Source organism: Kitasatospora sp. NPDC001159 (assembly GCF_053598235.1).
This window is the reverse complement of record NZ_JBSFJV010000005.1, coordinates 111,039-167,021: the sequence shown is the minus strand read 5'-3', so window position 1 is coordinate 167,021 and position 55,983 is coordinate 111,039. Positions and strand designations below refer to the sequence as shown.

The 55,983-nt window shown below is 72.2% G+C and carries 52 protein-coding genes and 2 pseudogenes (2 of these 54 running past the window's edge); 24 read left to right on the top strand and 30 right to left on the bottom strand.

Annotated elements, in window-relative coordinates:
• On the top strand, window positions 1–502 hold the 3' portion of the coding sequence (locus ACWC9T_RS04970) for a helix-turn-helix transcriptional regulator (RefSeq protein WP_449819635.1). 353 nt of this gene lie to the left of the window's left edge; 502 of the gene's 855 nt are visible here — the last part of the coding sequence; its start codon lies off the left edge, out of view; the stop codon is at window positions 500–502.
• Window positions 503–553: 51 nt separating this feature from the next.
• On the opposite strand, the gene ACWC9T_RS04965 is transcribed toward ACWC9T_RS04970, so the two are convergent.
• The 3 genes from ACWC9T_RS04965 to ACWC9T_RS04955 form a co-directional block, all read right to left on the bottom strand.
• Window positions 554–2,365 carry a DEAD/DEAH box helicase gene (locus tag ACWC9T_RS04965; RefSeq protein ID WP_449819634.1) on the bottom strand — a complete coding sequence of 604 codons (1,812 nt, stop codon included), beginning with the start codon at window positions 2,363–2,365 and terminating at the stop codon, window positions 554–556.
• A gap of 81 nt (window positions 2,366–2,446) precedes the next feature.
• A complete protein-coding gene (locus ACWC9T_RS04960; protein WP_207816199.1) occupies window positions 2,447–2,653 on the bottom strand; it encodes a cold-shock protein in 207 nt (68 codons plus the stop codon).
• Between the two features lie 316 nt (window positions 2,654–2,969).
• On the bottom strand, window positions 2,970–5,165 hold the full coding sequence (locus ACWC9T_RS04955; RefSeq protein WP_449819633.1) for an MMPL family transporter: 2,196 nt from the start codon (window positions 5,163–5,165) through the stop codon (window positions 2,970–2,972).
• Window positions 5,166–5,723: 558 nt separating this feature from the next.
• Here ACWC9T_RS04955 and ACWC9T_RS04950 point away from each other — a divergent pair.
• The 4 genes from ACWC9T_RS04950 (at window position 5,724) to ACWC9T_RS04935 (ending at window position 10,990) form a co-directional block, all read left to right on the top strand.
• Window positions 5,724–7,958, top strand: a complete 2,235-nt coding sequence (locus tag ACWC9T_RS04950; protein ID WP_449819650.1) for an MMPL family transporter — start codon at window positions 5,724–5,726, stop codon at window positions 7,956–7,958.
• Between the two features lie 120 nt (window positions 7,959–8,078).
• Window positions 8,079–8,969: a phosphotransferase enzyme family protein gene (locus tag ACWC9T_RS04945; RefSeq protein ID WP_449819649.1), complete on the top strand. Its 891-nt coding sequence runs from the start codon at window positions 8,079–8,081 to the stop codon at window positions 8,967–8,969.
• 171 nt (window positions 8,970–9,140) lie between these two features.
• Window positions 9,141–10,145, top strand: a complete 1,005-nt coding sequence (locus tag ACWC9T_RS04940; protein WP_449819632.1) for a polysaccharide deacetylase family protein — start codon at window positions 9,141–9,143, stop codon at window positions 10,143–10,145.
• 35 nt (window positions 10,146–10,180) lie between these two features.
• Window positions 10,181–10,990, top strand: coding sequence for a hypothetical protein (locus ACWC9T_RS04935; RefSeq protein ID WP_449819631.1), 810 nt, complete (start codon window positions 10,181–10,183; stop codon window positions 10,988–10,990).
• Window positions 10,991–10,993: 3 nt separating this feature from the next.
• On the opposite strand, the gene ACWC9T_RS04930 is transcribed toward ACWC9T_RS04935, so the two are convergent.
• From ACWC9T_RS04930 to ACWC9T_RS04905, 6 genes are all read right to left on the bottom strand, one after another.
• Window positions 10,994–11,455, bottom strand: coding sequence for a GNAT family N-acetyltransferase (locus ACWC9T_RS04930; RefSeq protein WP_449819630.1), 462 nt, complete (start codon window positions 11,453–11,455; stop codon window positions 10,994–10,996).
• Window positions 11,452–12,180, bottom strand: a complete 729-nt coding sequence (locus tag ACWC9T_RS04925; protein ID WP_449819629.1) for an exonuclease domain-containing protein — start codon at window positions 12,178–12,180, stop codon at window positions 11,452–11,454. Before ACWC9T_RS04925 ends, ACWC9T_RS04930 begins: the two co-directional genes overlap by 4 nt.
• 218 nt (window positions 12,181–12,398) lie before the next feature.
• Window positions 12,399–14,345 carry an FtsX-like permease family protein gene (locus ACWC9T_RS04920; RefSeq protein ID WP_449819628.1) on the bottom strand — a complete coding sequence of 649 codons (1,947 nt, stop codon included), beginning with the start codon at window positions 14,343–14,345 and terminating at the stop codon, window positions 12,399–12,401.
• On the bottom strand, window positions 14,342–15,091 hold the full coding sequence (locus ACWC9T_RS04915) for an ABC transporter ATP-binding protein (protein ID WP_449819627.1): 750 nt from the start codon (window positions 15,089–15,091) through the stop codon (window positions 14,342–14,344). Before ACWC9T_RS04915 ends, ACWC9T_RS04920 begins: the two co-directional genes overlap by 4 nt.
• Window positions 15,092–15,170: 79 nt before the next feature.
• Window positions 15,171–15,671 carry a GNAT family N-acetyltransferase gene (locus ACWC9T_RS04910; protein ID WP_449819626.1) on the bottom strand — a complete coding sequence of 167 codons (501 nt, stop codon included), beginning with the start codon at window positions 15,669–15,671 and terminating at the stop codon, window positions 15,171–15,173.
• Window positions 15,672–15,716: 45 nt separating this feature from the next.
• Window positions 15,717–16,991 carry an SAV2148 family HEPN domain-containing protein gene (locus tag ACWC9T_RS04905; RefSeq protein ID WP_449819625.1) on the bottom strand — a complete coding sequence of 425 codons (1,275 nt, stop codon included), beginning with the start codon at window positions 16,989–16,991 and terminating at the stop codon, window positions 15,717–15,719.
• A gap of 375 nt (window positions 16,992–17,366) precedes the next feature.
• Between ACWC9T_RS04905 and glgX the strand changes: the two genes are divergently transcribed.
• The 3 genes from glgX (at window position 17,367) to treZ (ending at window position 23,765) form a co-directional block, all read left to right on the top strand.
• A complete protein-coding gene (gene glgX, locus ACWC9T_RS04900; RefSeq protein ID WP_449819624.1) occupies window positions 17,367–19,490 on the top strand; it encodes a glycogen debranching protein GlgX in 2,124 nt (707 codons plus the stop codon).
• Window positions 19,491–19,611: 121 nt separating this feature from the next.
• On the top strand, window positions 19,612–22,032 hold the full coding sequence (gene treY, locus ACWC9T_RS04895; protein ID WP_449819623.1) for a malto-oligosyltrehalose synthase: 2,421 nt from the start codon (window positions 19,612–19,614) through the stop codon (window positions 22,030–22,032).
• A gap of 2 nt (window positions 22,033–22,034) precedes the next feature.
• Window positions 22,035–23,765: a malto-oligosyltrehalose trehalohydrolase gene (gene treZ, locus ACWC9T_RS04890; protein ID WP_449819622.1), complete on the top strand. Its 1,731-nt coding sequence runs from the start codon at window positions 22,035–22,037 to the stop codon at window positions 23,763–23,765.
• Window position 23,766: 1 nt separating this feature from the next.
• Here treZ and ACWC9T_RS04885 read toward each other — a convergent pair whose 3' ends face one another.
• A complete protein-coding gene (locus ACWC9T_RS04885) occupies window positions 23,767–24,660 on the bottom strand; it encodes a transketolase family protein (RefSeq protein WP_449819621.1) in 894 nt (297 codons plus the stop codon).
• 96 nt (window positions 24,661–24,756) lie between these two features.
• Window positions 24,757–25,470 (bottom strand): thiamine pyrophosphate-dependent enzyme, encoded by a 714-nt coding sequence (locus ACWC9T_RS04880; protein WP_449819620.1) that lies wholly within the window; start codon window positions 25,468–25,470, stop codon window positions 24,757–24,759.
• Here ACWC9T_RS04880 and soxR point away from each other — a divergent pair.
• A pseudogene (gene soxR / locus ACWC9T_RS04875) lies at window positions 25,469–25,936 on the top strand (redox-sensitive transcriptional activator SoxR); the annotation flags it as partial. The gene ACWC9T_RS04880 and the pseudogene soxR overlap by 2 nt on opposite strands.
• Window positions 25,900–26,442, top strand: coding sequence for a phosphotransferase (locus tag ACWC9T_RS04870; RefSeq protein WP_449819648.1), 543 nt, complete (start codon window positions 25,900–25,902; stop codon window positions 26,440–26,442). The pseudogene soxR and the gene ACWC9T_RS04870, both read left to right, overlap by 37 nt.
• Window positions 26,443–26,494: 52 nt before the next feature.
• Here ACWC9T_RS04870 and ACWC9T_RS04865 read toward each other — a convergent pair whose 3' ends face one another.
• Both ACWC9T_RS04865 and ACWC9T_RS04860 read right to left on the bottom strand, forming a co-directional pair.
• Entirely contained in the window at window positions 26,495–27,016 is a 522-nt protein-coding gene (locus ACWC9T_RS04865; RefSeq protein ID WP_449819619.1) for a GNAT family N-acetyltransferase, read from the bottom strand.
• A 312-nt stretch (window positions 27,017–27,328) separates the two neighbouring features.
• The gene (locus tag ACWC9T_RS04860; RefSeq protein ID WP_449819618.1) at window positions 27,329–27,853 is read right to left on the bottom strand and encodes an ArsR/SmtB family transcription factor; all 525 of its coding nucleotides are present in this window, start codon (window positions 27,851–27,853) and stop codon (window positions 27,329–27,331) included.
• Between the two features lie 57 nt (window positions 27,854–27,910).
• On the opposite strand from ACWC9T_RS04860, the gene ACWC9T_RS04855 reads away from it, so the two are divergent.
• Window positions 27,911–28,831 (top strand): S41 family peptidase, encoded by a 921-nt coding sequence (locus ACWC9T_RS04855; protein ID WP_449819617.1) that lies wholly within the window; start codon window positions 27,911–27,913, stop codon window positions 28,829–28,831.
• Here the strand turns inward: ACWC9T_RS04855 and ACWC9T_RS04850 are convergent.
• Together ACWC9T_RS04850 and ACWC9T_RS04845 are read right to left on the bottom strand one after the other, a co-directional pair.
• Window positions 28,716–29,174: a reverse transcriptase domain-containing protein gene (locus tag ACWC9T_RS04850; RefSeq protein ID WP_449819647.1), complete on the bottom strand. Its 459-nt coding sequence runs from the start codon at window positions 29,172–29,174 to the stop codon at window positions 28,716–28,718. The genes ACWC9T_RS04855 and ACWC9T_RS04850 overlap by 116 nt on opposite strands.
• Before the next feature lie 463 nt (window positions 29,175–29,637).
• Window positions 29,638–30,168: a GNAT family N-acetyltransferase gene (locus ACWC9T_RS04845; protein WP_449819616.1), complete on the bottom strand. Its 531-nt coding sequence runs from the start codon at window positions 30,166–30,168 to the stop codon at window positions 29,638–29,640.
• A gap of 250 nt (window positions 30,169–30,418) precedes the next feature.
• Here ACWC9T_RS04845 and ACWC9T_RS04840 point away from each other — a divergent pair, with 250 nt between their 5' ends.
• Window positions 30,419–30,724: an SRPBCC family protein gene (locus tag ACWC9T_RS04840; RefSeq protein ID WP_449819615.1), complete on the top strand. Its 306-nt coding sequence runs from the start codon at window positions 30,419–30,421 to the stop codon at window positions 30,722–30,724.
• Window positions 30,725–30,865: 141 nt separating this feature from the next.
• Here the strand turns inward: ACWC9T_RS04840 and ACWC9T_RS04835 are convergent, their stop codons facing one another.
• The 4 genes from ACWC9T_RS04835 to ACWC9T_RS04820 all read right to left on the bottom strand — a co-directional run bounded on the left by ACWC9T_RS04835 (window position 30,866) and on the right by ACWC9T_RS04820 (window position 32,216).
• Entirely contained in the window at window positions 30,866–31,315 is a 450-nt protein-coding gene (locus ACWC9T_RS04835) for a hypothetical protein (RefSeq protein WP_449819614.1), read from the bottom strand.
• A 63-nt stretch (window positions 31,316–31,378) separates the two neighbouring features.
• Window positions 31,379–31,555, bottom strand: a complete 177-nt coding sequence (locus ACWC9T_RS04830) for a hypothetical protein (protein ID WP_449819613.1) — start codon at window positions 31,553–31,555, stop codon at window positions 31,379–31,381.
• The gene (locus tag ACWC9T_RS04825) at window positions 31,552–31,827 is read right to left on the bottom strand and encodes a hypothetical protein (protein ID WP_449819612.1); all 276 of its coding nucleotides are present in this window, start codon (window positions 31,825–31,827) and stop codon (window positions 31,552–31,554) included. Before ACWC9T_RS04825 ends, ACWC9T_RS04830 begins: the two co-directional genes overlap by 4 nt.
• Window positions 31,824–32,216, bottom strand: a complete 393-nt coding sequence (locus ACWC9T_RS04820) for an ATP-binding protein (protein WP_449819611.1) — start codon at window positions 32,214–32,216, stop codon at window positions 31,824–31,826. The genes ACWC9T_RS04825 and ACWC9T_RS04820 overlap by 4 nt, the downstream gene beginning before the upstream one ends.
• Window positions 32,217–32,464: 248 nt before the next feature.
• On the opposite strand from ACWC9T_RS04820, the gene ACWC9T_RS04815 reads away from it, so the two are divergent.
• Complete coding sequence (locus ACWC9T_RS04815) at window positions 32,465–33,334, top strand: helix-turn-helix domain-containing protein (RefSeq protein ID WP_449819610.1); 870 nt, start codon at window positions 32,465–32,467, stop codon at window positions 33,332–33,334.
• Window positions 33,324–33,527, top strand: coding sequence for a DUF397 domain-containing protein (locus ACWC9T_RS04810; RefSeq protein WP_449819609.1), 204 nt, complete (start codon window positions 33,324–33,326; stop codon window positions 33,525–33,527). Before ACWC9T_RS04815 ends, ACWC9T_RS04810 begins: the two co-directional genes overlap by 11 nt.
• 80 nt (window positions 33,528–33,607) lie before the next feature.
• Here ACWC9T_RS04810 and ACWC9T_RS04805 read toward each other — a convergent pair whose 3' ends face one another.
• Window positions 33,608–34,042: a VOC family protein gene (locus ACWC9T_RS04805; protein WP_449819608.1), complete on the bottom strand. Its 435-nt coding sequence runs from the start codon at window positions 34,040–34,042 to the stop codon at window positions 33,608–33,610.
• 274 nt (window positions 34,043–34,316) lie between these two features.
• Window positions 34,317–35,278: pseudogene (locus ACWC9T_RS04800) on the bottom strand (RNA-guided endonuclease InsQ/TnpB family protein).
• On the opposite strand from ACWC9T_RS04800, the gene ACWC9T_RS04795 reads away from it, so the two are divergent.
• From ACWC9T_RS04795 to ACWC9T_RS04780, 4 genes are read left to right on the top strand one after another with little or no spacing between them, the layout of a single operon-like run.
• The gene (locus ACWC9T_RS04795) at window positions 35,235–35,459 is read left to right on the top strand and encodes a transposase (RefSeq protein ID WP_449819607.1); all 225 of its coding nucleotides are present in this window, start codon (window positions 35,235–35,237) and stop codon (window positions 35,457–35,459) included. The pseudogene ACWC9T_RS04800 and the gene ACWC9T_RS04795 overlap by 44 nt on opposite strands.
• Window positions 35,456–37,666 (top strand): MMPL family transporter, encoded by a 2,211-nt coding sequence (locus tag ACWC9T_RS04790; RefSeq protein WP_449819606.1) that lies wholly within the window; start codon window positions 35,456–35,458, stop codon window positions 37,664–37,666. Before ACWC9T_RS04795 ends, ACWC9T_RS04790 begins: the two co-directional genes overlap by 4 nt.
• A 5-nt stretch (window positions 37,667–37,671) precedes the next feature.
• Window positions 37,672–38,859: a sensor histidine kinase gene (locus tag ACWC9T_RS04785; protein ID WP_449819605.1), complete on the top strand. Its 1,188-nt coding sequence runs from the start codon at window positions 37,672–37,674 to the stop codon at window positions 38,857–38,859.
• A gap of 4 nt (window positions 38,860–38,863) precedes the next feature.
• Entirely contained in the window at window positions 38,864–39,514 is a 651-nt protein-coding gene (locus tag ACWC9T_RS04780) for a response regulator (protein ID WP_449819604.1), read from the top strand.
• An 85-nt stretch (window positions 39,515–39,599) separates the two neighbouring features.
• Here ACWC9T_RS04780 and ACWC9T_RS04775 read toward each other — a convergent pair whose 3' ends face one another.
• Window positions 39,600–40,847 (bottom strand): MFS transporter, encoded by a 1,248-nt coding sequence (locus ACWC9T_RS04775; RefSeq protein ID WP_449819603.1) that lies wholly within the window; start codon window positions 40,845–40,847, stop codon window positions 39,600–39,602.
• Window positions 40,848–40,908: 61 nt separating this feature from the next.
• On the opposite strand from ACWC9T_RS04775, the gene ACWC9T_RS04770 reads away from it, so the two are divergent.
• On the top strand, window positions 40,909–41,898 hold the full coding sequence (locus ACWC9T_RS04770; protein ID WP_449819602.1) for a DUF5937 family protein: 990 nt from the start codon (window positions 40,909–40,911) through the stop codon (window positions 41,896–41,898).
• Between the two features lie 50 nt (window positions 41,899–41,948).
• Here ACWC9T_RS04770 and ACWC9T_RS04765 read toward each other — a convergent pair whose 3' ends face one another.
• Window positions 41,949–44,672: a WD40/YVTN/BNR-like repeat-containing protein gene (locus tag ACWC9T_RS04765; RefSeq protein WP_449819601.1), complete on the bottom strand. Its 2,724-nt coding sequence runs from the start codon at window positions 44,670–44,672 to the stop codon at window positions 41,949–41,951.
• Between the two features lie 297 nt (window positions 44,673–44,969).
• Here ACWC9T_RS04765 and ACWC9T_RS04760 point away from each other — a divergent pair, with 297 nt between their 5' ends.
• Window positions 44,970–46,232 (top strand): alpha/beta hydrolase, encoded by a 1,263-nt coding sequence (locus tag ACWC9T_RS04760; protein ID WP_449819600.1) that lies wholly within the window; start codon window positions 44,970–44,972, stop codon window positions 46,230–46,232.
• 644 nt (window positions 46,233–46,876) lie between these two features.
• Complete coding sequence (locus ACWC9T_RS04755) at window positions 46,877–47,692, top strand: hypothetical protein (RefSeq protein WP_449819599.1); 816 nt, start codon at window positions 46,877–46,879, stop codon at window positions 47,690–47,692.
• 93 nt (window positions 47,693–47,785) lie between these two features.
• On the opposite strand, the gene ACWC9T_RS04750 is transcribed toward ACWC9T_RS04755, so the two are convergent.
• Together ACWC9T_RS04750 and ACWC9T_RS04745 are read right to left on the bottom strand one after the other, a co-directional pair.
• Entirely contained in the window at window positions 47,786–48,343 is a 558-nt protein-coding gene (locus ACWC9T_RS04750; protein WP_449819598.1) for a hypothetical protein, read from the bottom strand.
• Window positions 48,344–48,479: 136 nt separating this feature from the next.
• Window positions 48,480–49,370, bottom strand: coding sequence for a LysR family transcriptional regulator (locus ACWC9T_RS04745; protein ID WP_449819597.1), 891 nt, complete (start codon window positions 49,368–49,370; stop codon window positions 48,480–48,482).
• A 70-nt stretch (window positions 49,371–49,440) separates the two neighbouring features.
• Here ACWC9T_RS04745 and ACWC9T_RS04740 point away from each other — a divergent pair, with 70 nt between their 5' ends.
• Entirely contained in the window at window positions 49,441–50,175 is a 735-nt protein-coding gene (locus tag ACWC9T_RS04740; RefSeq protein ID WP_449819596.1) for a CTP synthase C-terminal region-related (seleno)protein, read from the top strand.
• A gap of 22 nt (window positions 50,176–50,197) precedes the next feature.
• Here ACWC9T_RS04740 and ACWC9T_RS04735 read toward each other — a convergent pair whose 3' ends face one another.
• Window positions 50,198–50,737, bottom strand: coding sequence for a GNAT family N-acetyltransferase (locus ACWC9T_RS04735; protein ID WP_449819595.1), 540 nt, complete (start codon window positions 50,735–50,737; stop codon window positions 50,198–50,200).
• Between the two features lie 160 nt (window positions 50,738–50,897).
• Here ACWC9T_RS04735 and ACWC9T_RS04730 point away from each other — a divergent pair, with 160 nt between their 5' ends.
• Entirely contained in the window at window positions 50,898–51,119 is a 222-nt protein-coding gene (locus tag ACWC9T_RS04730) for a hypothetical protein (RefSeq protein WP_449819594.1), read from the top strand.
• Window positions 51,120–51,138: 19 nt separating this feature from the next.
• On the opposite strand, the gene coaE is transcribed toward ACWC9T_RS04730, so the two are convergent.
• Complete coding sequence (coaE, locus tag ACWC9T_RS04725; protein ID WP_449819593.1) at window positions 51,139–51,738, bottom strand: dephospho-CoA kinase; 600 nt, start codon at window positions 51,736–51,738, stop codon at window positions 51,139–51,141.
• Between the two features lie 32 nt (window positions 51,739–51,770).
• On the bottom strand, window positions 51,771–52,412 hold the full coding sequence (locus ACWC9T_RS04720; protein WP_449819592.1) for an MBL fold metallo-hydrolase: 642 nt from the start codon (window positions 52,410–52,412) through the stop codon (window positions 51,771–51,773).
• Window positions 52,413–52,474: 62 nt separating this feature from the next.
• Here ACWC9T_RS04720 and ACWC9T_RS04715 point away from each other — a divergent pair, with 62 nt between their 5' ends.
• On the top strand, window positions 52,475–52,906 hold the full coding sequence (locus ACWC9T_RS04715) for a MarR family winged helix-turn-helix transcriptional regulator (RefSeq protein WP_449819591.1): 432 nt from the start codon (window positions 52,475–52,477) through the stop codon (window positions 52,904–52,906).
• Here the strand turns inward: ACWC9T_RS04715 and ACWC9T_RS04710 are convergent.
• Complete coding sequence (locus ACWC9T_RS04710; protein WP_449819590.1) at window positions 52,889–55,093, bottom strand: MMPL family transporter; 2,205 nt, start codon at window positions 55,091–55,093, stop codon at window positions 52,889–52,891. The genes ACWC9T_RS04715 and ACWC9T_RS04710 overlap by 18 nt on opposite strands.
• 266 nt (window positions 55,094–55,359) lie before the next feature.
• On the bottom strand, window positions 55,360–55,983 hold the 3' end of the coding sequence (rpsA, locus tag ACWC9T_RS04705; RefSeq protein WP_153460312.1) for a 30S ribosomal protein S1. Its footprint extends 867 nt past the window's final position; 624 of the gene's 1,491 nt are visible here — the last part of the coding sequence; the start codon falls outside the window, past its right edge; the stop codon is at window positions 55,360–55,362.

The window sequence follows — 55,983 nt, the reverse complement described above, 5'->3', positions numbered from 1 at the left end:
CCAGTGGCCGTCGCCAGCCTGGGTGATGGACGCCAACTGGGACGTGCGGGCCTGGAATCCGGGCGCGGACGCGCTGTTCGGGCTGTCCGGACGGCCGCCGGAGGAGCGCAACCTGGCCTGGGTGGTGTTCGGCAACGCGCTGCACCGGCAGCGGGTGGAGCACTGGGAGGAGCACGCCCGGCGTTTCCTGGCGCAGCTGCGCTCCGCCTACGCCGAGCGCGGCGGGGAGGCGACGGCGGTGGGCCGCCGGCTGGGCCGGATGATCCAGCAGGTGCGCAGCGAGCACCCGGAGGCGGACCGCTGGCTGGACGAGCACCAGGTCGCGGAGCGTACGGGTGCCGAGAAGGTGGTGCGCCACGAGGAGTTGGGCGAGCTGCGGATCGACCAGCACGTGCTGCTGGCCGCCGAGGGGCTGCAGCTGATCGTGATGGCGCCGCGCGATCCGGAGACGGCGGAGCGGCTGCGACGGCTGGCGCCCGCCGCTGCGGCCGTGACCGCCTGACGCCGCGAAGAGGCCGGGGCCCCTCACTGCGAGGGGCCCCGGCGACAACCGTCAGTCGGCCTTGCGCCGCTGGCGCCCCGTCCCGTAGTTGGAGCCGGACTTGGAGCCGCTGCCGGGCTTGGCCCGACCCGAGGAGCGTCCGATAAAGCCGGCGGCCTGGGGCCGCTCGCCCTGGCCGGCCGCGCCGAGGCGCTGCTTGGGGCGCGGGCGGCGCGGGTTGCCGTTCATGTCGACGTCGGTGGGCAGCCCGGAGCGCTTGGCGGGGCGGCGGCGCGGGGTCGCGGCCTTGCCGTCGGCCGGCTTCTCCGCCGACTTGTCCGCGACGGCCGCGGCGGCCGGGACGACCAGGGGGACCGGGACGCCGCTGGGCGTGCGGGCGCCGGTGATCCGGGCCAGGTCGGCGTCGCCGGGGCGGACCTTGGTGACGGTGGGGCGGATCCCGGCGACCGTCATCAGCCGGTTGACCTCGCGGCGCTGCTCGGGCAGCACGAGGGTGACGACCGTGCCGGACTCGCCGGCCCGGGCGGTGCGGCCGCCGCGGTGCAGGTAGTCCTTGTGGTCGATCGGCGGGTCGACGTTGACGACCAGGTCGAGGCCGTCGATGTGGATGCCGCGGGCGGCCACGTTGGTGGCGATCAGCGCGCTGACCTCGCCGTCGCGGAACTGGTCGAGGACCCGGTTGCGCTGCGGCTGGGACTTGCCGCCGTGCAGGGCGGCGGCCTGGACGCCGCTGGCGCGCAGTTGCTTGGCGAGCCGGTCGGCGCCGTGCTTGGTGTGCACGAACATGATCACGCGCCCGTCGCGGGAGGCGATGTGGGCGGTGGTGGAGGCCTTGTCGGCCGGGTCGAGCTGCAGGACGTGGTGGTCCATGGTGGTGACCGCGCCGGCCGAGGGGTCGACCGAGTGGGTGACCGGGTCGTTCAGGAAGCGCTTGACCAGCCGGTCGACGTTGCGGTCCAGGGTGGCGGAGAAGAGCATCCGCTGCCCGTTCTCGGCGACCTGCTCCAGCAGCTTGCTGACCTGCGGCAGGAAGCCCATGTCGGCCATCTGGTCGGCCTCGTCGAGGACGGTGATCGCGACGTCGGAGAGGTTGACGTCACCGCGCCCGATCAGGTCGTCCAGTCGGCCGGGGGTGGCGACCAGGACCTCGGTGCCGCGGCGCACCGCGTTGGCCTGCCGTCCGATCCCCATGCCGCCGACGACGGTGGTGATCCGCAGGTTGACGGCGTTGGCGTAGGGGGTGAGCGCCTCGGTGACCTGCTGGGCAAGCTCACGGGTGGGCACCAGGACGAGCGCCAGCGGGTGCCGGGCGTCGGCGCGGCGGCCGGCGGTGCGGGCGAGCAGCGGCAGGCCGAAGGCCAGGGTCTTGCCGGAGCCGGTGCGGCCGCGGCCGAGCACGTCGCGGCCGGCGATCGAGTCGGGCAGGGTGGCGGCCTGGATCGGGAACGGCTCGGTGACGCCCTCGCGGGTGAGCGCGGTGAGGATCGCCTTGGGCAGGTCGAGCTCGGCGAAGGTGGCCGCCGGGGGCCGGGCCGGGGTGCCCTCGACGACGGTGAAGTCGGCGGGCTCGGCGACGGTGGTGCGGCCAATCTTGGGGTCGCCGGCCTTGAGAGTGCCGGCCTTGGGGGCGCCTGCGCGGCTGCGCGGCTTGCGGGGGCGCTCTGCGCTCTCCCCGCTGCGGCGCGGGCGGTCGGTGCGGCGGCCCTGGTCGGCCGGGCGGTGCTGGTCGCCGGTGCGGGAGCCGCGGTCGCGCGGCGGGCGGGCAGGGGTGGTCACGGGGTCTCCGTCCGTCGGTCGGCAGCCCGGGGTGCGGGCTGGTCGGCCGTCGGATTGGAGTGCGCCGCCCCGGCCGTTCGGCGGCATGAACGAGGGCCCGCACCGTCCAGCGGTGCGGGCCCCCGCTTCACGAGATCACAGGATCGCGCGTCAGCGTGGTGGCTGACGTCAGCCGATGACCTGGATGTTCTCGCCCTGCGGGCCCTTCTGGCCCTGGGTGACGTCGAACTCGACGCGCTGACCCTCGACGAGCTCACGGAAGCCCTGGGCCTGGATGTTCGAGTAGTGGGCGAACACGTCCGGGCCGCCGCCGTCCTGCTCGATGAAGCCGAAGCCCTTTTCGCTGTTGAACCACTTCACGGTGCCGGTAGCCATAACCGTCTCCTCCTATTGGGGCATCAGGGATTCACACCTCGTGAATCCCGGAGTAGCCGCGATCCCCATCCGGAGACTGAAACACCGGACAAAACAAATGCGCCTGTTGGTTGGGACCATCAGGCGCACACAAGCGTTCATGGGAACCAAAACTGCAACTGCCTCGACTGTAGCACGGCGACACCCCGATTGACCGGGCGCTTTTCTGCCCGAAAGATCACGTTTGCCGCCCCTGGAAAACGGGGAGCGGCGCCCCGCCGGAGCGGGGCGCCGCCTGTCGTTCAGCCCGTGTTCGGGCCGTGGCCGGGCGCCGGGTTCAGCGCCGGCCGGCCGGCTCCGGCACACCGTGAGCGCCCGCCAGCGGGGCCGGGCCCTGGCCGTGGCCGTGGCCGTGGCCGTGGCCGTCACCGTGGCCGGGCCACCAGGCGCGGTGGCCGAGCAGGGCGGTGATGGACGGGGTGAAGAACATCGCCATCACGAAGGCCGCCAGCACGATGCCGAAGGCCAGCGAGAAGCCGAGCTCCATGAAGAGCACGTTGCCCGCGAGCATGAAGGTCCCGAAGGACGCCGCCAGGATGAAGCCGGCAGCCGCGACGGTCGGGCCGCCGTGCTTGACGGCCTCGCGGGCCGCCTCGCGCGGGCTGCGGCCCTCGCGGGCCTCCTCACGGAGGCGGGCGATGATCAGGATGTTGTAGTCGGTGCCGATCGCCACCACGAAGAGGTAGATGAAGATCGGCAGCATGAACATCAGCCCCTCCTCACCCTTGATGTTCTGGAACAGCAGGGTGGTGGCGCCGAGGGTGGCACCGAAGCCGAGGCCGACCGAGGCCATCAGGTACCACGGCGCGACGATGCTGCGCAGCTGCAGCCCCAGGATGATCATGATGAGCACGGCCGCGATCGGGAAGACCAGCTCGTAGTCGTGGGTCATCGCGGCGTTGATGTCCTTGAAGACGGACGTCATGCCGCCGACCAAGGCCTGGGTGTCGGCCGGCGCCGCGCCGTGGGCGGCGTCGCGCAGCCTCACCACGGTGTCGATCGCCTCGTTGGTGGCCGGCGCGTCCTTCAGCTCCACACTGAAGTCGGCGGTGGCGCCGTCCTTGCTGATGCCGCGCTCCTTGGTGGGCATCACCACCTTCGCCACACCGTCGACCCCGCCGATCCGGCTGGCGAAGTCCTTCAGCTGGCCCTCGCTCAGCGCGGTGCCCTTGGTGTTGCTCAGGAAGACGTGGCTCGGGTCGGCGGCGCCGGCCGAGAACGCCGTCATCAGCTTGTCCTGGACGACCATCGACTCCTTGTCCTTGGGCATGGAGCTGCCCGCGAGGTCGTAGGTGCCGGTGTAGTTGATGCCTGCCAGGGCCAGGACGACCAGCAGACCGCCGGAGACCAGGGCGACCAGACCGGGCTTTTTGCCGGTCATCCGGCCGAGCGCGGCGAAGCGGGCGTTCTGGGGCTCGCGCATCCACTTCTTGCCGGGCCAGAACACCGCCTTGGACGGGATCACGGTGAGCACGGCCGGAGCCAGGGTGAGCATGACGAGCGCGGTGGCGAGGACGGCGATGGCGAGCGCCGGGCCGAGGGCGGTGAACATGCCGAGGCTGGAGAGGATCAGCACCGCGAAGGCGACGGCGACGGCACCGGCGGCGGAGGCGATCGCCTCGCCGACCCGGCCGACCGCGTTGGCCACGGCCTGCTTGCGGTCGTCACCGGCCCGCAGCCGCTCCCGATAGCGGAACGCCAGGAAGAGGAAGTAGTCGGTGCCGACGCCGAGCACCACGATGATGAGGATCGCCGAGGTCATCGGCGTGGTCTCCAGGCCGAACGTGCTGATCGCGTCGTTGATCAGGCCCTTGGCGGTCGGCATCGCGATCACCAGCGACAGCAGCACCGGCAGGAGACCGGCCAGGATGCTGCGGAAGATGATGCCGACGATCACGATGACCAGCACCAGGCCGCCGAACAGGACGATGGAGTCGGTCGAGCCCGAGGACTCCTTCTGGTCCAGCTGGCTCGCCGCGTCACCGCCGACCCGGAACTTCAGCCCGGTGCCGTCGGCCAGCTTGGTGCCCTCGTCACGCAGCTTCTTGGCCGCCTCGGTGAACTCGGGATCCTGCTGCTTGGTCTGGTCGATGGCGACCTGGGACAGCGCGTACTTGCCGTCCTTGGACTTCGACTGGTCGAGGACCGGCAGGACCTGCTGGACGAGCGGGATGTGCGCGTCCGTCAGGCCCTTGACGACCTTGTCCATCGAGGCCTGGTCGTCCTTGGTCAGCTGGCCGCCGTCGTTGCGCTCGAAGAGCAGCAGGGCGGACGGCGCGAAGCTGGACGGGAAGGCCCGCGACTGGAGCTCCGAGGCCTGGATGGACTCGTAGTGCTTGGGAAGGAACTTCGACTGGTCGGTCTGGTCAGCGACCGTCGCGGCGCTTCCCGCGATGGCGATCATCGCGACGACCCACGCCGCGATCACCCACCACGCGCGGCGTACGACGAATTGTCCTAGTCGGTGGAACATGCTCGTGATGCCTCCTGGGCATGGTTCACCGCAGCCCTTGGGGGACGGGACGCTGGGCGACGGCAGGGACCGACACGGGAAGCGCGCGAAGCAGCTCCCTTGCCGGTCGGCAGGTAAGTGGGACTGGGCGTCATCCTACGAGCAAGTGCTTGCCGCGCGGCAAGGAGCCCCCCGTAGTCCAACCCCCGTTCGGGGCCGCCCCGAACCGGCCCCGACCCAGTTTCTCCCGGGCGAACCCCGGTTGACCTCGTGCTCCGGGTGGAGACATCTCCCCCTCAGGGTGGAGCCCGCCCCCTACCTCCGAGGAGGAGACGTCAGGGTCGCGGAGTAGGGAAAACCCCACCCCGCCCCCCAGGCGAGCACCAGGGCGCGCTCACCCGCCAGCCGGATTACCGCTCAACCCCCGCTTCCCTACTGTCGGTTGTGACGCCGGAGCGGTACCCGGCGGGCACTTTCCCGGCGGTCGAGGCGATCGGGCCACCGCCGCTCACCTCGGCGACCAACCGCCGCTCTCCCAGGGGGACCTCCGTGAAGACCAGACTCGGCACGGCTGCCGCGATGGGTGCCTGGAGCGCCCGGCACAGAAAGACCGCCGTCTTCGGCTGGCTGCTCTTCGTCGTCCTGGTCGCCGTGCTCGGCGGCGTCCACGGAAGCAAGGAGGTGACCGAGTCCGAGTCGATGCCCGGCCAGGTCTCCCGCGCCGCGAAGATCCTCGACGAGGCCGGGCTGAAGAGCCCCGCGAGCGAGACCGTCCTGGTCCAGAGCGCCACCCGCAGCGCCGACGACCCGGACTTCAAGGCCGTCGTCTCCCAGGTGGTCGCCGCCGTCGACGGCACCGGCAAGGCCGCCGAGGTCCGCTCCCCGTACGACACCAAGGCGGTCTCCCAGGACGGCCACTCCGTACTGGTCCTGCTCACCCTCAAGGGCGACCAGGAGGAGGCCGTCAACAACGTCCGGTCCGTCATGGACGCGGTCGCCGGGGTGCAGCGGCAGCACCCGGACCTCACCGTGGTCGAGCTGGGCGACGCCAGCTCCGGCAAGTGGATCCAGGACCAGTTCAAGAACGACTTCGCCCGCGCCGAGTGGACCGCCGTGCCGCTGGCACTCGGCATCCTGCTGATCGCCTTCGGCGCGCTGGTCGCCGCCGTACTGCCGGTGGTGCTCGCACTGACCGCCTTCGTCGCGGCCGGCGGGCTGGTCGCGCTCAGCAGCGGCCTGCTGCACACCAGCAACGACGCCAGCTCGGTGATGCTGCTGGTCGGCCTCGCCGTCGGCGTCGACTACTGCCTCTTCTACCTGCGCCGCGAGCGCGAGGAGCGGGCCGCCGGACGCGACGCGGCCACCGCGCTGACGGTGGCCGCCGCCACCAGCGGCCGGGCCGTGCTGGTCTCCGGCGTCACCGTGGTGGTCGCCATGGCCGGCATGTTCCTCACCGGGATCGCCGACTTCCGGGCGATGGCCTACGCCACCATCGTGGTCGTGATCACCGCCGTGCTGGGCTCGCTCACCGTGCTGCCCGCGCTGCTCTCCATGCTCGGCGACCGGGTCGAGAAGGGCCGGCTGCCCTTCCTCGCCAAGCTGCGCCGCCCCGACGCCGTCCGCACCGGCGGGCGGTTCTGGAACGCCGTGCTCACCCCGGTGCTGGGCCGCCCGCTGGCCTCCACCGTGCTCGCCGGGGCCGTGCTGCTGGGCCTGGCCGCACCGCTGCTCACCATGCACACCGCCAACCTGACCTTCCAGCAGCAGCTGCCCGAGGGCAATGAGTTGGTCGCCGCCTCGCAGAAGATCGAGGCCGCCTTCCCCGGCAGCCCCGCCCCCGCCACCGTGGTGGTCAAGGCCGCCGACATCTCCTCCCCCGCGATGACCGCCGCGATCGCCGACCTCAAGGCCAGGGCCATGGCCAGCGGGCGGATGCACGGGCCGATCGAGGTCGCGGTGCACGCCGACCGGAACGTCGCCACCGTCGACATCCCGCTCAACGGCACCGGCAACGACGCCACCAGCAACGACGCGCTGAAGGCCCTGCGCGAGGACCTGGTGCCCGCGACCGTCCTCAAGGTGCCCGGCACCGAGGCCCCGGTCACCGGCCGCACCGCCGGGTCGTACGACTTCAACGCCAAGATGACCGGCTCGATGCCGCTGGTCTTCGGCTTCGTCGTCGCCTTCGCCTTCCTGCTGATGCTCACCTCCTTCCGCTCGCTCGCGATCGCCGTCACCGCCGTCGTACTCAACCTGCTCTCGGTGGGCGCCGCGTACGGGGTGCTGACCCTGGTCTTCCAGCACGGCGTGGGCGCCTCGCTGCTGGGCACCGCCGGGGTCGGCGCGGTGGAGTCCTGGGTGCCGCTGTTCCTCTTCGTGATCCTGTTCGGGCTCTCGATGGACTACCACGTCTTCGTGGTCTCCCGGATCAAGGAGGGCCGGGACCGCGGCCTGCCGACCCGGGCCGCGATCGCCCACGGCATCCGCTCCACGGCCGGGGTGGTCACCAGCGCCGCGGTGATCATGGTGGCGGTGTTCGCGGTCTTCGGCACCCTGTCCATGCAGGCGATGAAGCAGATGGGCGTGGGCCTGGCGGTCGCGGTGCTGATCGACGCCACGGTGATCCGCGCGGTGCTGCTGCCCTCGGTGATGAGCCTGCTCGGCGAGCACAACTGGTACCTGCCGCGCTGGCTGGAGTGGCTGCCGAACCTCTCGCACGGCGAGTCCTTCCCGCCGGTCGGCGCCGGGCGCGCCCTGCAGGAGCAGCCGGCCGCGCCGGCCGACGGCTCCGGGCACCGCCGGGTCGAGGTCTGAGGCCTCTCCGCATCCACCGACGCCGGGTCCCGCAGCGCGCGGGGCCCGGCCTCCGTGCGCCATGATGATCACCGTCCGGGGCCCTCCGGACGAACGCCTGCGGAACGGAGCCCAGCCGTGATCCCCTTCGACGAGGGCCGCGCCCGGCTGCTGCTCGCCCACGCCTGCGAGTCCGCCGGACTGCCCGGCCCCAGCGGTGCCCGGCTGCTCGCGCTCGGTGAGAACGCCGTCTTCGACCTCGGCGACCCGGCCGTGGTCGCCAAGGTCGGCCGCGGCCCCGAGCTCTACGACCGGGCGCACCGCGAGCTGACCGTCGCGCACTGGCTGGCCGGCCGGGGCGTCCCGGTGGTCCGCCCGTACCGGGAGGTGGCGCCGGAGCCGCAGCTCGCCCACGGGCACCCGGTCACCTTCTGGCACCGGCTCGCCCCCGCCGTCCGCCCGGCCCGCCCGGCCGACCTCGCCCCGCTGCTGCACGCCCTGCACCGGCTGCCGCTGCCGCCCTTCCCGGTCGGGCGGCGCGACCTGCTGGAGCCGGTCGAGCGCTGGCTGGCCTCCGCCGAGGGCCACGTCGACCCCGAGGACGTCGCCTTCCTGCGGCACCGCCGGGCCGCCTTCGAGGCCGCCCTGCCCGACCTCGCCCCGCGGCTGCACCCCGGGGTGATCCACGGCGACGCGCTGCCGCGCAACGTCCACGTCGGCCCGGACGGGCCGGTGCTGCTCGACCTGGAGAACGTCTCGCACGACCTGCGCGAGCACGACCTGGTGGTCCTCGCGCTCAGCCACGACCGGTACGGCGTGCCGGGCGAGGAGTACCGGGCGTTCACCGAGGCGTACGGCTGGGACGTGCGCGACTGGCCCGGATTCGCGGTGCTGCGCGGGGCCCGGGAGACCGCCAGCGCCTCCTGGGTGGCGCAGCAGGCGGCCAGTAACCCGGCCGCGCGGGCGGAGTTCCAGCGCCGGGTGGACTCGCTGCGCGAAGGGGCCGCCGAGGTGCGGTGGTACCCGTTCTGATGGTGCGGCGATACCTCGACTGAGGGGCGGGCGCCAAGCCGGGCGAGTGTGAGAAGGCTCTTAAGCCGGATCGGTCCGGCGCGCAACCTGGGCACGTACGATCGGCGTCCTATCGGACAGTCATCCTGACCGAGGGATCGGCCCCCCATCTCGTACCTCAGGAGCCGCCGCGTGCCCGCAACCGCCGCCCGTCGCCCCTCCCACCCGACCCGCCCGGCCCGTGGCCGCCGCCAGCTGATCGCGGGCTGCGTCGCGGCGGCCGCCCTCCTGGGCCTGACCGCGTGCGGCACCGCCAGCGGGGCCCTGCAGTCGCCGAGCGCCAATGCGCCGTCGCCGGCCGGCGGCCAGTCCGCGGGCGTCGCCTCGCCGCAGCAGCCGACCGGGGCGACGGCGACCACCATCGCGCCCACCTCGGACTCGGACGCCGCCAACGGCACCGGCTCGGCGGTCCCGCCGGTCTCCTCGAAGCCGAAGAGCCCGAAGTCGCCCACCGGGAGCCCCACGCCCGACGCGACCACCCCCGTCACGGCCACCCCCGTCACGGCCACCCCCGCCGCGCCGCCCGCGCACACCGGGGCCGGCACGGTGATCGGCTCCACCGCCTCCGGTGGCCGTACCGTCGCGCTCACCTTCGACGACGGCCCCGGCCCGGCAACCCCCCAGATCCTCGACCTGCTCGCCCAGTACCACGTCAAGGCCACGTTCTGCGAGGTCGGCCAGAACGCCGCCGCCAACCCGGCCCTGGTCAGGCGGGTGCTCGCCGAGGGGCACCGGCTCTGCGACCACAGCGTCCACCACCCGCAGCCGTTCGCGAAGCTCCCGCACGACAAGGCGGTGTACGAGATCACCGCCGCTCGGGACATGATCGTCCAGGCCGGTGGGCCGGGCACCCAGGTCACCTGGTTCCGCGCCCCCGGCGGCGGCTTCAACGCGGACAACAGGCACATCACCGCGGGCCTGGGGATGTCCTCGCTCGCCTGGTCCGTCGACCCGCGCGACTGGTCCCGCCCGGGCGTGCCCGCGATCGTCTCCACCGTGCAGAGCCAGCTCAAGCCCGGCGGCGTGATCCTGATGCACGACGGCGGCGGCGACCGCAGCCAGACCGTGGCCGCGCTCAAGCAACTGCTGCCGTGGCTGATCGCGCAGGGGTACACCTTCGACTTCCCTGCCGTGTAAGGCAGTTGGGGTTACCCCGGGTAGGGTGGGGCGACGTGACCGACATCGCTCCCAGCCCCGCCGAACTCGTCGCCGCCGTCCCCGGACTCGCCCGCTACCTGCGGCCCGCCACCCTGCTGCACCCCTACGCCGCGCCCGATGCCGACGTGCTCGGCGGGCGGATCGGCGGACCGGCGCTCTGGCCGGCCGGCGAGCCCTGGCCGCACTGCACCGCCAGGCACCCGGAGGATGACTACGAGCTCCCCCGCAGGGCCCCCGGGGCATCCGCCGCCCCGACGGCCCTGATCCTTCTCGCCCACCTGCGCGGCGAGGACGCACCGCACCTGCCCTGGCCGGAGGGAGCCGACCGGCTGCAGGTGCTCTGGTGCCCCAACGACCACGACGACATCCAGGGCGAGCGGTTCTACTACGGCCCCGCCGTCGAACTGCACTGGCAGCGCGCCGCCGACCTCGCCCCAGCTACTCCCCCGCAGCCGCAGCGCAGCGAGAAGGAGTACCTGCCCGAGCTGTGCGCGCTGCGGCCCGAGCAGCTCCTCGACCTGCCCGACCGGGACGAGCTGCCCGCGGAACTCAACCGCGCCGTCGAGGAGTTCGCCGAGCGGCAGGGCATCGAGTACGAGCGCGACCTGGGCCGCGCGGACGGCTGGAAGCTGGGCGGCTGGGCCTCCTGGCACTCCACCGACCTCGTCGCGATCGACTGCGGCCGCTGCGGCGAGCGGATGACGCACCTGCTGACCGTGGAGAGCGGCGAGGCCCCGGACCTGTCCGTCGGGCGGCACGGGGAGCTGCACGTGTTCGTCTGCCCGGCGGACACGGCGCATCCGGTGGGGCTGGACCTGCAGTAGCGGTCAGGCCACGTGCAGCCGGTAGACCTGGCGGGAGCCTCCCTCGGGCCCGGGGGCGGCGGGCTCGGCCGGGGTGAAGCCCAGCTGCTCGTAGAACACCCGGGCCCCGCTGGTCACCGCGCCGGGGTGGTCCGGCCCGAAGGTCACCACCTCGACGGTGGCCGGGGCACGAACGTGCCGGCGCAGCGCGTCCTCGACGAGGGCGCGGCCGACGCCGGTGCCCCGGGCGTGTTCGGCGACCACCAACCAGTGCAGGTGGTGCAGCGGGGACCGGTTGCCGAACAGCAGGCCACCGAGCACGCCTCGGCCGTCCTCGGCGACCGTGGCCAGGCCCCGGTCGATGTTCCTGCTCACCGCCCGGTGGAAGCCTGGCTCGGCCACCATCGGGCCGAACCAGTGCTCGACCTCGGCGGCCAGGGCGAGGAAGCCCGCCAGGTCGTCGGGGCGGGCGGGGCGTACGGTCATCCGCCCGCGTTCGGCAGATCCGTCGGCCTGGACGGCCAGCGCGAGTCGACCACGGCCAGCGGGTCCTTGCCGCGGCGCAGCCAGGCCTGCAGGCCTTCGGCCCACTCGCGGTACCAGCCGATCTGCCGCCGGTGCAGCTCGGCCGGCGCGACCTCCCCCACCTCGGCCGGGTAGCGCCCGGCCAGCGCGACGGCCACCCGTACGGCGGCCAGCGCGTCGCTGCCCGCCTCGTGCGCGTCCGTCAGTTCCACCCCGTACACGTCGCACACCCGCTGCAGGGTGCGCGAGCCCTTGCGGTACTTGTCCACGGCCCGGTCGATCACCAGCGCGTCCAGCACCGGCCCGACCGGCCCGCCCAGGCGCTCCGCCAGCGCCGCCAGCCCGTACCGGCGCAGTTCCGCGTCCAGCAGCGACAGGTCGAACGGCGCGTTGAACGCCACCACCGGCCGCCCGGCCGCGATCCGCTCGCAGAGCGCCGCGGCTATCTCCTCCACCGCCTCCTTGGCCGGCCGCCCCTTGCCGCGGGCCAGCTCGTCCCCGATCCCGTGGATCGCCTCCGCCTCGGCGGGAATCGGCATCCCGGGATCGAGCAGCCAGTTGACGGCCTCCACTCGCACGGCGCCGACCGTGTCCACGAGCGCGGCCGTGACGATGCGGTCCACGGCCGGGTCGGTGCCCGTGGTCTCCAGGTCGAAGCCGACCAGTGGCTGCTGCCACCAGCTCATCAGGTGTGTCCTTCCGTCCAACCGCTCGAAACAGCCCCCATCATCACCCGCCCCACCGACAACCCGACCCACCGGGGAGCCGATCACGAGCTCGTCCGCCCCAGGCTGTTCCTCGGGCCTGAGCGAAGGAGCCGACCATGAGCACTGTCCCTGGCCTGCCGGTGCCCCGCACCGGTCCGACGGGATAGTCCTATCGACGGATTACCAATCGACCAGGCCTAGCGCGCCGCCGCCGGCCCGGCCAGGGCGAGCCGGCTGGGCAACAGGCTGGCCGTGACGGCGAGCGCCAGGCAGACGGCCGCGCCCGCGCCGAGCGGCAGCCAGGGCAGGTTGAGCCCGACGCTCGTCTGCCCGGCCAGGATGCGGTGGTTGAGCAGCGCCGTGGTGCCGTACTGGGTGAGCGCGGTGACGGCGAGGGCGAGCGCGGCGGCCGTGGCGACGACCAGGACGGCCTCCAGCGCGACCATCTGCAGCACCTGACGGCGCACCGTCCCGGCCAGCCGCAGCACCGTGAAGTCGCGGCGGCGGTCGGCGGCGCTCATCACCATGGTGTTGACGATGGCGATCAGCGCGTAGAGCAGGGCCGGGCCGAGGATGGCGGTGGTCGCGATCCAGGCGTAGTGGGCGTTCGGGTCGGGCCCGGGGGCGTGGGCGTCGGTGAGCACGCCGCCGAGCCGGTCGGTGGGTTCGGCGCTCAGGTGGACGGCCCCGGGGCGGGCGCCGGGCAGGCGGGCGGAGACGGCCTCGCCGCTGAGCAGGACCTCGTCCAGGCCGAGCTGGGTGCGGTAGACCAGGGCGAGCCGCAGGCTGGTGACGGTGCCGTCGGCCAGCCGCAGGTTGACCTGGTCGCCGAGCTTCCAGCCGTGGCCGCGGACCTGGTCGGTGGAGGCGGCGAGGGTGGCGCCACGCAGCTCGGCGGCGCTGCCCTCGACGGCCGGCAGGGTCCAGGCGGCGGCGAGGTCGCCGTCGACGACGGTGGCGGCGGACGGCACGTTGCCGGCCGAGTCCTCGCCGTGGTCGTCGAAGGCGGGCCGGTCGGCGCCCAGGCCCATGACCACGGTGGAGGTGGTGGCGGTGGCGTGCAGTCCGGGCGTGCCGGCGGTGAGCCGGTGGACGGCGTCGGCGGGCAGCGGCACGGCGCCGGGGCGCAGCACGTACCGGGCGGCCGCGGTGGCCTTGCCCTGGGCGGTCATGGCGTCGGCGAAGGCGGCGGTGGAGCCGACCACGGTGCCGGTGAGCGCGATGGTGAGGAAGGCCGGGGTCGCGGTGGAGACGGTGCGGCGCACGGCGGTGAGCGCGTTCTGCCGGGCCAGCAGCGGGGCGGCGGCGGTCAGGCGGGCCAGCGGCGCGCTGAGCAGCCGGACCAGCGGCGGGACGACGACCGGCGCGAACAGGGCGAGCGCGGTGATGGTGAGCAGGTCGGCGCCGAGCACCCACTGGGAGGCGAGCTGCGGGTCGTCCGGCTGGTCGCCGGGGGCGGGCGGCATGGTGGACGCCGACAGGTAGTAGCCGATGTTGCCGGCCAGGGCGAGCAGCCCGAGCAGTGCGAAGGTCCAGCGCGACTTGGTCATGACCTTGCGGTCGACGGCTGCGTCGCCGAGCGCTTCCACGGCGCGCACCCGTGCGGCCCGCAGCGCGGCCGTGACGGCGCCGAGCAGGGCGACCAGCAGGCCGACGGCGGCGGCCAGCAGCATCGGGCCGACGGCGGGCCGCGCGGTGAATCCTTCGGGGGCGGCGCCGCGGTCCACCAGCCAGGCGGCCAGCGCGGGTGCGCCGGGCAGCGACAGCAGGCAGCCGCTGACGGCCGAGACGAGGGCGACGACGGCGGCCTCGCCGGTGATCAGCCAGACGATCTGCCGGGGCGTGGCGCCGACGGCGCGCAGCATCGCGATCTCCTGGCGGCGCTGGGCGACGGCGAAGGCGAAGGTGCCGGCGACGACGAAGACCGCGACGAAGGCGGCCATCGCGGAGGTGAACTGGAGCACCTTGTGCAGCGAGGGCGCGCCGAGCGGGGAGTCGTCCCCGGCGGTCTCGTTCAGCAGACTGCCGGTGGTGGCGACCAGGGTGACGCCGAGGGTGAGGGCGACGTACGAGCCAGCGAAGGCTGCTTTGCGGCGGCGCAGGCTGGCGGCGGCGACGGGCAGGAGGGTGCCGAGCGAGGTCATGCGACCGTCTCCAGGGCGGTCATCCGCTCGGCGACCTGCTGGGCGGTGGGGTGGGGGATGTCGTCGACGATCCGGCCGTCGGCGAGGAAGAGCACGCGGTCGGCGTAGGAGGCGGCGACCGGGTCGTGGGTGACCATGACGGTGCTCTGGCCCTCGCGGTCCACCAGGTCGCGCAGCAGGGCGAGCACGTCGCGGCTGCTGGAGCTGTCCAGGGCGCCGGTCGGCTCGTCGGCGAACAGCATCCGGGGCCGGGTGATGAGGGCGCGGGCGATGGCGACGCGCTGCTGCTGGCCGCCGGAGAGCTGGGAGGGCAGGTGGCCGGCGCGCTCGCCGAGGCCGACCTGGGCGAGCGCGCGGTGTACCTCGGCGCGGTCGGGGCGACGCCCGGCCAGGCGCAGCGGCAGGCCGACGTTCTGCTCGGCGGTGAGCGAGCCGACCAGGTTGAACGCCTGGAATACGAAGCCGAGTTGCTGCCGGCGCAGGACCGTTAGCTGGGTCTCGTTCAGCCCGGCGAGGTCGGTCCCGTCCAGGGTGACCCGGCCGCTGTCGGGCCGGTCGAGGCCGGCGCCGCACTGCAGCAGCGTGCTCTTGCCGGAGCCGGAGGGCCCCATGACGGCGGTGAAGGTGCCGCGGTCGAAGGCGACGTCCACCCCCCTGAGCGCCCGTACGGCCTCCGGCCCGGCTCCGTAGGTGCGGTGTACGTCTTCGAGGCGCAGTACGGCCCCGCCCTCCCCCGTGATCTTCACGGGGGCTACACCTACCACGATCGAAGTCACGCGGGCCAGCTGACTTGGGCGAATCGTTACTGCATCGGATGAGCCTCCGTCAGCCCTCGGGCCCCGGCGAGGACGTCGGCCTCCGGGCCGGTGTCCTCGCCGCCGGCTCCCGGAGCATGAGGACGTCGATCGGGTCCTCGTGGACGACGGTGAAGCCGTGCCGCTCGTACAGCCGCTGGGCGGCGCTGCCCTGGAGGACGACGAGACGCACCGGCTCCCCGGCGGCGTCGGCATCGGCGAGGAGGTGGCGCAGCACGGCGGTGCCGAGGCCCCGGCCCTGGAGGTGCGGGGCCAGGTAGAACAGCTCCAGGTGGCGCCCGCCCCGCTCGTCGGGGCGGACCGTGACGGAGCCCGCGAACGCCCCCTCGACCAGCAGCACGGAGGTGTACCGGGTGGAGAAGGCGTCCCGCACCCGCCGGCGGGAGCGGTCCGGGTCCCAGCGGCCGAGGCGTTCCAGATCGGCGCGCATGACCTGGTCCTTAAGGTCGCTGATCGGTTCGAGGTCCTTGAAGGCGGCGGGTTCCAGGGTCCAGGCGGGGAGGCTGTTCACGCCGCGTAGTGTTCCACCGCGGCGAGGCTCCGATTAGCGGTTTTCTCAGGATACGGGCCGGGAGTCCGCCCAGACACCCTCGAACTCCTCGCGGTAGACCTCCAGCAGCCCCGGCTCGGTGCCGCCCGGCTGCTGGCCGGCGCCGCCGCGCAGGATCAGCGCCGGGGACTCCATGCCCCGGGAGCGGCGCAGGTAGGGCTGGATGACGCCGACGTCGCGGCTCTGCCGGCGGCCGCCGACCTGGCCGGTCGGGCGGGGGCCCTCGACCAGGTAGGCGGTGAAGCGCGGGGTCTCGTCGAAGACCCGGATCTCGAAGCCGCCCTGGTCGCGCAGCCGGGCCCGGACCCGGCGCACGTGCATGATGTTCATCTCGATCGAGCGGGACAACTCGCTGCGGGAGAGCCCGAGTTCGCGTTCGCGGCGGCGCACCGCGCTGCTCGCCGGGTTGAGGAAGAGCAACCGGACCCGGCAACCCTCGCCGGCGAGGCGCACCAGGCGCTTGCCGGTGTAGTTCTGGCAGAGCATGCCGAGGCCGATGCCGAGCGCGTCGAGCCGCCGGGCGCCGTCGAGCAGGTCCTCCACCGGCAGGTCTCGCTGCAGCCGGACCCGGTCGGCGTGCACCGCGACCACGTCCGCGTACCGCCCGGCGACCAGGGACTCCACCACGTCGGCGGGCACCCCGCCCGCGCCACCGTCCAGGACGGCGAGCAGCCGGGCCGCGGCGCGCTCGGTCTGGGCCAGCACGGTCTGGGTGAGCACCCGGTTGCGGGAGACCACGTGCCGGGCCACTTCCAGCTCGTCCAGTGCGAGTTCGATCTCGCGCCGGTCGGCGAGGTACGGCTCGAAGCAGGGCCAGTGCTGGACCATCAGCTCGCGCAGCTGGGGCAGGGTGAGGAAGACCAGCGGGTCGTCGTCGGCCGGGTCGAGCAGGTAGCCCTTGCGGCGGCTGACCTCGCGCACGGCGCCGGCGCGGTGGGCCCACTCCTCGCCGGCCGGTCCGGCGGCGGCGGTGACCCAGTCCTCGCCGTGGGCGGGGGCGTAGATGGGGTGCAGCACCTCGTCGACCAGGGAGCGCAGCCGCTGTTCGACCAGGTTGAGCCAGACGTAGGCGCGGCCGGACAGCCGCACCCGCTGGTAGGCGTCCTCCCACTCGCCGGCCGACCAGGCGAGCGCGGGGACCTCGACCGGGCCGCCCTGCGCGGGCACCAGGGCGCGGCCGGTCAGGGTGGGGCGCATGACCATCGTGGGCGCCTCGCTGCGGGCACCGCCCCGGTCGGGGCCGTCGGGCCCGGGGCCACGGCCGCCGGCGGGGAACACCATGCGCCACCTCATCTGGTTGCTGCGGCTGACCCCCGCGGGCGCGGGGACCGTTGACGGACTGTCGAGAGTCCGCCGGGGCGGCCGGACGATCAAGGGTACTGCCCGCCGCGAGCCTCCCGCAGCCGGTTGCCCGAGGGCCCCTCCCGTACCACCGGCCCCTTTCTTCACAAGATTGGCCGCTGGACACCCGTTCGGGCGAACCCCGGCGCTATCTCCCGGCCGCCGGGGGAGGGCTCGGGGAGTATGCGGGCTGTGCGTTGCGTCACGGCGCGCGAGCGTCGCACATGCCCGGCCGCCCGACCGGGAAGAGCGTCCGGGTCCGGGCAGATTTTCGTATACGTCAGTTTCGGTCGGCAGCAAGGAAGTTGATGACTCATGCAGGTCTGGCCCGGTAAGCCCTACCCCCTCGGCGCCACCTACGACGGGGCCGGCACCAACTTCGCGGTGTTCTCGGAGAGCGCCGACCGGATCGAGCTGTGCCTGATCGACGAGGACGGCTCGGAGACCGCCGTCGAACTGCGCGAGACGGACGCCTTCGTCCGCCACGCCTACCTCCCGGGCGTCCAGCCCGGCCAGCGCTACGGCTTCCGCGTGCACGGCCCGTACAACCCGGGCCTCGGCCAGCGGCACAACAGCGCCAAACTGCTGCTGGACCCGTACGCCAAAGCGATGAGCGGGCACATCGACTGGGACGAGTCGGTCTACGGCTACCACTTCGGCGCCCCCGAGCGCCGCAACGACCTCGACTCCGCCCCGCACACCATGCACTCGGTGGTGATCAACCCGTACTTCGACTGGGGCACCGACCACCCGCCGCGCACCGACTACCACCGCACCGTCATCTACGAGGCCCACGTGAAGGGCCTCACCCAGCTGCACCCGGGCATCCCCGAGGAGATCCGCGGCACCTACGCGGGGCTGGCCCACCCGGCGGTGATCGAGCACCTGGCCAAGCTCGGCATCACCGCCATCGAGCTGATGCCGGTGCACCAGTTCGTCCGCGACCACCGGCTGCGCGACCTCGGCCTGTCGAACTACTGGGGCTACAACACGATCGGCTTCTTCGCCCCGCACTCCTCCTACTCCTCCACCGGCGACCGCGGCCACCAGGTGCAGGAGTTCAAGTCCATGGTCAAGGCGCTGCACGCGGCCGGGATCGAGGTCATCCTCGACGTCGTCTACAACCACACCGCCGAGGGCAACCACCTCGGGCCGACGCTGTCGCTGCGCGGCCTGGACAACGTCTCCTACTACCGCCTCGCCCGGGACCAGCGCTTCTACGAGGACACCACCGGCACCGGCAACAGCCTGCTGATGCGCAGCCCGCACGTGCTCCAGCTGATCATGGACTCGCTGCGCTACTGGGTCACCGAGATGCACGTGGACGGCTTCCGCTTCGACCTCGCCGCCACCCTGGCCCGGCAGTTCCACGAGGTCGACCGGCTCTCCTCCTTCTTCGACCTGGTCCAGCAGGATCCGGTGGTCTCCCAGGCCAAGCTGATCGCCGAGCCCTGGGACCTCGGCGAGGGCGGCTACCAGGTCGGCAACTTCCCGCCGCTGTGGACGGAGTGGAACGGCATGTACCGGGACACCGTGCGCGACCTGTGGCGCGGCGAGAACGCGACCCTCGCCGAGTTCGGCTCCCGGCTCACCGGCTCCTCCGACCTCTACCAGGACGACGGCCGCCGCCCGATCGCCTCCATCAACTTCGTGACCTGCCACGACGGCTTCACCCTGCGCGACCTGGTCTCGTACAACGAGAAGCACAACCAGGCCAACTGCGAGGACAACCGGGACGGCGAGTCCTTCAACCGCTCCTGGAACTGCGGCGTCGAGGGCCCCAGCACCGACCCGGCCGTCGAGGACCTGCGCGCCCGCCAGCAGCGCAACCTCATCGCCACCCTGATGCTCTCCCAGGGCGTGCCGATGCTCTCCCACGGCGACGAACTCGGCCGCACCCAGCTGGGCAACAACAACACCTACTGCCAGGACAACGAGCTCACCTGGGTGCACTGGCCCGAGGACGACGGGCCGCAGGCGCGACTGCTGGAGTTCACCCAGGGGATGATCTGGCTGCGCCGCGACCACCCGGTGTTCCGGCGGCGGCGGTTCTTCCACGGGCGGCCGGTGTCCGCCTCCGGCGGGTACGACGACCTCACCGACATCGCCTGGTTCACCCCGGGCGGGGAGGAGATGACCAAGCGCAACTGGGGCGCCAGCTACGCCAAGTCCCTGACCGTGTTCCTGAACGGCTACGCCATCTCCGAACCGGACCGGCGCGGCGGGCGGATCGTCGACGACTCCTTCCTGCTGATGTTCAACGCCCACTTCGAACCGCTGGAGTTCACCGTGCCCGCCGACCACGGGCAGGAGTGGCAGGTCGTGGTCGACACCGCGCAGCCCCGGCTGCCCGCCCCCGGCACGGGGGCGAGAGTCAAGGCCGGGGACGCCCTCTGGCTCACCGACCGCTCGCTGATGGTGCTGCAGCGGCCGGCTTAGGGCCTGCCCCGGCATCGCCCCGCAGGCGGGAGTTCGAAGACGGGCGCCTGGAGGCTCACGCTCACCTGTTCGGGCCAGCAGCGGGTCTTGGCGGTGGGTCGGGCCGGGTACCTATGGACACATGACCTCCGCCGCCGAGCCCGCGCAGCCCCGCCCGGCCGCCACCGTCCCCACGTCCTCGTACCGCCTCCAGCTCCAGCCCGGCTTCACCCTGCGTGACGCCACCGCCGCCGTGCCCTACCTGGCCGCCCTCGGCGTCTCCCACCTGCACCTGTCCCCGCTGCTGGAGGCCGCCCCCGGCTCCGCCCACGGCTACGACACCGTCGACCACACCCGGATCAGCGAGCAGCTCGGCGGCGAGCCGGCGCTGCGCGCCCTGGCCGCCGAGGCGCACCGGCACGGGCTGCGGCTGATCGCCGACGTGGTGCCCAACCACATGGCCGTGCCCGTCCCCGAGCGGCTCAACGGGCCGCTCTGGCAGGTGCTGCGGGACGGGCCCGACTCGCCGTACGCCCGCTGGTTCGACATCGACTGGACGGCCCAGCCCGGCCCAGCCGACGCCCCCGAGCGCGGCCGGGTGCTGCTGCCGCTGCTGGGCGACCGGCTCGGCGCCGTACTGGACCGGCTGACGGTGGACGGCGAGGTGCTGCGCTACCACGAACACGAGCTGCCGCTGCGGCCGGGCACCTCGGGCCTGCCGCTGCCCGAGCTGCTGGCCCGGCAGTGGTACCGGCTCGCCTGGTGGCGGCTGGCCCGCACCGAGCTCAACTACCGGCGCTTCTTCACCGTCAACGAGCTGATCGCCGTCCGGGTCGAGGAGCCCGAGGTGTTCGCCGCCACCCACGCGGTGCTGCTGCGGCTGCACGCTGACGGGATCCTGGACGGCTTCCGGATCGACCACCCGGACGGGCTCGCCGATCCACGCGGCTACCTGCGCCGCCTGGCCGAGGCCACCGGCGGGGCGTACACCGTGGTCGAGAAGATCCTCACCGGCGAGGAGCGGCTGCCCGAGGACTGGCCGGTGGCCGGCACCACCGGCTACGACGCGCTGCGCCGGATCGACGGCGTGCTCACCGACCACGCGGGCGCCTGCCTGCTGGCCGGGGCGTACGAGTCCTTCCTGCACGGCGGTCCGATCCGCGACCTGTGCCAGGACCCCCACCCGGCGATCGCTGCCGCCCGGCTCGGACGGGCCGACATGACCGGGCCGGGCGGCGAGCTGGCCGCCGAGGTCGAGCGGCTGGTGCGGATCGCGCTGCGGGTCGGCGCCGCCGAACCCGCGCACGCCGACCACGCACCCTGGCAGCTGCGCGCGGCACTGCGGCGGCTGCTCACCGACTACCCGGTGTACCGGCCGTACGCGCGGCCCGGGGAGCCCGCCTTCGACGACCCGCTGCAGACGGCCGGCGCCGACGACCCGACCGAGCGCCTGGTGGCCGCGCTGGCCCTCGGCGAGCTGGGGCGCGGCCCGGACAAGGACGAGTTCTGCGCGCGCTTCGCGCAGACCGCCGCCGCGGTGGCCGCCAAGGGCGTCGAGGACACCGCCTTCTACCGCTGGAACGCGCTGCCCGGCCTCAACGAGGTCGGCGGCGAGCCCGCCCGGCCCGGGCTGTACCCGGCCGAGTTCCACGACTGGTGCCGGTACCTGGAACGCACCTGGCCGCACAGCATGACCGTGCTCTCCACCCACGACACCAAGCGCAGCGCCGACGCCCGGGCCCGGCTCGCCGTACTCGCCGAGCAGCCCGCGGCCTGGGCCGCCGAGGCCGCCGCCTGGTCCACCGCCGCCGGGCCCGGCTTCGACCGCGATGCCGACTGGCTGCTCTGGCACACCCTGGTCGCCGCCTGGCCGATCACCCCGGACCGGCTGGTCGCCGCCCTGCTCAAGGCCGCCCGCGAGGCCAAGCTGCACACCTCCTGGACCGCCCCCGACCCGCACTACGAACAGGCGCTGGAGGAGCGGGCCCGCGCCGTCTACCGCAACCCCGGGCTGCTCCCCCGGATCGAGGGCCGGGTGCACGCGCTCGCCCCGTACGCCCGCGCCAACACCCTGGCCGCGGCACTGCTGCACCTGACCGTCCCGGGCGTTCCCGACCTCTACCAGGGCAGCGAGGAGCCGCTCTACACCCTGGTGGACCCGGACAACCGGGGCGTGGTCGACCTCGGCGCGCTCGCAGTGCGGCTCACCGACTCGGCCACCGCGCGCCCCGGCGACCTCGCCCGGGAGAAGCTGCACCTGACCACCACCGCCCTGCACCTGCGCCGCTCCCGCCCGCTCGGCGCCTACCGCCCGCTGACTGCCGTCGACGTCTCCAGCGACCACCTGCTGGCCTTCGCCCGCGGCGAGGACGTGGTCACCGCCGTCACCCGGCTGCCGTACGGGCTGGCGCAGGCGGGCGGCTGGCGGGACACCGTCCTGGAACTGCCCGCCGGCGGGGACTGGACGGACGAGCTGACGCTGCGCGGCTTCCCCGCCGGGGCGGTGCCGGTGGCGGACCTGCTGGCGACCTACCCGGTGGCGCTGCTGACGAGGAGGGGCTGAGCATGCCGCGCTATGAGGTGTGGGCGCCGTACGCGGCCTCCCGCGTCGCCGTCCGAGTCGACGGGTCCGACCACGCGCTGGCCCGCTGCCCGGACCGGGACGGCTGGTGGTCCGGCGAGGCCCCCGAGGGCGACTACGCCTTCCGGCTGGACGACGGCCCGCCGCTGCCCGACCCGCGCTCCCGCCGGCAGCCGCACGGCCCTGACGGCCCGAGCCGCGCGGTGGACCACACGGCCTTCCGCTGGTCGCAGACCGGCTGGCACGGCCGCCCGCTGCCCGGCGCGGTGCTGTACGAGCTGCACATCGGCACCTTCACGGCCCGCGGCACCTTCGACGCCGCCACCGAACACCTGGACCACCTGGTCGAGTTGGGCGTGGACTTCGTCGAGCTGATGCCGGTCTGCCCGTTCCCCGGCAAGCACGGCTGGGGCTACGACGGGGTCTCGCTGTGGGCCGTCCACGAGCCCTACGGCGGACCCGAGGGGCTCAAGCGTTTCGTGGACGCCGCGCACCGCAAGGGCCTCGGGGTGGTGCTGGACGTGGTGCACAACCACCTCGGCCCGTCCGGCAACCACCTGCCCTCCTTCGGGCCGTACTTCACCGACCGGCACCACACCCCGTGGGGCTCGGCCGTCAACCTGGACGCCCCCGGCTCGGACGAGGTGCGCCGCTACCTGATCGACAGCGCGCTGGCCTGGCTGCGCGACTACCGGATCGACGGGCTGCGGCTGGACGCCGTGCACGCCCTCGCGGACGACCGGGCCGTCCACTTCCTGGAAGAACTCTCCTACGAGGTCGAGAGGTTGGCGGTGGCCGTGAACCGGCCGCTGTTCCTGGTCGCCGAGTCCGATCTCAACACCCCGCGCACCACCGCCGCCCGCGAGGCCGGCGGCCAGGGCCTCACCGCGCAGTGGAGCGACGACTTCCACCACGCGCTGCACTGCGCGCTCACCGGCGAATCCCAGGGCTACTACGGGGACTTCGCGCGCGCGCCGCTCGCCGCCGTCGCCAGGACGCTGCAGCGCGGCTACTTCCACGACGGCACCTGGTCCTCCTTCCGGGGGCGCAGCCACGGGCGGCCGTTCCCGCCGGGCAGCGGCCACCGGCTGTTGGGCTACCTGCAGACCCACGACCAGGTCGGCAACCGGGCGCTCGGCGACCGCATCTCCACCACCCTGCCCGCCGGCCGACTCGCCTGCGGCGCCGCACTCGTGCTCACCTCGCCGTTCACCCCGATGCTGTTCATGGGCGAGGAGTGGGCCGCCTCGACCCCCTGGCAGTACTTCACCGACCACACCGACCCCGGCCTGGCGGACGCCGTCCGGCAGGGCCGGCGGCGGGAGTTCGCCGAGCACGGCTGGGCCGCCGAGGCCGTCCCGGACCCGCAGGAGCCGGCGACCGTGCTGCGCTCCGTACTTGACTGGACCGAGCCCCGGCGCACGCCGCACGCCGAACTCCTGGACTGGTACCGGCGGCTGCTGAGGCTGCGGCGCGAGCGGCCGGAGCTGTCCGACCCGGACCTCGGCGCGGTGCGGGTCGACTTCGACGAAGCGGCCGGCTGGCTGGTGGTGCACCGGGGGCCGTACCGGGTGGCGGTCAACCTCGGCACGGCCGAGGCCGCGCTGCCGTTGGGGGCCGCCGGGCGGGAGGTGGCGGCGGCCTTCGGAGCGGCCGTGCTGGAGGGGACGGCGGTGCGGCTGGCGGCGGACTCGGTGGCGGTCGTCGCCGTGTAGGTCACCAGAGGAAGGTGCCGATCCGCTCGCGCAGCGCGGGCGCGTCCAGGCCGTAGGCGGTCAGGTGCTCCGCCATCGAGCCGTAGTGCCGGTGCTCCTCGCGCGGCACGCCCAGGGCCAGCACCCGGTGCGGCCGGTCGGCCAGCGCCGCGTGCGCCTCGTTCGCCGAGGTGCCCGCCAGGTACGGCTCCACCAGCACCACGTCCGCCCGCTCGCCGACCGCGGCGCGCAGCGTCTCGGCGTCGAAGGGACGCACCGTGGCCGCGTACAGCACCGTGGTGTCCAGGCCCTCGGTGGCGGCCAGCACCGCGTCCAGCATCGGGCCGACGGCGAGCACCACACCGCGCGAGCCGGTGCGCACCGTGCCGAAGCGGCCCGGCTCGACCGCGACGGGGGCGGCGTTCTGGTGGTTGGAGAGCCGGACGTACACATTGCGGTCACCGTCCGCGACGGCGTGCTCCAGCAGCTGCTCGGCCTCGTCCGGGTGGCCGGGAACGTGCACCGTCCAGTCCGGCAGGGTGTCCAGCAGGGCGACGTCGCCCGGGGACATGTGGGTGCGGCCGGCCGCCGGGTTGTCGTAGGAGCCGCCCGCGCTGACCAGCACGGCGCCGACGCCCTGGTGGACCAGGCTCAACTTGAGCTGCTCGAAGGGCCGTTCGACCAGGAAGCTGGCGAAGGTGTGGGCGATCGGGCGCATCCCGCTGAGTGCCAGGCCGCCGGCCGCGCCGATCAGCAGCTGCTCGCGGATGCCGACGTTGACCACCCGGTCGGGGTGGCGCCGGTGGGCCGGCTCGAAGGCGGCGGCGGTGATGTCGGCCAGCACGACGGCCAGTCGGGGGTCCTCGTCCAGCAGGCGGGAGGTGACGGCGACGAAGCGCTCGCGCATGGTGTCCATCGGGGAAGTGCCTTTCGGTGTCGGCCTGTCGGGGGCGTTCGGGGTGGTGCGCTTTCGGGGCGGTGCTCTCGCGGTGGCGCTCGCCCGGGGTGGCGCTCAGGAGTACTTCGGCTCCACCCGGGCGACCACCACGTGCGGGCGGCCCGGGTGCTCGGCGGTGTAGGCGCGGTACAGCGCCTCGTGGTCGCGGCCGTCCACCGTCGCGGTGGACCAGCCCTCGGCCGCGAACCGCTGGGCGATCCCGCCCTGCCAGCCGTGGGTGGCCGAGGAGTTGTCGATCACCACCACCTGCAGCCGGTCCAGCCCGTACGCGCCGGCGAAGGCCACCGCCTCGTGGTTGGAGCCCTCGTCGAACTCGGCGTCACCGACCAGCACCCACACCGCCGGATCGGTCAGCCCCTGCGCCCGCAGCCCGAGCGCGGTGCCGACGGCCAGCGGCAGGCCGTGGCCGAGCGAGCCGGAGGAGATCTCCACCCCGGGCAGCAGCGTGCGGTCCGGGTGGTAGCCCAGCGGCGAGTCGTAGCCGCCGAAGCCCGGCAGCACGGCCGGGTCGACGAAGCCCTTGGCGGCCAGCACCGCGTAGTAGGCCATCGGGCCGTGCCCCTTGGAGAGCAGGAAGCGGTCGCGGTCCTGCGCCTCGGCGGTGTCCGGGGAGACCCGCAGCACCCGGTCGTACAGCACCCAGAGCGCGTCCAGCGTGGAGGTGGCGGCGACGTCGTGCTTCTCGTCGCCGGTCATCAGCGCCATCAGGGGCTGGAGGTCCTCGAAACCGGCCCGGCCGGCGGCTTCCGTGCTTGTCCTCGTCGTCATGCCCCGATCGTGCAACTTCAAGCGAACTTTAAGTCAAGTGACTACACCGAGCACCCGTGACGGCGCACTCCGACGACGCCCGCGCCCCGGTCCGCGCTCGGGCGACCTGCTCACCATCGGCCGACTCTCCGCCCGCAGCGGCCTCGCCCACTCCGCGCTGCGCTACTACGAGAGCCTCGGCCTGATCCAGGCCACCCGCACCAGCGGCGGCCAGCGCCGCTACTCCCGCGGCGTGCTGCGCCGGATCGCCTTCGTGCACGCCGCCCAGCGGGTCGGCCTCTCCCTGGACGAGGCCCGCGAGGCCCTCGACCGCCTGCCCGAGCGCCCCGCCCCCAGCGGCTCCGAGTGGGACCGGGTCGCCACCGCCCGGCAGGACCGGATCGACGAGCAGATCGCCGAACTCGAACGGCTCAAGGCCAGGCTCACCGGCTGCATCGGCTGCGGCTGCCTCTCGCTGACCCGCTGCGCCCTGCACAACGCCGACGACCGGCTCGGCCAGGCCGGCCCCGGCGCCCACTACCTGCGCACCCACGACCCGGCCGACGAACTCGAAGGCGGGCGCTGAAAGGGCGGGCGCCGAAACCCTTCGCCGCCCGGCTGTCGGTCTGCCTACCGTACGGCCATGCTGCCTGTGGTGGAGACGGACGAGCAGTGGGACGCGGTCGTCCACGAGGAATCGGTGATGCGCCCCGGCACCGCGCGCTGCTGCACACCGAGTTCATGCGCGAACACCTGATCACCGACCCGGCCGCCGGGTGGCGCCTCACCGGCCTGCTCGACTTCGAGCCCGCCATGATCGGCGACCCGGCCTACGACCTGGTCGCCGTCGGCCTGTTCACCACCCGCGCGGACCCGCACCTGCTCGGGCAACTGCTGGGCGCGTACGGCCGCGCCTTCGAGCCCCGGCTGGCTGATGGCGTACACGCTGCTGCACGTGTACAGCAATCTTCCTTGGATACCTGCGGGAGTTGAAGCCGTCGGCACGGACCCTGGACGACCTCGCCGAGGAGTGGTTCGGGGTTGCCTAAGGCCTCGGATCCGTGCGCAGCAGGCCGTAGACCACCCCGTCGCGCCACTCACCAGCGCGGAATGTCACCGCGCGGTGGACGCCTTCCCGGGTGAAGCCGACCTTCTCCAGGGCGCGCTGCTCGGCGAGGTTGTCGACGTCGGTGTCCGCCTCCACCCGCATCACCGGCGTATGGGTGAACAGGTACTCCACCAGCAGGCGCTGGGCCTGGGTGCCGATTCCCCGACCGCGCGCCTGCGGCGCCAGCTGGATGCCGATGTTCCAGTACGGCGCGGTCGGCAGCATGCCCTTCCGTCTGGCCGCGACGAAGCCGCAGAACTCGTCGCGGACGACGACCGCGAAGATCGACTGGTCGTCCCCGATCAGCCCGTGCTCGGCCCACCGGCGTCGGAACCGCTCGGGATCCCGCCAGCCGTACCACTGGAACTCGCCCACCGCGTCCGGATCGTTGATCAGGCGGCCGAAGGCGGGGAGGTCGGCTTCGGCTATCGGACGCAGGGAGACCGTTTCATCGCTCATGCAGGCGCCAACGGCCTGGCCGTCGCAACGGTTCCTCAGCTTGACGTTTGCCCCGTCGCCGCGATCTCGGCGAGGTGGGCTTCGAGCGTGGACTCGACCCGAACGCGGGACAAGAGGCCCAATGCCACATCTACGGGCGCACGGACGGGGAGACTCATAGACAGCGGCCGGTCTCTCGCACCTCGTTACTCGACATCTCGAAGCGTGGAGAACGGCCGCCTCACCTGCCCCCGGATCCTGCACGTCTCAGCAGGTCGGGTGACGTGCGAGGTCGAACGGAAAGCCAAGAACTCCGGCACCGTGGACGGTCGGTCAGGGGCGGGGTCGTGGTGTGGGGTCCGCCTGCTGGTAGAGCGTCACCAGCACGCCGTGCACGGGCTCGCCCGGCGAGTCCTCCTCCGTCTCGTCGACGAGTTCGGCCAGGGCCTCGGCCAGTCGGGCGGCCTTGGCCGGGCTGAGCCGGAGGTGGCGCAGGGTCAGGGTGTGCTCGACGGGGGAGCGGTCCACTTCCTGGGCGACGGCGCCGAGCAGGGCGGCGATGCCCTCGGCCTGCGGCTCGGCGACGAGGAGGCGCTCCGCGGTCCGCCGGTAGTACTGCTCGGTGCCGCCGCGGACCTGTCGGGTCCCGGCCTCCTGGACGAGTCCGGCCTCGCGCAGCACCTTGAGGTGGTGGGAGACGCTGCCCTTGTTCACTCCCAGCTGTGCGGCCAGCTTGCTGATCGTCGACGGGCGGCCGCTCAGGGCGAAGAGCAGTCGCTGGCGCAGGGGGTGGGCGAGTGCGGAGTGCTGCAGGGGCGTGCTGATCCGCTGGGCGTCGTCTGCTGAGTGCTGGGTCACGGAATCAAGTGTTAAGTCTGCTTGACGCTATGGCAAGCCGCTGGTCTACTCCCTGCCATGACCGCCATCACCGCGATACCCGCGCTGGACACCGCCGCCACCACCTCCGTCGTCGAGTCGGTCGCCGGCCTGGTCGCCGAGAACTACGTCTTCCCCGATGCCGCCCTGCAGCTGGCGGCCTTGCTGCGGCGCCGCAGCGCCAACGGCGCCTACCCGGCCGGAACCGCCGAGGAACTGGCCGCGGCCGTCACCGCCGATCTGCGGTCCGTCAACGGCGACCTCCACCTGGCCCTCAAGTACCACGCGGAGCCCGTGCCGCCGCACCAGGGCGCCGCGGCACTCGCCATGATGCGCCGGAAGTTCGACGACTCCCTGGGCGGCGTCCCCCGTGTGGAACTCCTCGACGGCGGCGTCGCGCTCCTGGAGATCGCACCGCACATGTTCCCGCTGGACTGGGCGGCGCAGCCGCTGACCGCGGCACTCTCCCTGGTGGCCCCGGCCCGCGCCCTCATCATCGACCTGCGCCGCAACACCGGTGGCGACCCCGACACGGTCGCCTTCATCTGCGGCTACCTGATCGACGGCCGCACCCACCTCCACACCCTGCTCTCGCGCCAGGGGGAGGTGGCCGAGCAGTACTGGACGCCCTCGTTCGTACCGGGCGCCCGCTTCGGCGGCAGCAAGCCGCTCTATGTGCTCACCGGCCGGGAGACGTTCTCCGCGGGCGAGGAACTCGCCTACGACCTGCAGCAGTTGGGGCGCGCCGAGGTCGTCGGGGAGACCACCCGCGGCGGTGCCCACCCGCGCGAGGGCTGGACGGTGCACCCGCACCTGGAGCTCTCCGTACCGATCGCCCGCGCCGTCAACGCCGTCTCGGGCACCAACTGGGAGGGGACGGGCGTGCGCCCCGACGTGCCGTGCGACGCCGGGGACGCGCTCGACCGCGCGCTCGCCCTGGCCACGGCCCGCCTGGCCTAGGCACGCTCGGTCCAGGGCTGTCCGGCGGGTCGCGTGGCGACGTGACCACGTGGTGGGCGTGATCCACAGAGTCGAAGAACTTCTGGACATCGAGGTCGATGACCCAGTCCTTCTTCCAGCACCGCTGCCGGCACCGCTCAACCGCCTGCAGAGCGGACCGCTTCGGCCGGTATCCGTAGGAATCGTCATGGAAGATCGACTCCGTCCGGGGTTCCAGCGCAAGAGCGACCACCGTCTGCGCGATGCGGTCAGCCACGGTGGGGACGCCCAGCATCCTCTTCCCACCCGGCTTCGGGATCTCTACCGCCCTCACCGGCGGCGGGAAGTAGGTGCCCGAAGACATCCGGTTCCAGATCTTGTACAGGGTGCCCCGCAGATCCTTCTCGAAGTCCTCGATCGAGCAGCCGTCTACTCCCTCCGCACCCTTGTTCGCCTTGACCCTCTCGTATGCCTCCCACACCAGTCTCTTCGGAACATCGAACGGCTTGTCCTGCGGACCTGACATGCCCACCCGCTTCCTCCCGGAGCACTTCCGGTTGTTCGCGCGAACAGATCACCAATGAGCCGGCCCCTTCGCTCCACCCCGATTACCAGGGCTTCAGCGCTACTACGGGCCGGTCCGCCAGCGGGTGCCGCCTCGGTGCTCAGCGCCTCGCGGTTTCCGCCGCCCGGCGCGCTCCCTCTCGCCTGTCTCGCGCCTTCGACGCGCAACGGCCGTATCGGCACTCGCCTTCCCACGTTCCGTGCAGAAGCCGCAGACCGGACTCGCGCCCCTTCTGCGCTCGTGGCGCACTTAAACGACAAGCTCAGATCGCTGCGGGTCGGGGATCGGTGCGCAGCAAGCTGTAGAGCACCACGTCGCGCCATTCACCGGCCCGGAAGGTCTGCGCCCGCTGCACGCCCTCGCGGGTGAATCCGACCTTCTCCAGGACGCGTTGTTCGGCGCCATTGGTCGACTCGGTCTCCGCCTCCAGCCGCATCACCGGCGAATGCGCGAACAGGTAGTCGACGAACAGCCGGTGGGCCCGGGTGCCGATGCCGCGCCCCCTGTCCTCCGGCAGGAGCTGGGCGCCCATGCTCCAGTGCCAGGCGGTGGGGGTCGCCGTTTCCCGCATGGCCGCGGCATAGCCGCAGAACGCACCGTCGACGGTGATCGCGAGGGTCCACTGTTCGTCCGTGAGCAGCCCGCTCTCGGCCCAGACGCGGCGGATCCGGTCCGGCTGCCGCCAGCCGAACCACAGGTGCTCGCCCATGGCTTCGGGATCGTTGAGGAGCTTGAGGAAGTGCGGGAGGTCGGCTTCGGAGATCGGACGCAAGGAGATCTTCTGTTCACTCATGCCAACGGAAACGACCGCACCAGCATGACGGTTCCTCATTTCTTCGAAATGGTCGAGAACTTCGTGAAGTCCGCGTCCGATCGCCGTTTACTGCGCCAAATGCCGAACCGTTTACTGCGCCAATCGAATTCCACTGCGCCTCAGCGGGAAATCGACCGCGCCAGCCGGAACCCCACGCTCGCCTCCCGCGCCGACCGATCCACCGCTGACCGGCCTGCCCCCTGGCGCCCGCGCGACCCCCGGCCCGAGGATGAGACCCGCCCTAACGACGCGCCAGAGGCGACGGTGGCGCGCATGGCAGACATCAAGTGAGACGCTGCTCGCCTACGACGAGGAGGCCCGCAGCTACACCTACAGCCTCCCCGACGACACCTTCCACTTCGACGACTACCGGGCCGTCCTCCGGGTCAGCCCGGTCACCGAGCTGGACGCCAGCTTCGTGAAGTGGAGCGTCACCTACGACATCGAGCCCGAGCACCGCAAGGAGTCCGCCGACCGCGTGCACGGCGTCTTCACCTCCGGCCTCGTCGCCCTGCGCGAGCACTTCGCGAACTGACGGCGGGGACGCTCCCGAGGGGCACCAGGACGCCCCTCAGAAGTCCGCCGCGCACCGCTTCGCCCCTTGCAGCTCGGCCCCTTCAAGGGGAGTCTGCCGGTCGGGCGCGTTGACGGAGGGCGAGCAACCTCCAGCCCGGCCCTAGCCCCTCTGAACGACCAGCAGGAACCAACCTGCCGCCGAGACGGCCGCAGCCGACCATCCGAGCACGGCAGCGGTACGGCCACACTCGGGCCCGCGGGCCCGCTGGAAGGCGGCGATCATCGCGGTGATCGCCGCGACCGGCACGGACAGGCAGGTCAGGAACCAGGCCCAGCCGCCGAACACCAACACCGCGAAGAAGGCCAGGACGGTCAGCGGCACCCACACCGCCGCAACCGCGAACCCGGCCGCGGCGCAGGCGACCCGAAAGCGATCCCGCCGACGAAGACAGGCCGGTACGGCGCATGCGACGGCGGAGACCAGCCCGACCGAGTGGTGGACGTACGGCCAACCGATGCCGAACACCGGCCCGATGAGGACGAGCGGCGGCAGGAACACGGCGACCGCCACACCGGCCAGCCACCGGGCACTCGCAGGCACAACAGTCATGATCCCCCCCTGCGTTCATTCATTTGAACGCGTTCAAACCTAGCACGCAGGAGGCAGGCGCCATCAGCTGGACGCGTCGTGTGCGATCGCCGCGAGCACGCGCCGACGCACGGCGGCGGAGGCTTCGGGCAGCCAGGGGGCCAACTCGGCCTCGAAGCGGCGCCGTTCGGCGCGGAGGAGCCGCGCGATGCGACTGGGAGAGCAGTGCATGAACCACCAGTCCCGGATGCGGTCGATCACGCGGGCTCCCCGGTCGGGTTCGCCCAGCTGATGCGCACCTCGTTCTCGCCGACGGGGAGGACGAGGGCGGGGTTCGCGGCGAGGTGGCGGATGACGTCGCGCTCGGCGCAGGGGCCGGTGAAGCGGCGCTCCAGGATCTGGAGCTGGGAGCGAGGCATCGGGAGGAAGCGGACCGAGTCCCAGATCGCTTCGAGCGTCGAGGCGTCGAGAACACGGATGGCCGACGACTTGACGCCGGGGATCTCCACGAGGATGTCGTGATCGGCCCTCACGCGGCCACCTCGCCCCAGACGATCTTGCCCACGGGCCGGCGCGGGCAGCAGCCCCAACGCTTGGTGAGCGAGTCGACGAGTCGGAGGCCGCGCCCGGTCTCGCCGTCGAGACCGGGCGCGGCGAGGACGGGCCTGCGGTCACCCCGGGAGTCGTGGACCTCGATGCGGAGACGGGCGAGGTCGACGTCGAGCGCGAAGTAGATGAGACGGCCGACCGGCGTCCCGTGCAGGACGGCGTTGGTGACGAGTTCGGTGGCGACCACGAGACCGGAGTCGAGGAAGCGCTCCCCGTCCGGGACGGAGGACAGGAGGACGGAGACCCGCTGGCGGGCGATCGCGGGGGAACGGCGGCTGCGCGGGAGCCAGGCGGTCGAGGAGTTTCGAGACATGGCGAAGTCACCTTCCAGGGAGAGGGGTTGAAGCCATGCGACGGCCGGACGGAGGCAAAGGAATGCCCGGCGGTAGATCCATCGTGATCACTCAGGCGACCCGAAGGACTACTCCCTGTAGAGTGCTCCGCGATGGCCTCATTGCGCAAGCGCATCTCCGCGCAATTGCGCAGCACCGCAACACTCTTGTGATCACCGAGGGAGGTGGCAGACTGTGACCCGACGTCAACCAAGAGGGAGCGACGAGCGTGGACAGTCCAACCGTGCTGCGCCGTAGGCTCGGCTCCGAGCTGCGACGATTGCGCGAACGGACCGGGCTCCAGGCCAAGTCCGTCGCGGACGAACTCGGATTCAGCGCGACCAAGGTGTCACGGATCGAGTCAGGTCAGACGACGCTGAAGGAATCCGACGTTCGCGCGATGCTCGAACTGTACGGCGTCAGCGACGCAGCCGAACTGCACCAGTTCATCTCACTGACTCGCCGCAGCACTCAGCGCGGCTGGTGGCACGACTACGGCGACACCCTGCCGGACTGGTTCCAGACCTACGTGGGCCTGGAAGCCGACGCCGCGCGGATTCGCTCGCACGAGACGGAGTTGGTCCCCGGGCTCTTTCAGACGCCCGACTACTCCCGCGCGATCTTCCGCGCCTCCCTTGCCGGGCAGGAAGGCGACATAGAGGGCACGATCAGTCGACGGTCGCGACTCAGGATGCAGCGACAAGAGATCCTCCGCCGGCCGAGCCCGCCCGAGATCCATGCAGTTCTCAACGAGGCCGCGCTGAGCCGCCCGGTCGGCGGCCTCAACGTTATGCGCGAGCAGGTCCTACATCTCCTGGCACTCGCCGCGCAGCCGAACATCTCCATTCAGGTGCTGCCTCTCAGCGCTGGTGCTCACGCAGCAATGAGCATGCCGTTTCACATTCTCTCCTTCGCAGACGTGCCAGGTCAGATCGTCTACGTCGAAGCACTGACCAGCAGTCTCTACCTGGAGAGGGAAACCGACATCGCGCGCCACGAGTTCGTCTTCGACCGACTCGCCAAGACGGCGATGAGCCCACAGGAGTCTGCTGCATGGATGAATCAGCTACTGAAGGAGAAATATCGACATGACAGCTGACCTGACATGGCGCAAGAGCAGCTACAGCGGCGGCGAAGGCGGCAACTGCATTGAGGTCGCCAGCGGCTTGCCAGGCACTGTTCCGGTCCGCGACAGCAAGGATCCGCAGGGGCCTGTGCTCGGCTTCAACGTTGAGGCCTGGCAGGCGTTCGTAGCTGACATTCGATCCGGCGAACTCCCGATCGCCCTCTGAACCAGCTCTCCGGGCGGCCCCGCGTGCCACGCGGGGCCGCCCGGCCTGACCGCTCCCCGCCTCGCCGTCTCGAAGGATGCTCAGTCGAGACAGAACTCGTTGCCCTCGATGTCCTGCATCGCGATACACGACTCGTTGACGCCATCGGCACGCAGCACCTGCACGCATACCGCGCCGAGCGCGACCAGTCGTTCGCACTCGGCCTGAAGCGTGGCCAGGCGCTCTTCGCCCACGAGTCCGGTGCCGACCCTCACGTCAAGATGCACCCGATTCTTGACGACCTTGCCCTCGGGAACGCGCTGGAAGTACATCCGCGGGCCCACACCCGAGGGATCCACGCAGGCGAACGCTGCACCCTGACGCTCAGGCGGCAGCGAGCGGTTGAAATCGTCCCAGGTGGCAAACCCCCTCGGTGGCGGCGGTACGACGTACCCCAACACCTCGCACCAAAAGCGGGCGACGCGCTCAGGTTCCGCGCAGTCGAAGGTGACTTGGAACTGCTTGATCGATGCCATCGGGCCACCCTAGCAGGGGGCTCTGTTGCTCATTTCCCGCTGGACATCCGCATGTTGACGTGAGGGTGCGACGTCACAGAGCCGATCCACATGCCCCGAGCATCACTGAGCTTTCGCCGTCTTCGAACGTGCTGGTCGGAGGCTCCGGCGTGGCGACTCTTCGGGGTGCTCGTGCTTGTCGTGGGCCGGAGTCGGCGGTCTTGATCGTCTGCCAGCGGTTGACTTCGGGGTTCGTCAGGTGACTCCTCCCCCGGCTGAAGCCGGGGGCTTCTCGCTAACCCTTCTGGGCGTTGCGACGGACCAGCCCGGCCCGTAGAACGTTGACGGCTCCCACTGTGTCAGGGTGTGCCTCGTGGCCACAGCTAACGCAGTGGAAGGTGTCCTGTGTGGGTCGGTTCTGCGCTGCGACGTGCCCGCAGGGCGGGCAGGTGCGGGAGGTGTTGCGGGGGTCCACGGCGATCACTTCCCGTCCGGCGCTTTCAGCCTTGGCGTGCAGGATCGTCAGGAACACCCCCCCACCCGGCGTCGGAGATCGACTTGTTCAGCCCGGCCTTGGCCGCCGCGCCGTTGGGCAGGAAGGTGCCCGGCTGTTCGGGGTCGGGCTTCGGCGCGGGGGCCTTGACCATGTTGCGGATCTTGAGGTCTTCGTGCGCGATGAAGTCGTGCTCGCGGACGAGGCCGAGGGCGGTCTTGTGGGCGTGGTCGAGGCGTTGACGGCGGACCTTGCGGTGCAGCTTGGCGACCTTCTCAACCGCCCGCTGGTGGTTGGCGGTCCGGTTCTTGGCCTTGCGGCGCGGGAACTGGCTGAGGGCCTGTTGTGCGGCTTCGAGCTTCGCGGCGGCCTTGGCACCGTGGCGCGGGTTGGGGACGAACTCGCCGTTGGAGTCGGCAAGGAAGTTGACTATGCCCATGTCGATGCCGACCACGCTGCCGGTCGCGGGCAGCGGCTCGGGCTCGCTCTGCTCGGCGGTGAGGACGACGTACCCAGCGCTTGCCTTCTCGCTTGACCGAGACGGTCTTGACCTTACCGACCACCAAGCGGTGCCGGTTGACCTTGACGTGCCCGACGCCCTGGAAACGGACGCGGGTCACCGGGTCGTGCGGGGTGGAGTCCCAGCGGCAGCCGTCGCCGTCCTTGGGGAAGTCAACGGTGTCGAACCAGTTCACGCCCCGCAAGCGCGGATAGCCGGGCTTGATCGGCCTGTCCAAGCTGATCAACTCCCTCAAGGGCGTCAGCTCCCGATACCTGCACGCCGAATACACCGGGCACATCAACCGCATCGGGCTCGGCTCCGTCTTCTGGTCCGCCTCCTACTACAGCGGCAGCCCCCCCTGCCGTCCACCGACCGGTGGACCCAAGGTTCAACCGGCCGGTCGTGTCGGGCGCGGCCCCGGCCGACCAAGATCTCGGGTATGAGTCAACTCCCTGTGCGGATAGCGCGTTGGAGCGCCCGGCATGCATGGCGCGCGATCGCCGGCTGGTTCGCGTTTGTCATTCTGTGCTTCAGCGTCGGCGTCGCGATCGGGTCCCATGAAGCAACTACCGAGGACTACCGGGTCGGTGAGGCGGGGCGAGCCGAGGCGATCGCGAGCGCGGGCGGCATGCAGCAGCGGCCGACCGAGCAGATCATCATCCATGCCAGGTCCGGGAGGCTGGACCTGGCCGCCGCCGCAGCGGCAGCGCAGGACGTCACCGAGCGGCTGCGGAAGCTGCCCGAGGTGGACAGCGTGGCAGCTCCGGTCCGATCCAAGGACGGCCAGGTTCTCCGGGTCTCGGTGGTCCTGAAGGGCCCCGAGCTGAACGGGAAGAGGAACGTCGTCCCGGTCCTCGCCCGGACGGCCCAGGTGCAGGGCGGCCACCCGGACCTGGTCGTGGAGGAGACCGGCTCCCCTTCCATCAGCAAGGGCGTCAACGACCAGCGTGGGAAAGACCTCACGCTCTCCGAGCGCATCACCCTGCCGGTCACGCTCATCACCCTGCTGATCGTCTTCGGATCGGTGGTCATGGCCGGTGTGCCGCTGCTGCTTGCGCTCTCCTCGATCGCCGCCGCCCTGGGGCTGTCCATGATCGCGTCCCATGTCCTGCCCGATCCGGGTGTCGGGACCAACATGATCCTGCTCATCGGCCTGGCGGTAGGCGTCGACTACACGCTCTTCTGCCTCAAGCGCGAACGCGAGGAACGGGCCCGCGCCGGGGGGCGGCTCAGCTCCGAGGCCCTGGTGGAGCTGGCAGCGGCGACCGCGGGCCGGGCCATCGTGGTCTCCGGTCTCGCCGTGATCGTCTCCACCGCGACCTTGTATCTGGCCACGGACGTCATCTTCTCCTCGCTGGCGACGGGCACGATCCTGGTCGTGGCGGTCGCCATGGTCAGCTCCCTGACCGTACTTCCCGCACTCCTGGTGAAGGTCGGCCACCGGACCGAGCGCCGTGCGGCCGGCAAGGCCGCCCGCCGGGCGAGCCACGGCATGCCGGTCCGTATGAAGCGCGCGGAGGCCGAGACGGGCCGGGTGTTCGGTGCCCTGCTGAGGCCCGCGCAGAAGCGTCCCGCCATCACGCTGTGCGTGTCGGTGCTGGTCATGTTCGCCCTGGCGGTGCCCGCGCTCGGCCTGAAGCTCGTCGACCCGGGCAAGGACACCTTCTCCCGCGGCATCCCGGCCATGCAGGTCTACGACCGGCTGAACGCGGCCTTCCCGGAGCTCCTGGTCAAGCACGTGGTTGTCGCCCGCTCCACTCCGGACCAAGCCGCCCAGGTGCAGCATGCGCTGGCGGACCTCGGCCGGCGGGCGCAGGCCGACCCGCTGTTCGCCAGGGACACCGAGCCGAGGGTGCGTACGTCGGCCGACGGCCGGATCAGCGTGCTGGAACTGGCCGTCCCGTTCCCCGCACCCTCCGCCGAGGCAATCGAGTCACTCGACCACATCCGTAAGGACTATCTGCCCGCCACGGTCGGCAGGCTGTCCGGCGTGGAGACGGGGGTGACCGGTGACGTGGCCCGAGGCCGCGACTACGTGGATCACGAGAACAGCAAGCTGCCGCTGGTCATCGGGTTCCTGCTGCTGGTGACCTTCGTGATGAGCGTCTGGGCGTTCCGCTCGGTGGTCATCGGCCTGATCGGCGTCGTGCTCAATCTGCTGTCCGCCGGGGCCTCGCTCGGCCTGCTGGTCGTGTTCTTCCAGGGAACGTGGGCAGAGGACCTGCTGGCCTTCCACTCCCTCGGCGCCATCGCGTCCCGGGTACCGCTGTTCCTCTTCGTGATCCTCTTCGGCCTGTCGATGGACTACCAGGTGTTCGTGGTCAGCCGGATACAGGAGGCCAGGCAGAACGGGATGTCGGCTCGCGAGGCGGTAGTGGACGGCATCAGCCGGTCGGCCAAGGTGGTGACCAGCGCGGCGATAGTGATGGTGACCGTGTTCGGTGCCTTCGTCGCCCTGCACCTCACCGAGATGAAGCAGATGGGCTTCTGCCTGGCGACGGCCGTGCTGCTGGACGCCGTGGTCATCCGGCTCATGGTCCTGCCGTCGCTGCTGCTGCTCCTCGGCGAGCGGGCATGGTGGCCGCTGTGCCCGGCGCGACGGACGCAGACCGCTGTCCCTGCTGCCGGCATGCCGCAGAACGTAGGCTGACGATCATGATTCAACGGCCGCAGCCCGACGACCGGTTCCGCACCCGAACCCTGCGCCGGTGGTACGCAGTCTCCTGGGTGTTCCTGGGCTTGTGTCCCCCGGTCATCTCCGCGCTGCACCACACCGGAACGACGAAGTACGGGTCGTTGGCGCTGCTTGCCGTGATCGCCCTCTGCTACACGACCGTTGTGACCCTTCCCCGCAATCCCGTGCTGCGCCCCCACACCTTTCTGGGCGTGCTCGTCCTCGGCCTGGGCGCGCTGTCCCTCCTACGCGGCGACGGCGCGGCACTGTTCATCGTGTCGCTCCCCCACTTCTGGCTCTTCGCCAGGAGCCCGCGGTACTCGATCGCCCTCAGCGGCGCTGCCGCCGCCGCCACCGTGGCCGGCATCATCCGCCATCAGAGCTGGCACGCGGAGGATTTCTCCACCGGCAACATCGTCTTCACCCTCATCGGCTACACGGCGAGCGTGCTGCTCGGACTGGGGGTGGTCCGAATCGTCGAGCAGAGCGACGAACGCGCCCGCCGCCTGGGCTCCGAGCTGGCGAACGCCCAACTGCGCCTGGCCGAGGCCCACAAACTCCAGGGCGCCACGGAGGAGCGCGAGCGGCTCGCGCGGGAGATCCACGACACCCTTGCCCAGGGCTTCGCATCCATCATCGTGCTGGCGGAGGCGGCCCGCTCCAGCCTCGACACCGATCCCGGCAGGAGCACCCGACAACTGCTCTCGATCGAGAACACCGCACGCGAGAACCTCGCCGAGGCGCGGGTACTCGTCGGCTCCGCCCCGCAGAGCGGTCCCGCCCTCGGCTCGGTCGCCAAGACCCTGCGCCGGACCCTGGACCGGTTCGCCGAGGACACGGGACTCACCGTCACCGCAGATCTGCCGGACGTCGAGTGCGACCAGCCGACCCGGATCGCGCTCCTGCGCTGCACCCAGGAGTCCCTGGCCAATGTCCGCAAGCACGCGGCCGCCTCCGCCGTGGAGATCGTCCTTACGCCGTCTCCGGATGGCGTCGAACTGGAGATAACCGACGACGGCCAGGGCTTCGTGGTCGAAGACTCCCACGGCTTCGGGCTCAACGGCATGCGCAATCGCCTGGCCGAACTCGGCGGCGAACTCACCGTCACCAGCTCCCCCGGCGACGGCACCCGCGTCCTCGCCGCGATTCCAACGAACAGCCAGGTGTGACGACATGACAGCTCAGACAGAGACGGACGGGCTCCGCATCATCGTGGTCGACGACCACACGGTCATGCGCGCCGGGGTCGTCGCCCTGTTGGCCTCCGAACCCACCATAGACATCGTTGGCGAGGGCGGCGACGGCCGCGCGGCCGTCGAACTCGTCGAGCGCCTGAAGCCGGACGTGGCACTGATCGATCTGCGGATGCCAGTCCTCGACGGGGCAAGCGCCACCGCCGAGATCATCGCCCGCCACCCGGGAACCCGGGTACTGATCCTGACCACGTACGACACCGACGCGGAGATCGAGCGCGCGGTCGAGGCTGGCGCGATCGGCTACCTGCTCAAGGACACCACGCGTGACCAGCTCGTCGACGCCATCCGATCCGCGTCCCGCGGCGAGACCGTCCTGGCCCCGAGGGTCGCGGAGCGGCTGGTTGCCCGCATGCGGCAGCCCGCTCCGGTGGCCCTGACCACCCGGGAGGTGGATGTGCTGAGCGCGGTCGCCGACGGGCTGTCCAACGTGGAGATCGGCCGGCGGCTGGTCATCGCGGAGGCCACGGTGAAGACCCATCTGCTGCGGATCTTCGCCAAGCTCGATGTCAGAGACCGCACGCACGCGGTGGTCGTGGCCCTAGAGCGCGGACTGCTGGACAGGCGTTAGTCCCGACGACGTCATCTTCACCGGTTTCCAGGCCACCCGCGCCCGCAAAGGGGGGCCGACTCGCCCTGCCGACATCTCTCGGCCCTCAGGTGTGGGTCCCGAGCACGGTCATCCGCCGGACCGGCGAGAGGGCGATCGGGATCCACACGCAGGCCAGGCACGTCGCCGCGACTCCGAGGGCCCACCGGGTGCCGACGGCCGTGGCCAGGGCACCAGCGGCTGCGGCGCCGAGAGCCGTGGCGCCGGTGAAGAGGACGCGCATGGTGCCGTTGACGCGGGCGAGCAGCCCGGCGGGGGTGACCTGCTGGCGGAAGGTCGTCATCAGGACCGAGTCGAAGCCGACCTTGAGCAGGACCAGGGCCCAGCCGACGGCCGCAACCGGGCCGGGGACAGGCCGGCCGAGCAGGGGGACGGCGACGGCCAGGGGCGCGACCAGAACCCCGACGAGCAGGGCGGCGCGGCCCGCGCCGAGCCGGTCGGCGAGCCTGACGGCGAACAGCGCGCCGAGCAGACCGCCGACGCCTCCGGCGCCGAGGAACAAGCCCAGTTCCCCTTCGCTCCAACCGAGTTCGGTGAGCACGAGCACCGGGAGCAGCGTCATCACCCCGGCGGTGCCGATGTTGACCATGGAGCCGGCAATGGTCACGGTGCGCAGCACGGGCTGGCGGGCGACGAAGGCGATGCCCTCGGCGATCTCGTGCAGGAGGTGGCGTCGCACGACCCCACCGGCCGGGTGCTCGCGCATCCCGAGCGTGGACAGCCAGGCTGCGGACCACAGGTATCCCGCAGCCATCACCAGTAGCACCGTGGGCGCGCTGAGCATCCCGGCCGCCCACCCGGACAGCGCCGGCCCTCCGATGAGCGCGGTCTGGATGATGGTGGCCAGCCGGGCGTTGGTGCGGGCGAGCAGGGCGCCCGGGGCCAGGTCCTTGACGAGGCTCTGGGTGGCCAGGTCGAAGAACACCGTCGCCACGCCCTGCACCACCACGACGACCAGCAGGTGGACCATGCTCAAGCACCCCGACCAGGCCGCGACCGGCACGGTGATCAACGCTCCCGCCCGCACCAGGTCCGCGCCGATCATGACCGGGCGACGCCGCACCCGGTCCAGCCAGGCGCCGACCGGCAGTCCGAGGAGTACGAAGGGCAGGGTCAGCGCGGTCCTCAGCAGGGACGTCCCCGAGGCTCCCACGTGCAGCACGGTGACCGCCGTCAGCGGAACGGCCACCTGGCCGATCTGGGCGCCCCACAGCGCGACTCCGGACGCCGTGAGGTAGCGGGTGCGGTCCTGTGGAGTGACAACGGGCGGTGCCGCCGTGATCGTCTGCGTCATGGCAGGAAGCGTCGGGGAGTTCGAAAGTCGCCTCAACGGATTCACGCTAGGGTGAATCCTCGTGCCGTTCACGCTCACCCTCTCCCTGGGCACAGCCGATCTGGGCCAGTTGCGCTGGGCCGTCTCCCCGGCCTGGGAGCTGCTGGCCTCCATCAGGACGCTGACCCGGCCGGCGAGCCGCGCGATCCACATGCCGTGGCTGTCCGAGCACCGCCACGACCCGCTGCTCACCACACCCCGAGCGGCGGCGGCACGCGCCCTCACCGCCGGCCCGCAGGGCCATCTCCCCGGGTTCCTCGCGCCGACCCCGCTCTCGCCCCTGACCACCCTCGACGACGAGCTCGACGAGGTGCGCCGCACCCCCGCCGAGGTCATCCGCCGCGACCTGGCCGAGGTGTTCGGCACGAACCGACCGAGCAGCCTGACACCCGTGGCGCGCGCACCCCGACGCGAGTTGGACCGGATCGTCACCGACCTGCACGAGTACTGGCAGCGCACCCTGGCGCCGGCCTGGCCGAGGATCCGGGCCCTGCTCGAATCCGACATCCACTACCGCGCCCGTTCCCTCACCGAGCGCGGACCGGCGGCGATGTTCGCCGACATCCACCCCGACCTGGCCTTCGACCAGGCCTCCGGCACGCTGCGGATCGCCAACCGGCAATCGGACCCGGCCGATCCGCACCGCTCACTGGACGGTCGCGGCCTCGTCCTGGTGCCGTCGGCGTTCGCGTGGCCGAAGCTCTACGTCAAGACCGCGGCGCCCTGGGTGCCCGTGATCCGCTACCCCGTCCGCGGCATCGGGACCCTGTGGGAGTCCCGCAGCGACGCCGCCGACCTGGCCGCGGCGCTCGGCGCCACCCGGGCCCTGCTGCTCGGCCTCCTGGAGACCCCGGCCGGCACCGTGGAGCTCGCCAACCGGACCGGGCTGGCCCCCGGCGGGGTGTCCACCCAGCTGCACAAGCTCGCCAAGGCCGGTCTGGTCGCACCCCACCGGACCGGCCGGGTCGTGCTCTACGCCAGAACGGCCAGGGGCCGAGCCCTGTACGACTGAGCCGGGGGCGGTCCGCCGACCGCCCCCGGCTCGAACACGTCACACCTCGCTTACGGCATCGCGGTCTTCCAGATCCCGCGCCCGTGCGTGGCGACGTACACCGACGTCCCGTCCGGGCTGGGCGTCAGGTAGACCGCCGCCGCCGTCGGCAGGTTGCCGGCCGCCGTCGGGTCGGCCGTCCCCAGCCGCTTCCAGTGGCCGAGGCCGTCCGCCTTCACGTCGTCGGTGAACACGCCGAGGTCGGTGGCCACCACCAGCGTCCCGTCCGGCGCGAACAGCACCCGGTTGGCCGAGGCGTCCACCAGCTGGTCGGCGGCGCCGTCGGCTCCGCTGACGTCCTGCCAGGTCGTGCCACCGTCCGAAGTCCGCCAGAGGTGGCCGTAGCCGGCGCCCGGGCCGACGTTCCAGTGCCGGGAGAAGCCGGACAGCGCCGCGTACACCGTCTTGCCGCTCGCGTCCGACGGGTCGATGGCGATGTCCTGGATGTAGCGCACCGGGAAGTCCGCTGGCAGCGTCAACTGGTGCCAGTTTCCGCCGTAGTTGGTCATGATGCCCCGGGCGAAGGTGTCCCCCGGGTTGCAGGCGCCGCACCAGGCCGCCCACACCACGTGGTTTCCGGCCGGGTCCAGCTGCGACTTGACGGCCGTGACCGAGTGCCCGGCGCCGCTGTCGGCCAGCTTCTGCCAGTCGGCGCCCGAAGTGCTCTGCCAGGTCTTGGTGTTGGCGTAGACGTACTCGCCACCGGCCACCCAGTAGCCGGGGTCCTTGGCGTCCGCCCCGAACGGTGCGATGAACCGCGCGTTGGGGTCGTTCGGACTGATCGACGTGATGGCCGACGGCGTACCGTCGTCGTTCGCCGTGTAGCCGCAGTTGTTGGTCACCGACATCGCCAGGTTGGTGTACTCGCCCACCGTCTGGCAGCCGTTGGCCGGGTTGACCAGCTGGTCGCCACCGTCACCGCCGAACGGCTGGCCCATCTCCCCGGCCGCGTTGAGCTGTTCGGTCACGGGAGCATTCGAACCCGGGTAGGTGTACGAGTACGTGGCGCCCTTGGGCACCGAGATCGACACCCCGTTGTCCTGCAGCCCGCCCCACACGGCCTCGCCCCCACCCGGCAGGGCGCCCGCACCCACCGAGTAGTACTGCAGCGTGCGCAGCGTGCCGCTCGCGTTGAGGTTGCGCCAGCCGGGCGCGGTCTGGGTGGTCGGCCGGGCGTACACGCCGCCGTCGTTGCCCGCGTACACCTCGGGGGCCTTCCCCGCCCAGTTGGAGAACGCGAGCGCGTGCTGGTCGGAGTGCATCACGTTGCCGTCGCAGGTGTTCTGCGCGGCGACGTAGCTGAAGCAGTTCAGCCCCAGGTTCCAGTACCGGCCGACCGTGCTCCACGTCGAACCGCCGTTGCGGGTCTCGTACAGCTCCTCCAGCCCCAGGTACAGGTGGTTGGGGTCGGTCGGGTCGACGGCCAGCGACTGGTCGTACCAGGACTGCACGCCGGGCTGGTAGCCCGGGCCCATGACGGTCAGCTTCATCGCCGAGCCGCTGTTGGCCAGCACGCTGGAGTTGGCGATCTGGGTGAACGGGCCGTTGATGTCGCCGCTGTTGCTGACGTACACGCCGCCGAGCACGGTCTGCGGTGCCTTGGCCCCGGGGTTCTTGTTGTACAGCGTCGGCGACTCGACCACCGCGTACAGCTTGCTGCCGTCGGCGGAGTAGGCGAAGGTCGTGTTGCCGATGTCGCTCGGGTTGATGCCGCCCTGCGGGTTGGCGGTGCGCCAGGTGGTGCCGGCGTCGTCGGAGTAGTAGAAGCCGTTGTACGTCGCGCCGCCGCGCCAGGCGAGGTTGGCGACCAGCCGCCTGCCACCCGAACCCGGCTGCACCACCAGGTCGTTGGCGATGTCCGCGTAGTAGCCGCTGGTACCGCAGGCGACGCCGCTGACGCCGGTGCCCGCACACGGGGCGAGCACCTTCTGCCAGGCGTCGCCCTGGGCGGCGCCGAGCGCGCGCCGGTAGACGCCGTGCGAGGTGGCGGCGAAGGCGTAGCCGGCCTCGGTGTCGAAGCGCAGCGCGTGGATGGAGCTGTTGTCGAGTTCGCCGCCGCCGAGCGCGTCGGACTGGCTGAAGCTCGCCTGGCTGGGGTTGGCGAGCCGGTACACGCCGGTACCGAGGTAGTTGTCGAAGGCGGTGGTGGCCTCGCCGGTGCCGAGCCACAGGGCGCCGTCGGGGGCGACGGCGAGCGAGCCGACCGAGAGCGAGGGCAGGTGGTCGGCGATCGGGGTCCAGGTGGCGCCGTCGTCCGTGGAGCGGAACACGCCGCCGCCGGCGCCGCCCGCGTACACCACGCCGGGGTGGTTCGGGTCGGCGGCCAGGGCGGCGATCCGGCCGGTGTTGTAGCCGCCGCCGGCGCCGCCGTTGGAGACGTTGTGGTCCCGGTAGTGCAGCGCGTCGCCGTTGTACGGCTGGGTGGTGACCTCGGTGTAGCCGGCCTGCCGTACCGGCATGCCGAGCACGTGTTGCCAGGCGGCCCGGTAGGCGCCGGCCGTGACGGTGCCGCCCGGGGAGACCCGGGGGTCGTTGAAGGACTGGATGGAGTCCATCAGTTCGCCGGAGTCCTCTCCGGCCTGGCGGTGGTTCGGGCTGGTGCCGGTACTGCTGGAGCCGGACGTGGTGGCGACGGTGTCGCCCCACGCGGCGGTGGTGCCCGCCGTCACGATCAGCGCGGCGGATATCAGCGCGGCGCGGGTTCTGCCGCGACGCGCTCTGCTGGGGGAGCCCATGAAGTCTCCGGTCCGTCGGGGGGGCCGCCCCACCGGTCGTGGGGCGGGAACTGGAGGTGGAGCGGGCGGCACCCTACACCGCGGTGATCTCCGTCAACAGCCTTGGAGACCAATGGCTTTGACCGGGATTTCCACTCGTGTGAAGTCGCCGATTCACTGAATGGAGGAACGGCGGAGAAACGCCTGGATCCTTTGGCTCCGCCTTTACGCCGGGCACCCCCAGCAGCCTCCCAGCCAGCGCCCAGCGGCCTCCCAGCCTCTTACCCCCCTCTCATCTCCCACCCCTAGCCTCCGCGCATGAACGTCTCCCTGCTCGACGGCTGGTTCCCCTGGACGGTCCGGGCCGCGGCCCTCGCCCTGTTCCTGACCGCGGTGGGCTGGCGGGACCGGACCTGGCAGCGCAAGTGGGGTCCGATCGCGCTCGGCACGGCGCTGGCGGTCACCGCGGTCGTCGCCGTCGGCGTGCTCGCCCTGGCCGGGATCACCGATCCGATCCCGTCCGAGGTGTGGCTGTGGAGCGGGGTGGCGATCGCGGCGTTCAGCGTGCTGGGCTTCGGCTGGCGCGGCGCGAAGTGGTGGCGGCGGGCGCTGGTGGCGCCGACCGTCCTCCTCGCGCTGTTCTGCGCCGCGAACAGCGTGAACATCGCCACCGGCTACTACCCGACGATCGACGACGCGGTCGGCGAGCTCAGCGGCGATCCGCTGCCGGACCAGATCACCCTGGCCCAACTCGCCTCGATCCACGGCAAGACCAAGACCGGCCGCATCGTCCAGGTCGACATCCCGGACACCGCGAGCGGCTTCACCCACCGCCAGGAGCTGGTCTACCTGCCGCCCGCCTGGTTCCGCAGCCAGAACCGGCCCAAGCTCCCGGTGCTGGAGATGATCGGCGGCGAGTTCGCGGCGCCCGACAACTGGATCCGCTCCGGCAACGCGGTGAAGACCGCCGACGAGTTCGCCGCCAAGCACAACGGCTTCACGCCGATCCTGGTCTTCGTGGACGCCACCGGCGGCTTCCGCGTGGACACCGAGTGCGTGGACGGCCCGCACGGCAATTCCGAGAGCCACCTGCTCAAGGACGTCCCGCCGTTCGTCCAGAAGACCTTCAACGCCGCCACCGACCCGCACAAGTGGGGCGTGGCCGGCTGGTCCATGGGCGGCACCTGCGCCTTCGACCTGGTCGTCGAGCACCCCAACGTCTTCACCCACTTCGGCGACTTCTCCGGCGACAAGGGCCCGTACATCGGTGACAAGGACCACACCATCCAGGAGCTGTACGGCGGCAACGCGGCGGCCTGGGCAGCCCACGACCCGCTGACCGTGCTCGCCGGCCACCACCCCAAGTACCAGGGCGTCTCCGGCTACTTCGGCCAGGGGGACGAGGAACACGGCCAGATCGAGTCCGCGAAGGCCCTGGACGCGGCCGCCAAGAAGGACGGCATCCGCACCACCAGCACCGTTGGCTCCGGCAAGCACACCTGGCAGACCGGCGCCGCGACCTTCACCCAGGCCCTCCCCTGGCTCGCCCAGCAACTCGGCGTCCCGGGCACCCACCCGTAACGGCGCTCGGTCCGTACCGGCCCGACGACCGCGACGGCCCCGCACGCGTAACAGCGCGGTCTTGATTCCGTCCGGATTCCGTACAGGCCGTATGCGAACCGCACACCCTCCGCATCCGCTCCGGAACGAACCGTGGGTGGGATCACACCCGCCCGCCGCCCGGGGAAAGCCTTGGTGTCGGCCGGCCTTGCGGACCCGCCGGGCGACGCCCCGGTCGGACACGATCCACCGCCAAACCGCGCGGCCGGAACGGAGATCCCCGTGCCGGGCGGCGCCCGTCCGCAGACGGGGGAACCTCACAGCCCTCCCCCTCCGCCCATCGCTTCCGCCGCACCCGCACACATGTTCACCACCAGCCCGCTGCAACTGCCGCACTCCCCCGATCTCCCGGAGAAATCCCGCTTTGCTCCCGGCGCCCCCGTGGCATAAGTTTCGTCCGCCGTCGACGCAGCACCTGCTCTGACCACGCCTCAGACCTGTGGTGAGCTGCGGAGCCAGGGGGCCGGACGGCAGCACGAAACGGGGGAGGAACAGCCATGCCGAGTGCCCACAGCCACGGGTCCAGCGGTCGGCGAGGACGGACGGGCGAAGCGCCTCCGCCCCAGGCCCCGACCAACGACACCGGACACCTGAGGAATCGTCAGTTGCGCAACAGCACCCGACTGGTCACCGCCACCGCCGCTGCCCTGCTCTGCGTGGGCGCCCTGAGCGCCTGCGGCCCGGACAACAACGACCCGAACGGCGGCAAGACCGCCGCCCCCGCGCCGACCGGCGCCACCGCGGCGCCCGCCGGGGGCGACACCGCCAAGCCCACCGGCGGCGCCAGCAAGCCGCCCGCCGCCGACGGTGCCGTGTCCATCCCGGCCAAGGCCTGGATGGACACCAAGAGCATCCCGATGGACGAGACCTACCACTACGCCCCGCTGGCGGCCAACGCCAAGCCGGTCAACGGCGTGGTCACGTTCAAGGGCATGGAGCTGTGCCACGCCGCCCCCACCAAGGACGACGAGGGGCCGCTCACCGGCGTCGCCGCCAAGGCCTCGGTCGGCTTCGGCGGGGACCGCTGGACCGCCCAGCAGACCCTGCTGGTGCACGGCGACCCGACCCACAGCAGCGGCACCAAGCAGATGACCAACCTGGCCGAGGGGCGCCTGACGGACGCGCTCAAGGCCTGCGCCAAGACCGCGCCCGGCGCGACGGTCAAGGTCAACAGCGCCCCGGACTCGACCTTCGCCTTCTCCGCGGTGCTCACCATTCCGCAGCAGGACGGCTCCACCGCCACCCTCCACGAGTACGTCACCACCGACGGCGGGTGGGTCAGCGAGCTGTCGGTCTGGGCGACCACGAAGGCCGGCGCCCAGCCCAAGGACGCCTGGAAGGGCCCGGAGGACAAGTACGTCCTCACCGGCATGTCGGCGCCGATGTGCGAGGCCTTCCCGGGCTGCGACGGCCACCAGTAACACCTGCCGCACCGCGGCAGCACACAGACGGCCGCCAGGCCCGTCCGGCACAGGGGACCGGACGGACCTGGCGGCTTGCTTCTGCCCGCCGGGTCAGAGCCCCAGGCGGCTGAGCGCCGTGGTCCAGTCGCTCGCGATCGCGCTGCGGGCGGCCGCGAGGGTCACTCTGTGGCCGCACACCGCGGTCTTGAGCTTGTTCTCGACCGAGTCCTTGCTCTGCGCCGGCTGGCTGCCGTAGCGCGGCTCGGGCCACAGGTTGCGCGGGTCGCGCGGCGCGCCGCCGAGTTCCAGCGGGACGAAGTGATCCTCCTCGTAGTCCGCCGGGCTGGTGTCCGAGTAGCCGTACCGCGCGATCTGCTGCGTCTTCAGCGCGTTGGTGTAGCTGGCCGGCGGGCGCACGGTGGCGGTCCAGCCGGAGACGCAGATGGTGGAGCCGATGGTGGCCTGGGTGACCGCCGGGTTGTACGCACCCGGCGTGCAGGACGGGTCGGGCAGCGGCAGGTACGCCCGCGAACAACTCGTCGCACGAGTACCGGACTTGACGGGCCCGTGGGTCGTCGGAGCGGCGGCCTGCGCGGTGCCGGCGGCGAGCCCGGCGGCGGCGAGGGTGGCCGCTGCGGCGATGACGGTGAGACGCTGACGAAGCATCATGGTGGTGCTCTCCTGGGCCGGCCCGGCCGATCGCCGGGCGACTGTGCCCATGACAGCACCGCCCGCGCGACGGGCGTCAGGTCCGGGACGTGAACGAGTGGTTACCGCCCCTCCACATCCGGCCGGGCCGGAGGTGTCACCCCACCAGCAGCCGCGCCAGCAGCGCCGCCGGCCCTTCCGGCAGGCTGCCGTGCACCAGCTCGGTGCGGTGCACCAGCCGGGGCGCGGCGATCGGCGCGCAGGCGATGCCGGGCGCCTGCGCCGCCGTCGACTCGGGCAGCAGGGTGAGCCCGTGCCCGGTGGCGACCAGGGCGAGCAGCCCGTGCAGGTCGGTGCCCCGGTAGCGGGTGGCGGGCCGGAAGCCGTCGGTTCCGGCAGCCGCGCGCAGCCGGGCCGCGGTCGGGGTGAGGTCGGGGGCGTCCAGCCAGCGGGCAGCCGACAGGTCGGCGAGAGCGACGCCGGTACGGCCGGCCAGCGGATGGCCGACGGGCAGGGCGACCGCGACCGGCTGCTCGTCCACCGCGACGGTGGTCAGCGGGCCGACCTCGGGCAGCGGCAGCGGGTCGCTGGGCGCGGCGAGGCCGTCGATCAGCGCGAGGTCGACCTCGCCGGTGGCGACCTGGGCCGGCAGCACGTCCTGGGCGAGCACCCGGACGACCAGCTCGACCCTCGGGTACGCCCGGCGCACCTCGCCGAGCGCGCGCCCCAGCTCCGCCCCGACCGCCAGCGGGGTGGCGCCGAGCACCAGCCGGGCACTGGGGGCACCGGCCAGGCGTGCGACATCGGCGCGCGCCGCCTCCAGCCGGACCAGCAGCGGGGCCGCGTGCTCCAGCAGCCGCCGCCCGGCCTCGGTCGGGCCGACCGGGCGACGGACCAGCAGCGCGGTGCCGAGGTCGGCCTCCAGCGCGGCGATCTGCTGGGAGACGGCGGACTGGGTGTAGCCGAGTTCCCGGGCCGCGTCGGAGAAGGAGGCGAGGCGGGCGACGGTCACGAAGGTGCGCAACTGCTGGGGATCCACGGCGGTCATCAACCGATCTGATCGAGACGTAAGAAATCATCGTTGGCGCTGATCTCGGGTGCGGGGCCAGGATAGCCGCATGACCTACCTGACCCCGCGGATCGCCCTGGTCGGCGACCGCTCCCCCGCCGTCCGCTCGCACACCCGTATCCCCGGCCTGCTCGACTCCCTCGCCGAACACGACCAGCTCGTCCTGGACGCCTACTGGATCCCCACCGAGGACGCCGGAGCGCCCGGCGCGCTCGACGGCTTCGACGCCGTCTGGCTGCTGCCCGGCAGCCCGTACCGCAGCGAGGCCGGCGCCCTGGCCGCGGTCCGCACCGCCCGCGAGCGCGGCATCCCCTTCCTCGGCACCTGCGCCGGGTTCCAGCACGCGGTGCTGGAGTTCGCCCGCGACGTCTGCGGCATCACCGACGCCGTCCACGGCGAGCAGGACCCCGACCTCGACCAGCAGGTGATCGTCCCGCTCAGCTGCTCCCTGGTCGGCCACGAGGGTGCCGTCGTGGTCACCCCCGACACCCTGGCCGAGCGCGTCCTCGGTGCCACCCGCACCCAGGAGCGCTACCACTGCAACTACGGCCTCAACGCCGACTACCTGGACCGGCTGCGCACCCACGGGCTGCGCTTCAGCGGCGCGGACGAGTCCGGCCAGGCCCGGATGCTGGAGCTGCCGGAGCACCCGTTCTTCCTGGCCTCGCTGTTCCAGCCCGAGCTGTCCGGCGACGGCACCCGGGCCCACCCGGTGATCCGCGCCCTGGCCGCGGCCGCCGTCGCCCACGCGGGGCTCGGCGAGGCGACGCCGACGCCCGCCTGAGCAACGGCCGCACCGGCAGGGGTCACATCGGCAGCGAGCGCAGCCGCACCGGCCCCTCCGGCCAGCCGGCGCCCTCGGCCAGCGGGCGCCACATGGTGCGCAGCGGCATCACCGCGAGCCGCCCCTCCGGCTGTTCGACGGTCACCTCCTCGGCCACCTCTCGGAAGCCGAGCCCCCGGTAGAACGCGGCCAGCGGAGGACGGCAGAACAGCAGCGCGTACCGGAAGCCGAGCGTGCGCCCGTGGTCGAGGGCGGCCCCGACCACGGCCTGCGCGAGGCCGCCGCCGCGCCGGTCGGGGGCGACGCAGACGCCGCCGACGCCGATCGCCTCCAGGTCGACGCCGCCGACGGTCAGCGGGACCGGCAACAGCCCGGTGTGGGCGACGAGCCGGCCGTCGGCGGCCCGGAGGCCGAAGTGGATCTCCTTGGGCAGGTAGGTCAGCCCGGTGTAGGCGACTCCGTACGGGTCCTCGCCGGGGCCGAGGATCTCTTCCTGCTCGGCGCGGGAGTACTGCTCCAGCCGGACCACGGTCGGCGGTTCGGAAGAAAAACGATCACTCATCATTCCATGCTCCCTTCCCCGCAAACCCTGTTCCAGTCCCTTCCCGGCCGCCTGTTCGGTCACATGATCGGCCCGGCCCCCGGTTCCGGAACCCGTCACCGACCGACCACCCGATCCGGAGATCATCCCGCATTACCCCGGGCATGGAAGCTTTCCCCTCATGCGCCAGCCCAGCGAACAGTCGGCCGTCGACCTCACCGCACCGCTGCCCGGGTGCTGGCCGCCGGCGACACCGCCGTCGACGTCCGCCGCTGCGCCTGCCCGCCCGGTCCGGACCTTCGCACCGACCGCCGTGGTGCTGCTGGTCCTCGTCCCGCTCGCCGCCCACGACCCGGACTTCGGCCCGACCACCTCGCCGCACGTCAACGCGGGGACGGCCTGAGCCCCAGCACCGCCCGGGGCTACGCGGCGGCGCGCTTCACCAGCTCCGCCCACACCTCGTCGACCCGCGCCGACAGCGCCTCCAGCGGCCCGCCGTTGTCGATCACCAGGTCCGCGATCGCCAGCCGGTCCTCCCGGGTGGCCTGCGCGGCCATCCGGGCCCGGGCCTCCTCCTCGGCCATCCCGCGCAGCCGCACCAACCGGTCCAGCCGCACCTCGTCGGCGGCATCCACCACCACGACCAGGTCGAACAGCGGCGCCAGCCCGTTCTCGGTCAGCAGCGGCACGTCGTGCACCACCACCGCGTCCGCCGCGGCCACCGCCTCCAGCTCGGCGGAGCGGGCCCGCACCAGCGGGTGGACGATCGCGTTCAGCGCCCGGAGCTTCTCCGGGTCGGCGAACACGATCGCCCCGAGGGCCGGGCGGTCCAGGGTGCCGTCCTCCCGCAGTACCTGCGGGCCGAACTCGGCGACCACGCCCGCCAGACCGTCCGTCCCGGGGGCGACCACCTCGCGGGCGATCAGGTCGGAGTCCACGATCACCGCGCCGCGCGCGGCGAACAGTCGGGACACCTCGCTCTTGCCCGCGCCGATGCCACCCGTCAGTCCGATCTTCAGCATGGCGTCAGGCTACCGGCGCACCACCGCGCCCGTCAGCCCAGCTCCAGGCTCTCGCCCTCGCCGAGCACGGTCAGCCCCGCGCCGGTGCCCGGCCCGTCCGGCCCGAGCAGCCGGGTGGCCACCATGTGCCCGATCGGGCTGAGCGTCGCCTCGTGGACCGGCACCGCCACCCGCGGGCCCGTCTCCCGGACGTAGTCGACCACCTCGCCGGCCTTGCTCCACGGCGCCGCGAGCGGCAGCAGCAGGGTGTCCACGGCGTGCGGCGGCACGGTGAAGGCGTCGCCGGGGTGGAAGAGCCGGCCGTCGAAGAGGAAGCCGATGTTCTTCACCAGTGGGATGTCCGGGTGGATCTGCGCGTGCCACTCGCCGTGCACCGAGACGCCGAGCCCGGCGATGTCGAAGGCGTCGCCCTCGCCGACCGCGGTGACCCGCTGCCCGACGCCCTCCAGCTGGGCGGCGACGACGCTGTTGGTCCACACCCGCAACGCCGGGTCGGCCTCCAGCGCGGCGCGCAGCCGGGACTCCTCGAAGTGGTCCATGTGCTCGTGGGTGATCAGGACGGCGTCCGCCCCGGCCAGTGCGGCGGGGTCGGTGAACGCCCCGGGGTCGATGACGACGGTGGTGGTGTCGTGCTCGATGCGTACGCAGGCGTGTCCGAACTTCGTGATTCGCATAGCCCAAACCATACAGCATGGCTGTACAGTTTTGCTGTAGAGATTCCGGATAGACTGCTCCCATGCCTCGCGAAGCACCGCACCCGGACACCCTGGAACTCGCCGCCGACCTGCGCGCCGCCCTCGGCAGCCTGGTCCGCTCCCTGCGGGACAGCGACGAACTGCCACCGAACCAGGCCGCCGTGCTCGGCCTGCTGGTCCGCGACGAACGCTCCTACACCGTCGCCGAACTCGCCGAACTCCGACGCGTCCGTCACCAGTCGATGGCCCGCACCGTCGCCCTGATGGCCGAGTCCGGACTGGTCGCCCAGCAGCCCCACCCCACCGACCGCCGCAAGCAGCTGATCACCGCCACGGAGGCCGGCCACACCGCCCTGCTCGACCAGCGGGCCCGCCGCGAGCACCACATCGCGACCGCCATCGAGTCCCGCCTCAGCGCCGGGGAGCGGGACCAGCTGCGCGCGAGCGTCGAGCTGCTACGCCGCCTGAGCTGAACCCACCGGCTCCGGCCGCTGCGCCGGGATCGCCGGCTGCCCGATCTCCGGCAGCTCGACGTGCTCGCTCAGCCCGAAGCGCCTGTGCAGCCGCTTCAGCGGGGCGGGCGCCCACCAGTTGAACTCACCGAACAGGGTCATCGCGGCGGGCACCAGCAGGCAGCGCACCAGGGTGGCGTCGACCGCGACGGCGACCGCCAGCGCGATGCCCATCTGCTTGACCATGAGCATGTCCCCGGCCGCGAAGCCCGCGAAGACGATCACCATCAGCAGCGCCGCCGAGGTGATGATCCGACCACTGCGCTGGACACCCAGCTCCACCGCGCGCGTACAGCTGTGCCCGCGCTGGTGCAGCTCCTTGATCCGGGCGAGCAGGAACACCTCGTAGTCCATCGACAGCCCGAAGGCGAAGGCGAAGACCAGCACCGGCAGGAAGGTCTCCAACCCGCCGGCCGGACTGAAGCCGAGCAGCCCGCTGAACCACCCGTCCTGGAACACCAGGGTCAGCGCGCCGAGCGAGGCGCCCAGCGACAGCAGGTTCATCAGCAGCGCCTTGACCGGCATCACCACCGAGCCGGTCATCAGGAACAGCAGCACCAGTGTCCCGACCGCGACCAGACCGAGCGCCCACGGCCCGCGCGACATCAGCTCGTCCTTGAAGTCCACCACCGTGGCCGCGCCGCCGGTCACATAGGTCTTCAGCCCGTCCCGGTCGGCCCGGAGCTCGTCCACCACCTGCTGGGCGGCGTCGCCCTGCGGGTCCCCGTGCACCAGCACGTCCACCGTGGACACCTTGTCGCTGACCGGGGTCACCGCCCGGACACCGCTCACCCCGGGGAGCTTGGCGACCACCTCGTCCGCGTACGCCTGGGCCACCGGCGCGCCGCCCTCGATCGCCACGGTGATCGGCGCGGCCGCGACCTGCGGGAAGCGGTGGTCGATGGTCTCGGCGACCTGCCGCCCGGCCGAGGAGCCGGGCAGCACGGCGGCACCGGAGCTGCGCATCTCGGCGTGGAGGAACGGGGCCCCGGCCGCCATCAGCAGCGCCACGCAGGCGAGGGCCACCAGCACGGCCCGCTTGCGGACCCGGCGGACGGTCCGGCTGAAGAAGCCCTCGTCCGACACGGGCGCGGCGGGCGCCTTGATCCGGGAGCCGGCGAAGCCGAGCAGCGCGGGGACCAGGGTCAGCGCGGCGGCGACCGCGATCACCACCACGCTCACCCCGGCCGCGGCAACCGCGCCCAGCACCGGGCTGGCGAAGACGAACAGGCCGGACAGCGCGACGGCGACGGTCAGCCCGGAGAAGGCCACGGTGCGCCCGGCGGTCGCGGCGGTGCGCTCGACGGCGGCGGCGATGCCCGCGCCGTGGCCGCGCTCCTCGCGGAAACGGTTCACCATCAGCAGCGCGTAGTCGATCGAGAGCCCGAGCCCCAGCACGGTGGCGATCGGCAGCACGCTGGTGTCGATGTCCATGATCTGGCTGAACCCGAACATGGCCAGCAGCGCCCCGCCGATCGAGGCGATGGCGCCGATCACCGGCAGCGAGGCGGCGGCCAGGCCGCCGAAGACCAGCACCATGACGACCAGGGTGAGCGGCAGGGTCACCATCTCGCCGAAGCGGGTGTCCTTCTCCGTCTGCTTCTTGACCTCCTGCTGGAGCACGAGGTCCCCGCCGACGGTCACGTGCGCCCCGCCCGCGCCGTTCAGCGCGGCCAGCCGGTGGGTGACGGCGTCGGTCTGCGCGGGGGTCGAGGTGTCGGCCATCCGTACGGTGACCAGGCTCGCCGTCCCGTCGGCGGCGCGCAGCGCGGCCGGGGCCGGGCCGGAGCCGTAGGCGTCCTGGGCGGAGGAGACCCCGGGCAGGGCGGCGATCTCGGCGGTGGCCTTCTCGACGGCGGCGCGCACCGCCGGGTCGTCGACCGGCTTGCCGTCCACCACCGCGGTCACGGCGCCCTTGGCCGGATCGGTCGCGGCGACCACGGCGACGCCCCGGTCGGCCTCGGCGGTGGCGGAGGAGGCGCCGGCCACCGATCCCTCGAAGACCCGACCCCCGATCAGGACCCCGACGACCAGGACGACGGCCCAGAAGCCGAGGACCCAGCGGCGGTGGCGGAAACAGAACCGGCCGATCGCGGCGAGCCGGCCGCCGACCACTGCGGCGGGGGCGACGGAGGAGGGGTTGCGCATAAAGGAGCCTTTCGGGCAGCTCCACTCAATCTAGGCGCATCCCGAAGTCCGGCCTATAGCAGGGCAATGAGCCTCATCTCACATTTTCCTTCACATAAAACACACATAAGTCAAAGCGGAAAACGAAGCGGAGGAGACCGGGTAGACGAAGAGGGGGCGGGGCGAGGCGGAAGAACGGCGGGCGGGGCGGAAAAGGAACGGGCCCCACCCGGAAAGATCCGGGTGGGGCCCGTTGCCTAGCTGTCAGCTAGCAGGGGGCGAGAGCCTCAGCTCTGGCCACCGGCCAGCTTCTCGCGCAGGGCGGCCAGGGCCTCGTCGGAGGCCAGGGCGCCGGAGCCCTCGTCGCTGCTGGACGAGTAGGAGCCACCGGCGGCAGCGGCGACGGCGTCGCCACCCTCGGCAGCGGCCTCCGCGTCGGCCTCGCGGCTCTTGATGACCTGGGCCTGGTGCTGCTCGAAGCGGGACTGCGCCTCGGCGTACTGGCGCTCCCACTCCTCACGCTGCTTCTCGAAGCCGGGCAGCCAGTCGTTCGCCTCGGGGTCGAAGCCCTCCGGGTAGATGTAGTTGCCCTGGTCGTCGTACGAGGCGGCCATGCCGTACAGGGTCGGGTCGAACTCGACCTCGGCCGGGTTGGCGCCCAGGGCCTCGTTGGCCTGCTTCAGCGACAGGCTGATGCGACGACGCTCGAGGTCGATGTCGATGACCTTGACGAAGATCTCGTCGCCGACCTGGACGACCTGCTCCGGGATCTCGACGTGGCGCTCGGCCAGCTCGGAGATGTGGACCAGACCCTCGATGCCCTCGTCCACGCGGACGAACGCACCGAACGGAACCAGCTTGGTGACCTTACCCGGAACGACCTGGCCGATCTGGTGGGTACGGGCGAACTG

Coding starts and splice junctions, on each gene's coding strand:
- ACWC9T_RS04965 (WP_449819634.1), bottom strand. CDS start 2,365: ATGCCGCCGAACGGCCGGGGCGGCGCACTCCAATCCGACGGCCGACCA.
- ACWC9T_RS04960 (WP_207816199.1), bottom strand. CDS start 2,653: ATGGCTACCGGCACCGTGAAGTGGTTCAACAGCGAAAAGGGCTTCGGC.
- ACWC9T_RS04955 (WP_449819633.1), bottom strand. CDS start 5,165: ATGTTCCACCGACTAGGACAATTCGTCGTACGCCGCGCGTGGTGGGTG.
- ACWC9T_RS04950 (WP_449819650.1), top strand. CDS start 5,724: ATGGGTGCCTGGAGCGCCCGGCACAGAAAGACCGCCGTCTTCGGCTGG.
- ACWC9T_RS04930 (WP_449819630.1), bottom strand. CDS start 11,455: ATGACCGTACGCCCCGCCCGCCCCGACGACCTGGCGGGCTTCCTCGCC.
- ACWC9T_RS04925 (WP_449819629.1), bottom strand. CDS start 12,180: ATGAGCTGGTGGCAGCAGCCACTGGTCGGCTTCGACCTGGAGACCACG.
- ACWC9T_RS04920 (WP_449819628.1), bottom strand. CDS start 14,345: ATGACCTCGCTCGGCACCCTCCTGCCCGTCGCCGCCGCCAGCCTGCGC.
- ACWC9T_RS04905 (WP_449819625.1), bottom strand. CDS start 16,991: ATGGTGTTCCCCGCCGGCGGCCGTGGCCCCGGGCCCGACGGCCCCGAC.
- glgX (WP_449819624.1), top strand. CDS start 17,367: ATGCAGGTCTGGCCCGGTAAGCCCTACCCCCTCGGCGCCACCTACGAC.
- treY (WP_449819623.1), top strand. CDS start 19,612: ATGACCTCCGCCGCCGAGCCCGCGCAGCCCCGCCCGGCCGCCACCGTC.
- treZ (WP_449819622.1), top strand. CDS start 22,035: ATGCCGCGCTATGAGGTGTGGGCGCCGTACGCGGCCTCCCGCGTCGCC.
- ACWC9T_RS04885 (WP_449819621.1), bottom strand. CDS start 24,660: ATGGACACCATGCGCGAGCGCTTCGTCGCCGTCACCTCCCGCCTGCTG.
- ACWC9T_RS04880 (WP_449819620.1), bottom strand. CDS start 25,470: ATGACGACGAGGACAAGCACGGAAGCCGCCGGCCGGGCCGGTTTCGAG.
- ACWC9T_RS04865 (WP_449819619.1), bottom strand. CDS start 27,016: ATGAGCGATGAAACGGTCTCCCTGCGTCCGATAGCCGAAGCCGACCTC.
- ACWC9T_RS04855 (WP_449819617.1), top strand. CDS start 27,911: ATGACCGCCATCACCGCGATACCCGCGCTGGACACCGCCGCCACCACC.
- ACWC9T_RS04850 (WP_449819647.1), bottom strand. CDS start 29,174: ATGTCTTCGGGCACCTACTTCCCGCCGCCGGTGAGGGCGGTAGAGATC.
- ACWC9T_RS04845 (WP_449819616.1), bottom strand. CDS start 30,168: ATGAGTGAACAGAAGATCTCCTTGCGTCCGATCTCCGAAGCCGACCTC.
- ACWC9T_RS04840 (WP_449819615.1), top strand. CDS start 30,419: ATGAGACCCGCCCTAACGACGCGCCAGAGGCGACGGTGGCGCGCATGG.
- ACWC9T_RS04835 (WP_449819614.1), bottom strand. CDS start 31,315: ATGACTGTTGTGCCTGCGAGTGCCCGGTGGCTGGCCGGTGTGGCGGTC.
- ACWC9T_RS04820 (WP_449819611.1), bottom strand. CDS start 32,216: ATGTCTCGAAACTCCTCGACCGCCTGGCTCCCGCGCAGCCGCCGTTCC.
- ACWC9T_RS04810 (WP_449819609.1), top strand. CDS start 33,324: ATGACAGCTGACCTGACATGGCGCAAGAGCAGCTACAGCGGCGGCGAA.
- ACWC9T_RS04805 (WP_449819608.1), bottom strand. CDS start 34,042: ATGGCATCGATCAAGCAGTTCCAAGTCACCTTCGACTGCGCGGAACCT.
- ACWC9T_RS04790 (WP_449819606.1), top strand. CDS start 35,456: ATGAGTCAACTCCCTGTGCGGATAGCGCGTTGGAGCGCCCGGCATGCA.
- ACWC9T_RS04785 (WP_449819605.1), top strand. CDS start 37,672: ATGATTCAACGGCCGCAGCCCGACGACCGGTTCCGCACCCGAACCCTG.
- ACWC9T_RS04780 (WP_449819604.1), top strand. CDS start 38,864: ATGACAGCTCAGACAGAGACGGACGGGCTCCGCATCATCGTGGTCGAC.
- ACWC9T_RS04775 (WP_449819603.1), bottom strand. CDS start 40,847: ATGACGCAGACGATCACGGCGGCACCGCCCGTTGTCACTCCACAGGAC.
- ACWC9T_RS04765 (WP_449819601.1), bottom strand. CDS start 44,672: ATGGGCTCCCCCAGCAGAGCGCGTCGCGGCAGAACCCGCGCCGCGCTG.
- ACWC9T_RS04760 (WP_449819600.1), top strand. CDS start 44,970: ATGAACGTCTCCCTGCTCGACGGCTGGTTCCCCTGGACGGTCCGGGCC.
- ACWC9T_RS04750 (WP_449819598.1), bottom strand. CDS start 48,343: ATGATGCTTCGTCAGCGTCTCACCGTCATCGCCGCAGCGGCCACCCTC.
- ACWC9T_RS04745 (WP_449819597.1), bottom strand. CDS start 49,370: ATGACCGCCGTGGATCCCCAGCAGTTGCGCACCTTCGTGACCGTCGCC.
- ACWC9T_RS04740 (WP_449819596.1), top strand. CDS start 49,441: ATGACCTACCTGACCCCGCGGATCGCCCTGGTCGGCGACCGCTCCCCC.
- ACWC9T_RS04735 (WP_449819595.1), bottom strand. CDS start 50,737: ATGAGTGATCGTTTTTCTTCCGAACCGCCGACCGTGGTCCGGCTGGAG.
- ACWC9T_RS04730 (WP_449819594.1), top strand. CDS start 50,898: ATGCGCCAGCCCAGCGAACAGTCGGCCGTCGACCTCACCGCACCGCTG.
- coaE (WP_449819593.1), bottom strand. CDS start 51,738: ATGCTGAAGATCGGACTGACGGGTGGCATCGGCGCGGGCAAGAGCGAG.
- ACWC9T_RS04720 (WP_449819592.1), bottom strand. CDS start 52,412: ATGCGAATCACGAAGTTCGGACACGCCTGCGTACGCATCGAGCACGAC.
- ACWC9T_RS04715 (WP_449819591.1), top strand. CDS start 52,475: ATGCCTCGCGAAGCACCGCACCCGGACACCCTGGAACTCGCCGCCGAC.
- ACWC9T_RS04710 (WP_449819590.1), bottom strand. CDS start 55,093: ATGCGCAACCCCTCCTCCGTCGCCCCCGCCGCAGTGGTCGGCGGCCGG.